We start from the raw sequence: 57671 nt of genomic DNA, 5'->3' as shown, positions 1-57671 counted from the left end.
TTGATGTTGTTTAATACGTTAACCATCGCGTTGGCGGAGGATTCCACGATATCGGTCGCCAGACCCACGCCGTGGAAACGGCGTCCCTGATATTCCACCACGATGTCCACCTGACCGAGCGCTTCTTTACCCTGTCCCTTGGCGGACAACTGGTATTTGACCAGCGTAATCGGGTAGCCGGTGATACGGTTGATGGCCTGGTACACGGCGTCTACCGGGCCGTTGCCGGTAGCGGCTTCGGACAGTGTCTCTTCGCCGCATGACAATTTGACGGACGCGGTCGCCATCACGCTGGAGCCGGACTGAACGCTGAAGTAGTCCAGACGATAGAACTCGGTGCTTTCCTGCTGACTATTAATGAACGCCAGCGCTTCCAGGTCATAATCGAACACCTGGCCTTTCTTGTCGGCCAGCTTGAGGAAGTCGGCGTACAGGGTATCCAGATTGTAGTCGCCTTCTTTATAGCCCATCTCTTCCATGCGGTGTTTGACCGCGGCGCGACCGGAACGGGAAGTCAGGTTCAACTGCACTTCTTTCAGGCCGATGGATTCCGGCGTCATGATTTCGTAGTTTTCGCGGTTCTTCAGCACGCCGTCCTGATGGATGCCGGAAGAGTGAGCGAAGGCGTTGGAACCCACCACCGCCTTGTTGGCCGGGATCGGCATGTTGCAGATCTGGCTGACTGTCTGGCTGGTGCGGTAGATTTCCTGATGATTGATGCCGGTGTGCAGGTTCATCAACTGGCTGCGCACTTTGATCGCCATAATCACTTCTTCCAGCGAGCAGTTGCCGGCGCGTTCGCCGATACCGTTCAGCGTGCCTTCCACCTGACGTGCGCCTGCGTGTACCGCCGCCATAGCGTTGCCCACCGCCAGGCCGAGATCGTCGTGGGTGTGCACGGAAATGATGGCTTTATCGATGTTGGGAACGCGCTGATACAAGGAAGCGATGATGTTGCCGAATTCGTGGGGCAGGGTGTAACCGACGGTGTCCGGGATGTTGATGGTGCGGGCGCCGGCGTTGATCGCGGCTTCCACTACCCGGCTCAAATCTTCGATCGGGGTGCGGCCGGCGTCTTCGCAGGAGAACTCCACGTCGTCGGTGTAGTTGCGGGCGCGTTTGATCATGTAGGTCGCGCGTTCAATCACCTCATCCAGCGTGCTGCGCAGCTTGGTGGCGATATGCATCGGCGAGGTGGCGATAAAGGTGTGGATGCGGAATGCCTCGGCGACGCGCAAGGATTCGGCGGCGACATCGATATCTTTCTCGACGCAGCGGGCGAGGGCGCAGACGCGGCTATTCTTGATATTGCGGGCGATGGTCTGTACGGATTCGAAATCGCCGGGGGAGGACACCGGAAAACCCACTTCCATCACGTCGACGCCCATTCTTTCCAGCGCCAGCGCGATCTGGAGTTTTTCCTTCACACTCAGGCTGGCCTGCAGCGCTTGCTCACCGTCACGCAACGTCGTATCGAAAATAATAACTTGTTGGTTCATCGGTCTGGTTCCTTTGTTCTGTTTGCTTGGGCGCCCGGCGAGTAAAAAAAAACCCGCGCAACGGCGCGGGTTTTTTATATGAGGTGTGACGTGAAATCAGCTCTGGATTTCGCCCACCGGCATACCGCGCACGTGAGATGCGTTTAGTAGTAGGCCTAGTAGCTGAGCGAAGTTAAACATGCTGTTTCGTTGTCCAAATCGATTAAAAATTCAGTTCTGCTTTTATTGGTACTTGATTCCCGCATTGATGTCAACCTCGGGATCGCATACGGTAGCCGTATCCGGTGTGTTTTACCCGTCACATTCCCGGCTGAAAAGCGGCGGAAAGCGCTTTGAGGCTGTTGATGGGCGCGGTAGACTGCCTGCCCAATTTTTACGCCCATTTTTGAGATTGCCAGGCTCGCACGCGCATGAAGACGAATTCACTCTCGCACTACCATCTGGTTCACCGTATTCAGCAGCAAATTGCTCAGCGCCCTAACGCGCTGGCGTTTCGCGAATGGGCGCCTGAACAGGAACAGCAGCTCGACTGGCACCAGGTAGGCGAGCGTATCCGCCGCATTGCCTGCGGCTTGCTGGGGCTGGGCGTTGATGTTCAGGAACGGGTGGCGATCTTTTCCGACAACGCCATCACCTGGTCGCTGGCGGATCTGGCGTTGCTGCACCTGCGGGCGATTACCGTACCGCTGTATGCCACCAGCGCGGCGTCGCAGGCGTCGTTCATTCTGAATGACGCGGATATCTGTACCGTTTTTGTCGGCGGTCAGGCGCAGTTTGATCTGCTGATGTCGCTGCGCGACAGCTGTCCGCAACTGCGCACCATTATTCTGCTGGATGAGCAGATTCGCCGTCGCGGTTGCGACATCGCGGTATCGCTGGAGGAATTTGAAGCGCAGGCGGAGTTGTCGGTGTGGGAGCCGGTGCTGCGCCAACGGGTGGCCGATCGGGACCTGAGCGATCTGTTTACGTTGATCTACACCTCCGGCACCACCGGCGAGCCCAAAGGGGTGATGCTGGATTATGCCAACATGGCGACCCAACTGGTGCTGCATGATGGGCGGCTGCAGACGAGCGAACAGGACGTATCGCTGTGCTTTTTACCGTTGTCGCATGTCTTCGAACGCGCCTGGAGCTTCTTCATCATGCACCGCGGCGCGCAGAACGTGTACCTGCGCGACACCGATCAGGTCCGTGCGGCGATGGCGGCGGTCAGCCCTACCGTTATGTGCGCGGTGCCGCGTTTCTACGAGAAAGTGTTCAGCGCCATCCATGAGAAAGTGGCGCAGGCGCCGTGGCACCGGCGCACGTTGTTTCACTGGGGGATCGCCCAGGGCCATAAACGGTTTTTACGCCGGCAGGATGGGAAACGCGCCGGAGTGTGGAACGCGCTGACGTATCGTCTTGCCGATCGGCTGGTGCTGTCGCGTCTGCGCCAGTTGCTGGGAGGAAAGGTCCGTTTTCTGCCGGCGGCGGGTGCGCGTCTGGATGACAATATCATCGCCTTTTTCCAGGCGATGGGCGTCCGTATCGTTTATGGTTACGGCCTGACGGAGACCTGCGCCACCGTGTCCTGTTGGGAAGCCGACCACTACCGGTTGGGGTCGGTCGGGACGCCGCTGCCGGGCATCGATGTGCGCATCGGCGAACAAAATGAAATCCAGGTGCGCGGCGCCACCGTGATGCGCGGCTACTATCGCCGCCCACAGGATACGGAAGCCGCCTTTACGCCGGATGGCTGGTTCAAAACCGGCGATGTGGGCGAGGTGGACGCCAATGGCAACCTGTTCATCACCGAACGCCTTAAGGATCTGATGAAAACCTCGGGCGGCAAATACATTGCGCCGCAACATCTGGAAGGCGCGTTGGGACAGGATCGCTTCATTGAACAGGTGGCGGTGATCGCCGACGCCCGCAAGTACGTCTCCGCGCTGATCGTCCCTTGCTTTGAGGCGCTGGAGGAGTACGCCCGCTCGATCAATCTGGGGTATCAGGATCGATTGGAGCTGTTGCGCCACAACCATATCCTGTCGCTGTTTGAACAGCGGTTGCGCGATGTGCAAAAAGAGTTCGCGCGTTTTGAACAGGTGAAGAAATTTACCCTGCTGCCTGCGCCGTTTAGTCAGGAAGAGGGCGAACTGACCCCGACATTAAAACTCCGCCGCAAGGTCATTCATCAGCGTTATCAGCTGGAAATCGAGGCCATGTACGCCGACTAGCAGACGTATCGGTGGCAAATCATCGCGCTGCATCGCAATTTTATCGTCAATATTTCACTCTGTAATGCCTGACCACGGCGGGATATTTTTTAACGCTGTGGTCACTCCCCAGCGTTTTATCTCTTTGCTCTCTCTTTTAACAGTTGATTTACCATAATCGCGTCACTCCCAGCGGCGGCGCGGCGTTTGCCTGCTTCATAATCCGGCGTTATGTTAATAAGTTATATGTAAAAACCCGGGCGGTGTTGGGCGATGAGGCCGGCGTGTGATTGGAAACCGAATCCCCGCTTTGCGTCTTCATTCACCAGACGCCGTCTCAATGAGCACGGGGTGTTCCCTGTCAATACAGAAGCGACCCGCTATCTGAACAATTCGCATCTGAACAATAAAATAAGAGGCAAACCCATGGAGATGTTGTCAGGCGCCGAGATGGTGATTCGATCGCTGATCGATCAGGGCGTAAAACATGTGTTCGGCTATCCGGGCGGCGCGGTGCTGGATATTTATGATGCGCTGCACACCGTCGGCGGCATAGAACACATTCTGGTGCGCCACGAGCAGGGCGCGGTGCATATGGCCGACGGTTACGCCAGAGCGACCGGCGAAGTGGGCGTGGTGCTGGTCACCTCCGGCCCGGGCGCCACCAACGCCATTACCGGCATCGCCACGGCGTATATGGATTCCATTCCGCTGGTGGTGATTTCCGGTCAGGTCGCCACCTCGCTGATTGGCTATGACGCCTTTCAGGAGTGCGACATGGTGGGGATTTCCCGCCCGGTGGTGAAGCACAGCTATCTGGTCAAACAGACCGAAGACATTCCCACCGTGCTGAAAAAAGCCTTCTATCTCGCGTCTACCGGCCGCCCCGGCCCGGTGGTGGTGGATTTGCCGAAAGACATTCTCAACCCGGCCAAAAAACTGCCTTATGCCTATCCCGATCAGGTCAGCCTGCGCTCCTACAACCCGACGGTGCAGGGCCATAAAGGCCAAATCAAACGCGCGTTGCAGACGTTGCTGGCCGCCGAGCGTCCGGTGATTTACAGCGGCGGCGGCGTGATCAACGCCAATTGCCATCAGGAACTGCGCGAACTGGCGGAAAAACTCAACCTGCCGGTGGCAAGCTCGCTGATGGGGCTGGGCGGTTTTCCGGGCACGCATCGCCAGAGTCTCGGTATGCTCGGCATGCACGGCACGTATGAAGCCAATATGGCGATGCACAACGCCGACGTGATTTTTGCCGTCGGGGTGCGTTTTGACGACCGAACCACCAATAACCTGACCAAGTACTGCCCGAACGCCACCATTTTGCATATCGATATCGACCCGGCGTCCATTTCCAAAACCGTGGCGGCGGATATCCCGATCGTCGGCGATGCCCGTCAGGTGCTTGGCCTGATGCTGGAACTGCTGGCGCAAGGGGAAGCGCAACAACAATTCGACGCGATGCGCGACTGGTGGCTGCGCATCGAACAGTGGCGCGCGCGTCAGTGCCTGAAATACAACACCGACGGCGACGCCATCAAACCGCAGGCGGTGATCGAAACCCTGCATCGTCTGACGGAAGGCAAGGCTTACGTGGCATCCGACGTGGGGCAGCACCAGATGTTCGCCGCGCTGTACTACCCGTTTGATTTGCCGCGCCGCTGGGTCAATTCCGGCGGCCTGGGCACTATGGGCTTCGGCCTGCCCGCCGCGCTCGGCATCAAGCTGGCGTTGCCGCAGGAAACGGTCATCTGCGTCACCGGCGACGGCAGTATCCAGATGAATATTCAGGAGTTGTCCACGGCGTTGCAGTATGACCTGCCGATTGTGGTAGTCAGCCTCAACAACCGCTTCCTCGGTATGGTGAAACAGTGGCAGGACATGATCTACTCCGGCCGTCACTCCAGTTCCTACATGGAATCCCTGCCGGATTTCGTCAAACTGGCGGAGGCTTACGGTCACGTCGGCATCACCATCGATACTCCGGATGAGCTGGAGCCGAAGCTGAAAGCGGCGCTGGAACAGAAAAACCGTCTGGTGTTCGTGGATGTGCGGGTGGACAGCAGCGAGCATGTCTATCCGATGCAGATCCGCGGCGGCGGGATGGATGAGATGTGGTTAAGCAAAACGGAGAGGACCTGATCATGCGTCGTATTTTGTCGGTATTGCTGGAGAACGAATCGGGTGCTCTGTCGCGCGTGATTGGCCTGTTTTCTCAACGCGGTTACAACATTGAAAGTCTGACCGTCGCCCCGACGGACGACCCAACCCTGTCGCGGATGACCATCCAGACGGTGGGCGACGAAAAAGTGCTGGAACAGATTGAAAAGCAACTGCACAAGCTGGTGGACGTGTTGCGGGTCAGCGAGCTGGGGCAAGGGGCCTACGTTGAACGCGAGCTGATGCTGGTCAAGCTGCAGGCTACCGGTTACGGCCGTGAAGAAGTTAAGCGCAGCGCGGAAATCTTCCGCGGGCAGATCGTCGATGTCACCGCATCGCTGTATACCGTGCAACTGGCGGGAACCAGCGAGAAGCTGGATGCGTTTCTCAATAGCGTGCGCGAAGTGGCGGAAATTGTTGAAGTCGCGCGCTCAGGCATCGTGGGCGTATCGCGCGGCGATCGCGTCATGCGCTGACGCCGTGCTGAAATTCGGCCATTTGTCTGATGGTTTGCTGATTTTCATACAGCAATACTGGCTTTTCTGATGGTAATATCTGGCCCGGCCATGACGCCGGGCTTTTCTGATCCTGATTGAAGTAAATAATAAAAGCGGTTGCCCGTCAGTGTTTTCTGCGCTTAGATCGGTATCATATCCACGGTTAATTCATGGTTATCGTTTCATTCTTTATTTTTTGTCCGGCTTATTAAGGGGTTGCCAGTGAAACTGGATGAAATCGCGCGTCTTGCTGGGGTTTCGCGTACAACGGCCAGTTACGTTATTAATGGTAAGGCGAAACAATATCGCGTCAGCGATAAGACCGTTGAGAAAGTGATGGCGGTAGTCAGGGAGCACAACTACCATCCGAACGCTGTCGCAGCCGGTCTGCGCGCCGGACGCACCCGTTCCATCGGGCTGGTTATTCCGGACCTGGAGAACACCAGTTATACCCGTATCGCCAATTATCTGGAGCGTCAGGCTCGTCAGCGCGGCTATCAATTGCTGATTGCGTGTTCTGAAGATCAACCCGATAACGAGATGCGCTGCATCGAGCATCTGCTGCAACGTCAGGTGGATGCGATTATCGTCTCAACGGCGCTGCCGCCGGAACATCCGTTTTACCAGCGCTGGGCTAATGATCCCCTGCCGGTGATCGCGCTCGATCGGGCGTTGGATCGCGAGCATTTCACCAGCGTGGTCGGCGCGGATATGGAAGACGCGGAGATGCTGGCGCAGGAGCTGCGCAAGGTGCCGGCGGAATCGGTGATGTACCTCGGCGCGCTACCGGAGTTGTCGGTCAGTTTCCTGCGCGAGCAGGGATTCCGACGCGCCTGGGAGGAAGATCCGCGTCAGGTGAATTACATCTATGCCAACAGCTATGAACGCAGCGCGGCGGCGGCGGTGTTTGAGGAATACCTGAAAACCAACCCGATGCCGCAGGCGTTGTTTACGACCTCGTTCCCGCTGCTGCAAGGGGTGATGGACGTGACGCTCAGACAGAGCGGACGCCTGCCGAACAATCTGGCTATCGCCACATTCGGCGATAATGAATTGCTGGATTTCCTGGAATGCCAGGTGTTGGCGGTGGCGCAGCGTCATCGTGAAGTGGCGGAGCGGGTGCTGGAGCTGGTGCTGGCGAGTCTGGATGAGCCGCGTAAACCGAAACCGGGTTTATACCGTATTCGTCGTAATCTCTATCGCCGCGGTTTTCTAAGCCGCCTCTGATCGTAAGCCGTTGCGGATCGCAAGTCGTTTCTGATCGGTAAGTCGTTTCTGAACGATAGCATGCGGCGCTGGAATAATTTTCTGTTCCACGCCGCATCGGATAATTCTTATTTTTTCCCCGCTTTTCTCTTCTTTTATATTTATACCCAAAATAATTCGAGTTGCAGGAAGACGGCAAGTGAGTGAATCGTGATGAGCTTACTCAGGTAAGTGATTCGGGTGAGCGAACGCAGCCAACACACCAGCAACGTGAAGTAGGACGGATATATTCCACAGCCGCTTGTTGCGCTGGATTAATGGCTGACAATTTGCGGACGAGCCGGAACGCCGACCCGGAACAGGCGACGGCAATATTCCAGAAAATAACCGTACGCCACGCCCATGAACATGGAAATTACCGCGTTGCTGGCAACCGCCTTCATGATTTGCGACGGCTCGGCGCCAATCGTCAGCAGAATGGCGGCATAAACCGGCGATTGAAAACTGACATAGGCAAACAGATCCGCCATATTTTTTCCCCAGCGTAAATCCGCGTTCAGGCGTAACGCCAGGGCGACGATGCGATCGCGATAAAGGCCGTAGGGCCAGGCAATGACGATATTGACCGGAATCGACAGCAGTCGGGAAGAGAGCGACTGCTGGAAGGTCATGCCGGACAGCAGGATTTCAATCGCCATGCCGGTCAGGAAGCAATACACCACCATAGCAACGGTATCGGCAACGATGCCACGCACGCGGGAAACGGGGGAAAACATATTGTATGGCTCCATGGTGAAGGATAATAACGTTGCTTTTGGCGTATTTTATTGGTGTTTAGTTTTGCTTTATTGCTTTATTTGTAGTCTACATAACTATTTATTGCGTTTTAACTAGCTTAAAAAACTTATTTTTGCTCGTTTTTTGTTCAATGGCGCAACTTTATGGTTGCAAATCGTCTTTTTCATTCGATTATCATGAGTTGGGTATTTAATTTTATATAAAACAACCAATTAATGAGATGCTGGCGATAGGAGGAAAAGCCGACCGGAAACGGCGTGGTTTGGAATGAAAAAGTTGCGGAACGGTAAAGTGCAAGTGAATGTGAACAATACTGGAAATAAATCCAGTTATTCTTTCTGACACTGATGAAACAGCGGGTTAATGTTTCAGACATGAATAGATAACCTGAGTTGAAGTAACCGACAGTGTGGTTCAGGTCAAAAAAATGGGATCCCGCGTCCAATAAATTCATTTTTCCCGTCATATTTTGTGCAGGCAGGAAAAATGACTTTTAAAAGTGCTTAAAAATCAGTCGATAAAAATATTTCGATATCGTATGAAGATTTAAGAAATACGTATCGAACTGTGACAGACAAAATAATATTGCACCGAATGAAAAATCCTATATCTTTATGCGCCTCCCCGAGAGCCATTAATTTTCCTTAAATAATCACAGCGTTAATCCTCATTATTTCTTCGTGGTGGTTTTTTTGCGGTTTTTTCACTCTCTGATTCGACGGGAAATAATGCCCGGGCGCATCCGTGCTGGCTTGACAAGCTTTTCATCCCCTCCGTAAACTCTCAAGAGTGGGGATTTGTGGGGCAAAGTGGTGAAAAAGGTCATGAAGGGTTAAATACTGTCATGTTTCGTGGGGCGACACTGGTCAACCTCGACAGTAAAGGACGGCTTGCCGTTCCCACCCGTTACCGGGACTTACTGAACGAGGAAGCTCAAGGGCAAATGGTATGCACCATTGACCTTCATCAGCCCTGCCTGCTGCTTTACCTGCTACCCGAATGGGAAATTATCGAACAGAAACTTTCTCGCCTGTCGAGTATGAACCCCGCTGAACGCCGTGTTCAGCGCCTGCTACTCGGGCATGCCAGCGAATGCCAGATGGATAACGCCGGAAGGATACTGATTGCATCTACGCTGCGGCAGCATGCGGGTCTTACGAAAGAAGTGATGCTGGTCGGCCAGTTCAACAAGTTTGAACTGTGGGATGAACAGACCTGGTATCGACAAGTCAAGGAAGATATTGACGCTGAGCAGTCAACTCAGGAGCCCTTATCTGAGCGGCTGCAGGACTTATCACTATAGTCATGGCAGAAACGTTTAAACACACCACCGTGTTGCTGGATGAAGCCGTCAACGGCCTGAACATTCGCAGCAACGGTATCTACATTGACGGTACGTTTGGCCGGGGTGGCCATTCCCGTCTCATTCTGTCCCGCCTTGGGCCGGAAGGCCGTTTGTTGGCCATCGATCGCGATCCGCAAGCTGTCGCGGTCGCCAATACCATTGATGATGCGCGTTTTTCCATCATTCACGGGCCTTTTTCCGAACTGGCTGAGTATGTCGACGAGCGCGGGCTAACCGGCAAAATCGACGGCATCCTGCTGGATTTGGGCGTCTCTTCGCCTCAGCTCGACGATCCCGAACGGGGATTCTCGTTTATGCGCGACGGGCCGCTGGACATGCGGATGGACCCCACTCGGGGCCTGTCAGCGGCGGAATGGCTGATGAAAGCGGAAGCGGAAGACATCGCCTGGGTGCTGAAAACCTTCGGCGAAGAGCGTTTCGCCAAGCGTATCGCGCGCGCCATTGTGGAGCGTAACCGCGTCGAACCGTTGACCCGTACCAAAGCGCTGGCGGAATTGATCGCCGCCGCCAGCCCGATTCGCGAGAAGCACAAGCATCCGGCGACCCGTTCCTTCCAGGCCATTCGTATCTATATCAACAGCGAACTGGAAGAGATCGAGCGGGCGTTGGATGGCGCGCTGCAGGTGCTGGCGCCGGAAGGACGTTTGTCGGTGATCAGCTTCCATTCGCTGGAAGACCGGATTGTGAAACGCTTTATCCGCCAGCACAGCCGGGGGCCGCAGGTGCCCGCTGGTCTGCCGCTGACGGAAGAACAACTGCGTAGCCAGGGCGGCCAGACGCTCAAGGCGGCGGGCAAGATGATGCCGCCTGATGACGAAGTGGCGGAAAATCCGCGCGCGCGCAGTTCGGTGTTGCGCTTTGCCGAGAGACTGCCGTCGTGATCGGGAACGAGCGCCATTCGCTGGGCGGCGTGATTGGCGACGATCTGCTGCGACACGGAAAACTGCCGCTGTTGCTGCTGATAGCGGTGTTGGTGTCCGCCATTCTGGTGGTGACCACCGCGCACCGCACGCGCCTGCTGACGGCGGAGCGTGAGCGGCTGTTGCTGGAACGTGATGCGCTGGATATCGAGTGGCGCAACCTGATTCTGGAAGAGAATGCCCTGGGCGATCACAGCCGCGTCGAGCAGATCGCCACCGAGAAACTGCATATGGTGCACGTTGATCCTTCACAGGAAAATATTGTGGTTAAACAACAATGAATTGACAGGTATCGCCTAAATTATGAGAGCAGCGCGACCGGGAAAATTGAAGCGTCAGGAAGAACATGCCAGCTTTGTCAGCTGGCGTTTTGCGTTGCTTTGCGGCGGTATTCTGTTGTGCATGGTCGGGTTGATGTTGCGTGCGGCGTACCTGCAGGTGATCGCGCCCGACAAGCTGGTGCGTGAAGGCGACATGCGTTCCCTGCGCGTGCAGGAGATTCCGACCGCTCGCGGCATGATCAGCGATCGCGCCGGTCGCCCGCTGGCGGTGAGCGTGCCGGTTAACGCGGTCTGGGCCGACCCGAAAGACGTCAACGATCATGGCGGCATTTCACTGGATACCCGCTGGAAGGCGCTGGCGGATGCGCTGGGAATCCCGCTGGACCAAATCGCTTCTAAGGTGAACGCCAACCCGAACGGCCGTTTTGTCTATCTTGCCCGCCAGGTGAACCCGGCGATCGGCGAATACATCCACAAACTGAAACTGCCGGGCATCAATTTGCGGCAGGAATCTCGTCGTTACTATCCTTCCGGTCAGGTAACGTCGCATCTGATTGGTTTTACCAATATTGACGGCCAGGGGATTGAAGGCATCGAGAAGAGCTTCGATCGCTGGCTGACCGGCCGCCCCGGCGAGCGTACCGTGCGTAAAGACCGCTTTGGGCGGGTCATCGAAGACATTTCCTCGGTGGACAGTCAGGCGGCGCACAACCTGATGCTCAGTATCGATGAGCGCCTGCAGGCGCTGGTGTACCGCGAGCTGAACAACGCGGTGGCGTTCAATAAGGCCGAATCGGGCACCGCCGTACTGGTGGATGTGAACACCGGCGAAGTGCTGGCGATGGCCAACAGTCCCTCCTACAACCCGAACAACCTGACCGGCACGCCGACCGACGTGATTCGTAACCGCGCCATCACCGATATTTTCGAACCCGGTTCGACCGTGAAACCGATGGTGGTGATGACGGCGCTACAGCGCAACGTGGTCAAGGAAAATGCGGTGCTCAACACGTTGCCGTATTACATCAACGGCCATGAAATCAAGGACGTGGCGCGTTATAGCGAATTGACCCTGACCGGCGTGCTGCAGAAGTCCAGTAACGTCGGCGTATCGCATCTGGCGCTGGCGATGCCGGCTTCCGCGTTGGTGGATACTTACTCCCGTTTTGGTCTGGGCAAAGCCACCAATCTGGGGCTGGTGGGGGAAAGTCTGGGTCTGTACCCCAATCGCCAACGCTGGTCGGATATCGAGCGCGCGACGTTTTCGTTTGGCTACGGCTTGATGGTGACCCCGCTGCAACTGGCGCGTGTCTACGCCACCATCGGCAGCTTCGGCATTTATCGCCCGCTATCCATCACCAAAGTCGATCCGCCGGTGCCGGGCGAGCGCGTCTTTTCCGAACAGATTGTCCGTACCGTGGTGCACATGATGGAGAGCGTGGCGTTGCCCGGAGGCGGCGGCACCAAGGCGGCGGTGAAGGGCTATCGCATCGCGATTAAAACCGGTACGGCGAAAAAGGTCGGCCCGGACGGCAAGTACATCAACAAATATATCGCCTATACCGCCGGGGTGGCGCCGGCCAGTAACCCGCGCTTTGCGCTGGTAGTGGTCATTAACGACCCGCAGGCGGGGAAATACTACGGTGGCGCGGTGTCGGCGCCGGTATTCGGGGCGATCATGGGCGGCGTACTGCGCACCATGAATATCGAACCGGATGCGTTGCCGACGGGTGAAAAAAGCGAGTTTGTAATCAACAGAAAAGAGGGTTCAGGTGACAGATCGTAACTTGCGCGATGTCCTGGCTCCGTGGGTGACCGATGCCCCGGAGCGCGCGCTGCGGGAAATGACATTAGACAGCCGCGTGGCGGCTGCCGGGGATCTGTTTGTGGCGATAGTCGGCCACAAGACGGATGGGCGGCACTATATTCCGCAGGCTATTGCGCAGGGCGTCGCGGCGGTTGTCGCACAGGCGGATGATGCCACGCCCGATGGCACCCTGACTGAAATGCACGGCGTACCGGTGATTTATCTGGGTAACCTGAACCAGCGTTTATCCGCGCTGGCAGGGCGCTTTTATCGCCAGCCATCGGCCTCGTTGCAACTGATCGGCGTTACCGGCACCAACGGCAAGACCACCACCACCCAGTTGCTGGCGCAGTGGAGTCAGGCGCTGGGCAAAACCAGCGCGGTGATGGGCACCGTCGGCAACGGCTTGCTGGGGCATGTGGTGCCGTCGGAAAACACTACCGGTTCGGCGGTGGATGTGCAGCAGATCCTGAGTCAGTTGGTGGAGCAAGGGGCGGATTTCGCTGCAATGGAAGTGTCTTCGCATGGGCTGGTGCAGCACCGGGTGGAGGCGCTGTCGTTCGCCGCCGCGGTATTTACCAACCTGAGTCGCGATCATCTTGATTATCACGGCGACATGGCGAATTACGAAGCGGCCAAATGGCGGCTGTTCGCCGAGCATCAGGTCGGGCAGAAAATCATTAACGCCGATGACGACGTTGGCCGTCGTTGGTTAAGCCGCCTGCCGGAAGCGGTGGCGGTGAGCGTGGCGGGCGAGGTCGATGCCGGCCGGGCGCACTGGCTGAAAGCCACCCGTATCGATTATCACGACAGCGGTTTCACCGTGCAATTCGACTCCAGCTGGGGCGCCGGTGAGATCAATAGCCGCCTGATGGGCGAGTTCAACGTCAGTAACCTGTTGCTGGCGCTGGCGACGCTGTTGTCGCTGGGCTATTCGCTGGAACAGCTGGTGAAGACCGGCTCTGCGCTGCAGCCGGTCTGCGGTCGAATGGAAGTTTTTCTTGCCGGCGGCCGGCCGACGGTGGTGGTGGATTACGCCCATACTCCGGACGCGCTGGAAAAAGCGCTGGCGGCGGCGCGTTTGCACTGCCGGGGCGTACTGTGGTGCGTATTCGGTTGCGGTGGCGATCGCGACAGAGGTAAGCGCCCACTAATGGGCGCGATTGCGGAACAGCTGGCGGATCGGGTGATTGTTACCGACGATAACCCGCGCAGCGAAGACCCGCAGGCGATTGTGACCGATATCCTGAGCGGATTGCTGGATGCGGGCCGGGTGCAGGTGATTGCCGGTCGGGCGGAAGCCGTCACCAGCGCGGTGATGCAGGCTGGCGCCGATGATGTGGTGCTGGTCGCAGGCAAAGGACACGAAGACTATCAGTTGGTAGGAAATGAGCGGTTGGATTATTCGGATCGCATTACTGTCGCGCGTCTGCTGGGGGTTATCGTATGATCAGCGTTTCGTTGCGGCAGTTGGCTGATGTGCTGGGCGCCCGGTTGGTGGGGGAAGACCTGATTATCAGCGAGGTGTCCACGGATACCCGTAAACTCACCGACGGCTGTCTGTTCGTCGCGTTGCGCGGGGAAAAATTTGACGCTCATGATTACGCGGCGGATGCCGTTAATCATGGGGCGGCCGCGTTATTGGTAAGTAAGCGCTTACCAATAGAAGTGCCGCAACTGGTGGTGGATGATACGCGTCTGGCGCTGGGTTCGATGGCGGGCTGGGTGCGGCAGCAAAGCCGGGCGCGCGTAGTGGCGCTGACCGGTTCATCGGGAAAAACCTCCGTCAAGGAAATGACCGCGGCGATTTTGCGTCAGTGCGGCAACGTGCTGTATACCGCCGGTAATTTCAACAACGATATCGGCGTGCCGCTGACGCTGTTCCGCCTGACGCCTGAGCATGATTACGCGGTGATTGAGCTGGGCGCCAACCATATCGGCGAGATTGCTTACACCACGGCGATGGTGCGCCCGGAAGCGGCGCTGGTGAATAACCTGGCCGCCGCTCATCTGGAAGGATTTGGTTCGCTCGAAGGCGTGGCGCAGGCTAAAGGCGAAATCTTTAGCGGCTTGCCAGCTCAGGGCGTGGCGATCCTCAATGCCGACAGCCACGATGAGGCGCGCTGGCACGATGCGCTGACCGGGAAAACCCTGTGGCGCTTTTCGCCGCAGGCGCGCGCGGGCGTCGATTTTTACGCCAGCGATGTCAGCATCAGCGAACGTGGGACCGATTTCGTGCTGCATACGCCGGCAGGCAATATCGCGGTGACCTTGCCGCTGCCGGGGCGGCATAACATCGCCAACGCGCTGGCGGCGGCGGCGCTGTCGCTGGCGGTAGGCGCGTCGCTGGCTGCGGTGAAGGCCGGACTGGCGCAATTGCAGGCTGTGCCGGGGCGGTTGTTCCCGATTGCGCTGGCGCCTGGAAAATTGCTGCTGGACGACAGTTACAACGCCAACGTCGGGTCAATGACCGCGGCGGCGCAGGTGCTGGCGGAGATGCCGGGCTACCGGGTGATGGTGGTCGGCGATATGGCCGAACTGGGCCAGAATGCGCAGGCGTGTCACCGTCAGGTGGGCGAGGCGGCCCGCAAGGCAAACATTGAGAAAGTATTGAGCGTGGGCGTGCTGAGCGCGCTTATCGGCGACGCCAGCGGCGCAGGCGAGCATTTTGACAATAAAACTGCGTTGATCGCCCGTTTGCGGGCGTTGGTGGCACAGCACAATACCATTACCGTTTTAATTAAAGGTTCACGCAGCGCTGCGATGGAACAGGTAGTACACGCATTACAGGAGAATGCCACATGTTAGTTTGGCTGGCCGAGCATCTGGTCAAGTTTTATTCCGGCTTTAACGTCTTTTCGTATTTGACGTTCCGGGCCATTGTCAGCCTGCTGACGGCGTTAATCATTTCCCTGTGGATGGGACCGCATCTGATCGCCTGGCTGCAACGCCTGCAAATCGGTCAGGTGGTGCGTAACGAAGGGCCGGAGTCCCATTTCAGCAAGCGCGGCACGCCGACTATGGGCGGGGTGATGATTCTGGCGTCGATCATTATTTCGGTGCTGTTGTGGGTCAACCTGGCTAACCCGTATGTCTGGTGCGTGCTGCTGGTGCTGGTGGGTTACGGCATCGTCGGGTTTGTGGATGACTACCGCAAGGTGGTGCGTAAGGACACCCGCGGGCTGATTGCCCGCTGGAAGTACTTCTGGCAGTCGGTACTGGCGCTGGCAGTCGCGTTTTCCATGTACGCGATTGGCAAGGATACGCCGGCGACGCAGCTGGTGGTGCCGTTCTTTAAGGACGTGATGCCGCAACTGGGCCTGATGTACATCGTGCTGGCCTACTTCGTGATTGTCGGCACCAGCAACGCCGTCAACCTCACCGATGGTCTGGACGGGTTGGCCATCATGCCGACGGTGTTTGTGGCGGTCGGTTTCGCGCTGGTGGCCTGGGCGACCGGCAACATGAATTTCGCCAGCTACCTGCACATTCCGTATATCCGGCATGCCAGCGAGCTGGTGGTGGTGTGTACCGCGATTGTCGGCGCCGGTCTCGGTTTTCTGTGGTTTAACACCTATCCGGCGCAGGTGTTTATGGGTGATGTCGGATCGCTGGCGCTGGGCGGCGCGCTGGGCACCATCGCGGTGCTGCTGCGTCAGGAGTTCCTGTTGGTAATCATGGGCGGGGTGTTTGTGGTGGAAACCCTGTCCGTGATTTTGCAGGTGGGTTCCTTCAAGCTGCGCGGCCAGCGGATTTTCCGTATGGCGCCGATCCACCATCACTACGAACTTAAGGGGTGGCCGGAGCCGCGGGTGATCGTGCGGTTCTGGATTATTTCGCTGATGCTGATGCTCATCGGTCTGGTAACGCTCAAGGTACGGTAAAAAATGGACTATCAGGGTAGAAAGGTTGTCATTATCGGGTTAGGGCTGACAGGGCTCTCCTGTGTTGATTTTTTCCTTGCACGCGGGGTGGTGCCGCGCGTGGTGGATACCCGTATTAGTCCGCCGGGCCTGGATAAACTGCCTGAGTCCGTTGAGCGTCATCTGGGCAGCCTTAATGATGGGTGGCTGCTGTCCGCTGATTTGATCGTCGCCAGTCCGGGTATCGCGCTGGCGACGCCGATCCTGTGCGAGGCGGCGGAAGCCGGCATTGAAATTATCGGCGATATCGAACTGTTCTGTCGCGAAGCGCAGGCGCCGATCGTCGCTATCACCGGGTCCAACGGTAAAAGCACCGTTACCACGCTGGTGGGTGAAATGGCGCGTGCGGCCGGTTGGGCCGTCGGCGTAGGCGGCAACATCGGCGTACCGGCGCTGGAGCTGCTCAAGCAGGAAAGCCAGCTGTATGTGCTGGAGCTGTCGAGCTTCCAGTTGGAAACCACTTATAGCCTGCACGCCGCCGCCGCCACGATCCTCAACGTTACCGAGGATCACACCAACCGCTACCCGTTGGGGCTGCAGCAGTACCGCGCCGCCAAATTGCGCATTTATGAAAACGCCAAAGTCTGCATTGTGAACGCGGACGACGCCCTGACCATGCCGGTGCGCGGCGCCGACGCGCGTTGCCTGAGTTTCGGCGTGGATGTGGGCGATTACCACCTGAACCGGCAGCAGGGTGAAACCTGGCTGCGGGTGAAAGGCGAGCGGGTGCTGAATACCCGCGAAATCAAACTGGTCGGTCAGCACAACTACACCAATGCGCTGGCTGCGCTGGCGCTGGCGGACGCTGTGGGCATTCCCCGCTCGTCGGCCCTGATCGCGCTGACTACCTTTACCGGCCTGCCGCACCGTTTCCAACTAGTGCTGGCGCGTCATGACGTGCGCTGGGTCAATGATTCCAAGGCTACCAATGTCGGCAGCACCGAGGCGGCGCTGAGCGGGCTGCATGTCGATGGCACGCTGCATCTGCTGCTGGGCGGCGACGGGAAATCAGCGGATTTCTCTCCGTTGCTGCGTTACCTGCAAGGCGACAGCATTCGTCTGTACTGCTTTGGCCGTGATGGCGGGCAACTGGCGGCGCTGCGTCCGGAAATCGCCGAGCAGACCGAAACCATGGAGCAGGCGATGCGTCTTATCGCCGGCCGCACCCAGCCGGGTGACATGGTGTTGCTGTCGCCGGCTTGCGCCAGTCTCGATCAGTTCCGCAGTTTCGAACAGCGCGGCGACGAGTTCGCTCGCCTGGCGGAGGAGCTGGGATAATGCGTTTTATCGGGGCCGGCATAGTCGAACGTCTGAAAAGCTGGGTGATGGGGACGCGTGAAAGCGACAACCTCAGCACCGTGCTGTATGACCGGACGCTGCTGTGGTTGACCCTGGGGCTGGCGGTGATCGGCTTTGTGATGGTGACCTCGGCGTCGATGCCGGTCGGGCAGCGGCTGGCCAGCGATCCCTTTTTATTCGCCAAGCGCGATGCGCTGTATCTGGGGCTGGCGTTTGGTTTGTCGCTGGTCACCATGCGGGTACCGATGGAGGTCTGGCAGCGTTACAGCGTGGTATTGCTGCTGGCGTCGATAGTGATGCTGTTGATCGTGCTGGTAGTGGGCAGCTCGGTTAACGGGGCGTCACGCTGGATTTCTCTCGGTCCGCTGCGTATTCAGCCGGCAGAGTTATCGAAGTTGTCGTTGTTTTGCTACCTCTCCAGCTACATGGTGCGCAAAGTCGAAGAGGTACGAAATAACTTCTGGGGATTTTGCAAGCCGATGGGCGTGATGGTGGTGCTGGCGGTGCTGCTGCTGGCTCAGCCGGACCTCGGTACGGTGGTGGTGCTGTTCATCACCACGCTGGCGATGTTGTTTCTGGCCGGAGCAAAACTGTGGCAGTTCCTGGCGATCATCGGTTGTGGCATCTTCGCCGTCGGGTTGCTGATTATCGCAGAGCCGTACCGCGTGCGCCGCGTGACGTCGTTCTGGAATCCGTGGGACGACCCGTTCGGCAGCGGCTATCAGTTGACCCAGTCGTTGATGGCGTTTGGCCGCGGCGAACTGTGGGGGCAAGGGCTCGGCAATTCTATCCAGAAACTGGAATATCTGCCGGAAGCGCATACCGACTTCATTTTCTCCATTCTGGGGGAGGAACTGGGCTATATCGGTGTGGTTTTGGCGTTGTTAATGATATTCTTCGTCGCTTTTCGGGCGATGTCGATAGGAAGACGGGCGCTGGAAATCGATCAGCGTTTTTCGGGCTTTCTGGCCTGCTCCATCGGTATCTGGTTCAGTTTTCAGACGCTGGTGAATGTCGGCGCGGCCGCGGGCATGTTGCCGACCAAAGGGCTGACATTGCCGCTGATCAGCTACGGCGGTTCCAGTCTGTTGATTATGTCGACGGCTATCGTGTTGTTGCTGCGAATTGATTATGAAACGCGCCTGACCAAAGCGCAGGCGTTTACGAGAGGTGCCCGATGAGTGGCGAAGGCAAGCGTTTGATGGTGATGGCCGGCGGTACCGGCGGGCATGTGTTCCCCGGTCTGGCGGTGGCGCATCATCTGATGGCGCAGGGCTGGCAGGTGCGCTGGCTGGGCACGGCCGACCGGATGGAAGCGGATCTGGTGCCGAAACACGGCATCGACATCGACTTTATCCGTATTTCCGGTCTGCGCGGCAAAGGATTGGCGGCATTGGTGCTGGCGCCGGTGCGTATCTTTCGGGCGGTGCGGCAGGCGCAGGCGATTATGCGCCGCTATCAGCCGGACGTTGTGCTGGGGATGGGCGGTTATGTGTCCGGCCCCGGCGGTCTGGCGGCCTGGCTGTGCGGCATCCCGGTGGTTTTGCACGAGCAAAACGGTATTGCCGGGTTGACCAACCGCTGGCTGTCGCGCATCGCCAAAAAAGTATTACAAGCGTTCCCGGGTGCCTTTCCCCACGCGGATGTGGTGGGAAACCCGGTGCGTACCGATGTGCTGGCGCTGCCGTCGCCGACAGAGCGGCTGGCTGACCGTAGCGGCCCGGTGCGGGTGCTGGTGGTTGGCGGAAGTCAGGGGGCGCGAGTGCTGAATCAAACCCTGCCCGGCGTGGCGGCGCGGTTGCATGACGCCGTTACCATCTGGCACCAGACCGGCAAAGGGGCTCAGGCGGAAGTACAGGCTGCCTATGCGCAGGCCGGTCAGCCGCAGCATCGGATTACCGAGTTTATCGACGACATGGCGGCGGCGTATGCCTGGGCCGATGTGGTGGTGTGCCGCTCCGGCGCGCTAACGGTCAGCGAGATTGCCGCAGCCGGGTTGCCGGCGTTGTTTGTGCCGTTCCAGCATAAGGATCGGCAGCAGTACTGGAATGCGTTGCCGCTGGAGCGGGCGGGCGCGGCAAAGATTATCGAACAGGCCGACCTCAGCGTGGATACGATCAGCGAGGTGCTGGCGGCCTGGGATCGCGCCACGTTACGCGATATGGCGCAAAAAGCCCGAACCGTGGCGATTCCCGATGCGACGGAACGGGTGGCGGCCGAAGTCGCGGCGGCGGCGATGCAGCGGGCGGCTCACGCTGTCCGGAATTAATGATAATGGCCGGCAATAGCCGGCGTTGATGTAGGTTGCGATAGAAGATAGTGAATACTCAAGAACTGGCGAAACTGCGTTCAATCGTGCCCGAGATGCACCGCGTCCGGCACATCCATTTTGTTGGCATCGGTGGTGCCGGCATGGGCGGTATCGCCGAAGTCCTGGCTAACGAGGGCTATCAGATCAGCGGTTCTGATCTGGCGCCCAACGCCGTGACGCAGCAATTGACCGATCTGGGCGCCCAGATCTATTTCCACCATCGCCCGGAAAATGTGAACGAAGCGAGCGTGGTGGTGGTATCCAGCGCGATTACGGCGGATAACCCGGAGATTATCGCGGCACATGAGGCCCGTATTCCGGTGATTCGCCGGGCAGAGATGCTGGCAGAATTGATGCGCTTTCGTCATGGCATCGCCATCGCCGGGACACATGGCAAGACCACGACCACGGCGATGGTGACCAGTATCTACGCCGAAGCGGGGCTGGATCCGACGTTCGTCAACGGCGGGCTGGTCAAAGCCGCGGGGACGCACGCCCGGTTAGGGTCGAGCCGTTACCTGATTGCGGAAGCGGACGAGAGCGATGCGTCGTTCCTGCATTTGCAGCCGATGGTGGCGATTGTGACCAACATCGAAGCCGACCATATGGACACGTATCAGGGCGATTTTGAGAACCTCAAGCAGACGTTCATCAACTTCCTGCATAACCTGCCGTTTTACGGCCATGCGGTGATGTGCCTGGATGACGCGGTGATTCGGGAACTGTTGCCGAAAGTGGGGCGTCACATCACCACTTATGGTTTCAGCGACGATGCGGATGTGCGGGTGGCTGACTACCGGCAGGTTGGGGCGCAGGGGCTGTTTACGCTGGCGCGTCAGGGCAAACCGCTGCTGAATGTGACGCTGAACGCGCCGGGCCGCCACAATGCGCTGAATGCCGCGGCGGCGGTAGCGGTGGCGACGGAAGAAGGTATTGACGACGACGCGATTCTGCGAGCGCTGGCGCGCTTTCAGGGGACGGGGCGTCGGTTTGATTTTCTGGGCGAATTCCCGCTACAGCCGGTCAACGGCAAAAGCGGCAGCGCCATGCTGGTGGATGATTACGGGCACCACCCGACGGAAGTGGACGCCACCATCAAGGCGGCGCGCGCCGGCTGGCCGGATAAACGCCTGGTGATGATTTTTCAGCCGCACCGCTATACCCGCACGCGGGATCTGTACGATGACTTCGCGCACGTACTGTCCCAGGTGGATGTGCTGCTGATGCTGGATGTGTATCCGGCCGGCGAAGCGCCGATTCCGGGAGCGGACAGCCGGTCGCTGTGTCGCACCATTCGCGGACGCGGCAAAATCGACCCGATCATGGTGCCGGATGTGGAGACGCTGCCTGAACTGCTGGCGCAGGCGCTGCAGGGCGATGATCTGGTGCTGGTTCAGGGCGCCGGCAACATTGGCAAACTGGCGCGTCGGCTGGCGGAAAATCGTCTGCAGGCGAAGACCAAAGACTGAGAACAGGATGACTGAGCACGTGATGGTAGTGATGAAACGCACCCACGCTGACCACGACGAAACCGGCCGATGGCTGGCTGAGGTTCGGTGCGCCGACGTTTCGCGCTCAGTCCAGACAGACAACGGTTACCGCCGCGTATCTGTTGTGGAGTTGGCTGATTAGTATGTCGCAGGCGGCGTTGAATACACGCGGACGTGAGCAGGAAAAGGGCGCACGACGCAGCAATGGCAGTCAGCTGGCGGGGATTTTTTTCCTGCTGATGGTGGCCGGCACCATCTTGTGGGGAAGCTGGATGGTGCTGGGCTGGATGAAAGATGCCAGCCGTCTGCCGCTGTCCAGACTGGTGGTGACCGGCGAGCGGCACTACACCACCAATGACGATATTCGCCAGGCGATTTTGTCGCTGGGCTCGCCGGGGACGTTCATGACGCAGGATGTGAATGTCATCCAGCAGCAGATCGAGCGCCTGCCCTGGATTAAACAGGCCAGCGTACGTAAGCAGTGGCCGGACGAATTAAAGATTCATCTGGTTGAATACGTTCCGTTTGCGCGCTGGAATGACCAGCTCATGGTTGACAGCGAGGGTAACACCTTCAGCGTGCCGGCTGAGCGCATCGGCAACAAAAAAATGCCGATGTTGTACGGTCCGGAGGGCGGTGAAGAAGACGTGCTGGAGGGGTATCGCGAGATGAACCAGGTACTGGCGGCAGGCAAGTTCACGGTGAAGATGGTGGCGATGACCGCGCGCCATTCATGGCAGGTTGGGTTGGACGATGATATCCGCCTCGATCTGGGACGTGATGACAGAAGTCGGCGTCTGGCGCGTTTTCTGGAGATCTATCCGTTGTTGCAGCGGCAGGCCCAGAATGAAAACAAGCGGGTTAACTACGTGGATTTGCGCTATGAAACCGGCGCAGCGGTAGGTTGGAGCCCGGCATTTATTGATCAGCAAAAAGACATTGATCAGCAAAAGAACGGTAATCAGCAACAAAATCAGGCACAGGCTAAACAGCAATGATCAAGTCGACGGACAGAAAACTGGTAGTTGGGCTGGAAATCGGTACAGCAAAGGTGGCTGCGCTGGTAGGTGAAGTTCTGCCAGATGGCATGATCAATATCATCGGTGTGGGAAGCTGCCCGTCACGGGGCATGGATAAAGGCGGCGTTAACGATCTGGAATCGGTGGTCAAGTGCGTTCAGCGCGCCATCGATCAGGCCGAACTGATGGCTGATTGCCAGATTTCATCCGTGTATCTGGCGTTGTCCGGTAAGCACATCAGCTGCCAGAACGAGATCGGCATGGTGCCTATCTCCGAAGAAGAAGTCACGCAGGACGATGTCGAAAGCGTGGTGCATACGGCCAAATCTGTCCGGGTCCGTGATGAGCACCGTATTCTGCATGTGATCCCGCAGGAATACGCCATCGATTATCAGGAAGGGATTAAAAATCCGGTCGGGCTGTCTGGCGTGCGGATGCAGGCCAAGGTGCACCTGATCACCTGTCATAACGACATGGCGAAGAACATTGTTAAAGCGGTGGAGCGTTGCGGTCTGAAGGTGGATCAACTGATTTTCGCCGGGCTGGCATCGAGTTATGCGGTGCTGACCGAAGACGAGCGCGAACTGGGCGTGTGCGTAGTGGATATCGGCGGCGGCACCATGGATATGGCGGTGTATACCGGCGGCGCGCTGCGTCACACAAAAGTGATTCCTTATGCTGGTAACGTAGTCACCAGCGATATAGCCTATGCGTTTGGCACGCCGCCCACGGATGCGGAAGCGATCAAGGTACGTTACGGTTGCGCGCTCGGTTCCATCGTCAGCAAAGATGAAACCGTAGAAGTGCCGAGCGTCGGCGGTCGTCCGCCGCGTAGTCTGCAGCGTCAGACGTTGGCGGAGGTGATTGAGCCTCGCTATACCGAGTTATTGAATCTGGTGAATGACGAGCTGTTGCAGTTGCAGGAACAGCTGCGCCAGCAGGGCGTGAAGCATCATCTGGCGGCCGGCATCGTGCTGACCGGCGGTGCGGCGCAGATTGACGGTCTGGCGGCCTGCGCGCAGCGCGTGTTCCACACGCAGGTGCGCATCGGCCAGCCGCTGAATATCACCGGATTAACGGATTATGCGCAGGAGCCCTATTACTCGACAGCAGTGGGGCTGCTGCATTACGGCAAAGAGTCTCATCTGAGTGGCGAACACGAGGTTGAGAAACGCGCCTCAGTCAGCAACTGGTTTAAACGCCTGAACAGCTGGCTGAGAAAAGAATTTTGACGGTTATCAAAAGAGATCATTTAGCACGACTTTTTTGATCTTGAAGTAACACAGGCACAAGACGGAGAGAAACTATGTTTGAACCAATGGAGTTAACCAACGACGCGGTGATTAAAGTCATCGGCGTCGGTGGTGGCGGCGGCAACGCTGTCGAACACATGGTGCGTGAACGCATCGAAGGTGTTGAATTCTTTGCGGTTAACACCGACGCTCAGGCACTGCGCAAAACGGCGGTCGGCCAGACCATCCAGATCGGTAGCGGTATTACCAAAGGTCTGGGCGCAGGCGCCAACCCGGAAGTGGGCCGCAATTCCGCCGAGGAAGATCGCGAAGCACTGCGTTCTGCGCTGGAAGGTGCGGACATGGTGTTCATCGCAGCCGGTATGGGCGGCGGCACAGGTACCGGCGCAGCGCCGGTGGTGGCGGAAGTTGCCAAGGATCTGGGTATCCTGACGGTTGCCGTGGTGACCAAGCCGTTCAATTTTGAAGGCAAGAAACGCATGGCGTTTGCCGAGCAGGGGATCGCGGAGCTGTCCAAGCACGTTGATTCGCTGATCACCATCCCCAACGATAAACTGTTGAAAGTGCTGGGGCGCGGCATCTCCCTGCTGGACGCGTTCGGCGCGGCTAACGACGTGTTGAAAGGCGCGGTGCAGGGTATTGCCGAGTTGATTACCCGTCCGGGTCTGATGAACGTCGACTTTGCCGACGTGCGCACCGTGATGTCCGAAATGGGTTACGCCATGATGGGTTCCGGCGTGGCTCGCGGTGAAGACCGTGCGGAAGAGGCGGCGGAAATGGCTATCTCCAGCCCGCTGCTGGAAGATATCGACCTTTCCGGCGCGCGCGGCGTGTTGGTTAACATTACCGCTGGTTTCGATCTGCGTCTGGATGAATTTGAGACTGTTGGTAATACCATTCGCGCGTTTGCATCCGATAATGCGACGGTAGTGATTGGTACGTCGCTGGATCCGGATATGAACGACGAACTGCGGGTGACCGTGGTCGCCACCGGTATCGGCATGGACAAACGTCCGGAAATTACGCTGGTTACCAACAAGCAAAGCAGCCAGCCGGTTATGGACCACCGCTATCAGCAACATGGCATGGCGCCGCTGACGCAGGAAAAACCTGCGGCCAAAGTGGTGAATGACCAGAGCGTGCAAACCAATAAAGAGCCGGACTATCTCGATATTCCTGCTTTCCTGCGTAAGCAGGCTGACTAAGGTTAGGTTGGAATCTCCGCTCTTTGTGCTAAACTGTGCCGCCGGCCTTGGTGTAAGCTAAGGCCGTAGGTTCAGATGAATGCGAGATAATACGATGATCAAACAACGTACATTAAAACGTATCGTACAGGCGACAGGGGTCGGTCTTCATACCGGCAAAAAAGTCACCCTGACTATGCGTCCTGCACCGGCGAACACCGGGGTCATCTATCGTCGTACTGACTTGAATCCACCGGTTGATTTTCCGGCTGATGCCAAATCCGTGCGTGATACCATGCTCTGTACTTGCCTGGTTAATGAGCATGACGTGCGCATTTCGACGGTGGAGCATCTGAATGCGGCCCTGGCGGGATTAGGCATCGATAACATTGTTGTTGACGTAGATGCGCCTGAAATTCCGATCATGGACGGCAGCGCCAGTCCGTTTGTCTACCTGCTGCTGGATGCTGGTATCGAAGAACTGAACTGTGCCAAGAAGTTTGTTCGTATCAAACAGCCTGTACGCGTAGAAGACGGTGACAAATGGGCAGAATTGAAGCCGTTCAACGGCTTTAGCCTCGATTTCACCATCGACTTCAATCATCCGGTGATTGATGCCGGTTCACAGCGCTTTAAGCTGGATTTCTCCGCTGATGCGTTTGTGCGCCAGATCAGCCGTGCGCGTACCTTTGGGTTTATGCGCGATATCGAGTATCTGCAGTCCCGCGGTCTGTGCCTGGGCGGTAGTCTCGATAGTGCGATCGTGGTGGATGATTACCGTGTGCTGAACGAAGACGGTCTGCGCTTTGACGATGAGTTCGTGCGCCACAAAATGCTGGACGCGATTGGCGACCTGTTCATGTGTGGTCACAACATCATTGGCGCGTTCACGGCGTTCAAATCCGGCCACGCGTTGAACAACAAACTGCTGCAGGCTGTGCTGGCTAAACAGGAAGCGTGGGAATTCGTGACCTTTGAAGATGAAGCGGAAATGCCGCTGGCTTTCAAAGCGCCGTCAACCGTTCTGGCCTGATCCGCAATACATGACATCATGACGACTGGTTTTCGCTGGTATTCTCTCCGGCCAGCGAAGCCAGTCGTTTTAATATTTTCTGTAGTCGTTCCGGACTTTGCTCCGCCAGCCCCTTTAATATCTCCGCACTCTGCGCACTGAGAATTCGTGTTGTTGCCACAGCGGTTTCATCTGTCGGCGCAATAGCATGGTTTTTCTCGTTTTCATGCATTTTTGCGGCCAGCGCTGGATTAATCCTGATGTCGATTGCCGCCAATGATGGTAGTATTTGTGCGCGCAGAGCGGAAAGCAGGGCTGGTTGTTCATAACGTAATCGCATCAGCCAGTTGGCGCCGGCGGTTTCCAGTACCAGCAGACCATGACGATAGTTAGCCACTCGGCAGTATGAACGCAGCGCTGTTGGCAACAGGGCGTGCACCGCTCGATTGAGTTTCAACAGTGCGAGCGCACGTTGTTGAATATCATGCAGCGGGCCTGACCCGGCTTGCGATGCGCCATCGAAAAATGACTCCAGTGATTGTGGACGGTTATCACGCATAACGCAGGCTCCGACGGAAAGAAACTTGTGATTGGTATTTTAAATCGTTGGCGACAATTTGGCAGACGTTATTTCTGGCCTCACCTGCTGCTGGGGATGGTCGCGGCGACGCTCGGCCTGCCTGCCAACTTCACCGAATCACGTGATGCCTCTACTGCACCCAATTCCGCATCGGCGATCAGTCGTCCGAACGTATCTTATTTCAATCTCACCGACCTGGCGGCCTTAAAAGATTCCCGCCGTCGTTCGCCATTCAGTAATGATTTCTGGCATCAGCATGCCATCCGCACGGTGATTCGTCACCTGTCGTTTGCTTTTACGCCACCTGTTACCGTGGTTGAGGCGACGGAGGCTTCCCGGTTACATCACCAGGTATTGCTGGAAACGCTGAATGCGTTGCTGACGCGCGAAGCGACACCGCACGCTTCTGCCAGCGCCGATCTGGCGCCGACTCATTTTTCACCTTCTCATCATACCGGCCTATGGCTGGCGCAGGTTCAGGGCATTCGTGCCGGGCCGCGCGCCTGACTTCGATAGTGTGCTGCTCTATGGCAAGTAGCCGTAGATTCCTTTTCTGATGTCGTGCCAGCATCGATGGACTGGCATTGTTGAGATTAAAATTACTATGTTAATCAAGTTATTGACCAAAGTTTTCGGTAGCCGTAATGACCGTGCGTTGCGCCGTATGCGCAAAATTGTGGATGTGATCAATCGCCTCGAACCGGACATGGAAAAACTCTCCGATGATGAGCTGAAGGCGAAAACCCAGGTCTTTCGTGACCGTATCAAGAAAGGCGAAACTCTGGAGTCGCTGCTGCCGGAAGCCTTCGCTGTGGTGCGCGAAGCCAGTAAGCGTGTTTTTGGCATGCGTCACTTCGACGTACAGCTGATCGGCGGTATGGTGCTGAACGAGCGCTGCATCGCGGAAATGCGCACCGGTGAAGGTAAAACCCTGACCGCAACCCTGCCGGCGTACCTCAATGCTCTGACTGGTCGAGGCGTGCATGTGGTGACCGTCAACGACTATCTGGCCCAGCGTGACGCCGAAAATAACCGCCCGTTGTTTGAATTCCTGGGGCTGACCGTCGGCATCAACCTGCCGGGGATGCCGGCGCCGGCCAAGCGTGAAGCCTACGCTGCCGATATTACCTACGGCACTAACAACGAATACGGTTTTGACTACCTGCGCGACAACATGGCGTTCAGCCCGGAAGAGCGTGTGCAGCGTGAACTGTATTATGCGCTGGTGGACGAAGTGGACTCCATCCTGATCGATGAAGCGCGTACTCCGCTGATCATCTCTGGTCCGGCGGAAGACAGCTCCGAACTTTATATGCGGGTAAACAAAATCATCCCGCACCTGATCCGTCAGGAGAAAGAGGATTCGGATACTTTCCACGGCGAAGGTCATTTCTCGGTGGACGAGAAAGCCCGTCAGGTTAACCTGACCGAACGCGGTCTGGTCAAAATCGAAGAGTTGCTGGTGAAAGGCGGCATCATGGAAGAAGGCGAGTCGTTGTATTCGCCGGCCAACATTATGCTGATGCACCACGTGACGGCGGCATTGCGCGCTCATGTGCTGTTTACCCGCGACGTCGACTACATTGTGAAAGACGACGAAGTCATTATCGTTGACGAACATACCGGCCGTACCATGCAGGGGCGCCGCTGGTCCGATGGTTTGCACCAGGCGGTGGAAGCCAAGGAAAACGTCAAGATCAACAACGAGAACCAGACGCTGGCCTCGATCACTTTCCAGAACTACTTCCGTATCTATGAGAAGCTGGCCGGGATGACCGGTACGGCAGATACCGAAGCGTTCGAATTCAGCTCGATTTATAAGCTGGATACTATCGTCGTGCCGACCAACCGCCCAATGATCCGTAAAGATCTGCCGGATCTGGTGTACATGACCGAACAGGAAAAAATCGGCGCCATCATCGAAGATATCAGAGATCGTACCGCCAAGGGGCAGCCGGTGTTGGTGGGGACCATTTCCATCGAAAAATCCGAAGTGGTATCGCATGCGCTGACTAAAGCCGGCATCAAACACAACGTACTGAACGCCAAATTCCATGCGATGGAAGCGGATATCGTGGCGCAGGCCGGGCGCTCGGGGGCGGTGACCATCGCCACCAACATGGCGGGCCGTGGTACCGATATCGTGCTGGGCGGCAGCTGGCAGGCAGAAGTGGCGCAACAGGAAAATCCGGACGAAGCCCAAATCGCCGCCATTAAAGCTGAATGGCAACAACGTCATGATGAGGTGTTGGCTGCAGGCGGTCTGCACATTATCGGCACCGAACGTCATGAATCCCGCCGTATCGACAACCAGTTGCGTGGTCGTTCCGGCCGTCAGGGCGACCCGGGTTCTTCCCGTTTCTACCTGTCGATGGAAGATGCGCTGATGCGTATTTTTGCGTCGGATCGCGTTTCCAACATGATGCGTAAACTGGGGATGAAGGAAGGCGAAGCGATTGAGCATCCGTGGGTGACCAAGGCGATTGCCAATGCGCAACGCAAGGTGGAAAACCGCAACTTCGACATTCGTAAACAGCTGCTTGAGTACGATGATGTGGCCAATGACCAGCGTCGCGCTATCTATACTCAACGCAACGAACTGTTGGATGCATCTGATATCAGCGAAACCATCAATAGCATTCGTGAAGACGTGTTCAAGGTCACCATCGATGCCCATATTCCGCCGCAGTCGCTGGAGGAGATGTGGGATATTCCGGGGCTGGAACAGCGTCTGAAAAATGACTTTGACCTCGAACTGCCGATCGCCGAATGGCTGGACAAGGAGCCTGATCTGCACGAAGAGACGCTGCGGGAACGTATCTACGCGCAGGCGGTGGAAGTGTATGGCCGTAAGGAAGAAGTGGTCGGCAGCGATGTCATGCGCAACTTCGAGAAGGGCGTGATGCTGCAGACGCTGGATTCGCTGTGGAAAGAACACCTGGCGGCGATGGACTATCTGCGTCAGGGGATTCATCTGCGCGGGTATGCGCAGAAAGATCCGAAGCAGGAATACAAGCGCGAGTCGTTCGCCATGTTTGCTGCTATGCTGGAAGGCCTCAAATACGAAGTGATCAGCACCCTGAGTAAGGTTCAGGTGCGGATGCCGGAAGAAATCGAAGCGCTGGAACAGCAGCGCCGTGAAGAAGCCGAGCGTCTGGCCCGCCAGCAGCAATTGAGCCATCAGGATGAAGCGGCTACCGGTTCACCTTATGCCGATCGCAAGATCGGTCGTAATGACCCATGCCCGTGTGGCTCCGGCAAGAAATACAAGCAGTGCCACGGTCGCCTGCAGAAATAAGGCCGGTAACGTAGCGATATATCAAATAAAAGGCGGTCATTGACCGCCTTTTCACTGGTTGAAAGGATAATGATGCAAAAAACTTTATCTGTGGCGGTGGGGATTATTCGGAATCCGCAGCGAGAGTTCTTCATCGCCTGTCGCCCGGCCGGGGTGCACATGGCTGGCAAATGGGAGTTTCCCGGCGGCAAGGTCGAAGAAGGTGAAACGCCGGAGCAGGCGCTGGTGCGAGAACTGCATGAAGAAGCGGGGATTGAGGTGATCAATCCAAAACCGCTGGACAGCAAAACGTTTTCGGCAGGCGAACGCCTGATTACACTGCATTTCTTCCTGGTGGAGCAATGGCGCGGCGAGCCGTATGGTCGTGAAGGCCAACCCTCGCGCTGGCTGACGGCTGACGAACTGGATGAAGCAGAATTTCCGCCCGCCAACGCCGAGATGATTCGTCGCCTGAAGGCGGGCATCGCCTAAATTCCAGCCGGGGTTTGCCGTACTGCCGGCGATTCATGCGCTGAAGCCGGCATGAATCGCGGTGCGGAATGGCAATAAGCGAATACCGAAATTAGTAGCAATACCGGAATTAGTAGCAATACCGGAATTAGTAGCAATACCGGATTAGTGCTGCGGCTCGCTCCAGACGTCGCTGTCGGATACATCTTCCGCACTGGGAATGTATTTTTCCTCGTCGGCCCATTCCCCTAAATCGATCAACTGGCAACGTTTGCTGCAAAACGGCCGATAAGGGCTATTTTCGCTCCATTCCACCGGTTTGGTGCAGGTGGGGCATTTTACAACGGTCATCTCGTTATCCTCGGCACGGTTATCTCCAGAAAACAGTTCTCGCTTAGCAACAAGCCAGTTCGAATGCCAGTCGCGCAGGTGTTTGCCCATCGCTATCCAGCGGCAGGAAACGGATAGCGTAACGGGTCTTGTGACCGGATATTTGCGGATAGATCTGATGCTCAAGACCAATCCGTAAACGTAACAGGTCGGCGTCGGTCGCATTATCCTGATAGAAACCGTTAAGGCTGATTTGTTCCTTGAAGGCGCCCGCATGGCGGATCAATTCCAGTATGCTGTCGAGCGAGCGTTTCAACGGCGAGACACTGTCCAGCCAGATGCTGGTTTGCCACTGTTTTTGTTCTGGCAACTGGTGTAACCAGATATGCAGTGTGGGCAGGTCAAAACTGCAACATCCGCCCGGCAGGCTCAGGCGTTGCCGAACCATACCGATCAACTTGTCTTCACGCAACCCTTGCCCCATGCGCGGAGCGGCAATCAGTTCGCCCGACAGGTTTCGTAACTTCTGACGCAGCGTGTTAATGCGCTCAATGTCCGCTTCCGGCAGTTCGCCCCACTGCGCCAGTTTTTGTTGCTGACGTTCCAGCTCTTTCAGTAGGTCGGGGCGGGCGTCCCCGCGTTCGAGAATATCCAGCAATTCCGCCACCGCGCGGAAGAAGGTCAGGGCAACGCCAATATCCTTTAACGCGTGGTTGTCGTACATCTGTTGCAGCAGAAACTCCAGGCGTAGCCAGGTACGCATTTTTTCATTCAGCGGATATTCAAAAAGAACTGTTGAGGAAACGTCACTCATTATGGGTCGTCCTGTCAGTTGCGGATGTAGCCAGCGCCAGATAATGCTGATGCAGAGCGGCAATCCGCGGAGCGAGTACGCTCGGATTGCTATTATTATCGATAATATCATCGGCGCAGGCTAACCGCTGTTCACGGCTGGCCTGCGACGCCAGAATGTTTTGCGCCTGAGCGCGGGAAACGCCATCCCGGGCCATGGTGCGTTGCAATTGCGTCTCCAGGGGAACATCCACCACCAGAATACGCTGAGCCTGCTCCTGAAGCTGATTTTCCACCAGCAGGGGAACCACCCATAACGCGTAAGGGGTGGTGACGGCCGCCAACTGACGCCGGGTCTCCTGATGGATCAGCGGATGCAGCAAGGCGTTGAGCCAGCGTTTGTCCTCCGGGCTGGAAAAAATGCGTTCTCGCAGGGCGCTTCGGTTCAGCGCGCCGTCAGGCTGTAATATCTCCAGGCCAAAATGTTCAACAATGGCTGCCAGCGCGGGCTGCCCGGGAGAAACCACCTGGCGGGCGATTACGTCCGCATCGACAATGCTGGCGCCTAGCGCTGCAAAGCCCTGAGCAACCGTACTTTTTCCGCTGCCTATGCCGCCTGTCAGCGCGACGATGTATGCCATGGTAATCAACTGGAAATGGCTGGGTAAATTTATCGGATTCTAGCCCAAATCGAGGGAAAATCGCAGTCTTGCCGCCGGATTATTCGGGCGTATGATCATTATGAATTGGCGCTTATCGCCCGTTCCTTCCTTGACCATCATTCTCACTTCATCAGGTCGTTTACCATGCGTATTGAAGAAGATATCAAGTTGGGTTTTAAAGATGTGCTTATCCGCCCCAAACGCTCTACGTTGAAAAGCCGAGCAGACGTGGAGCTGACGCGTGAGTTTACCTTTCTGCATGCCGGCGGCGACTGGTCCGGCGTCCCGATTATTGCAGCCAACATGGATACGGTGGGTACGTTCCAGATGGCGCGGGTACTGGCGTCATTTGAGCTGCTGACCGCCGTACACAAGCACTATTCGGTAGCCGAGTGGCGGCAGTTTATCGAGAGTACGCCCGTTGCTGTATTACGTCATGTGATGGTATCGAGCGGCACGTCTGACGGTGATTTCGAGAAAATGACGCAGATTCTGGCGTTATCGCCGGCTCTGAAATTTATCTGCATTGATGTGGCTAACGGGTATTCGGAGCATTTCGTCAATTTTGTGCAGAGGGCACGCGAAGTCTTTCCGGACAAAGTGATTTGTGCCGGTAACGTGGTAACCGGGGAGATGGTGGAAGAGCTGTTATTGTCAGGGGCGGACATTGTCAAAGTAGGTATTGGTCCCGGTTCTGTCTGTACTACGCGGGTGAAAACCGGCGTGGGTTATCCGCAGTTATCGGCGGTTATCGAGTGCGCTGATGCCGCGCATGGTCTGGGCGGGCAGATTGTCAGCGATGGTGGCTGTAGCGTGCCGGGCGATGTCGCCAAAGCCTTTGGCGGCGGTGCAGACTTCGTGATGCTGGGTGGGTTACTGGCGGCCCATGAAGAGAGCGGCGGCGATATCATTGAGGAGGATGGCCGCAAAATGATGCTGTTTTACGGCATGAGTTCCGCTTCGGCGATGGAGCGACATGTCGGCGGCGTTGCCGATTATCGTGCCGCGGAAGGCAAGACGGTGCGTTTGCCGTTGCGCGGTCCGGTAGAACATACCGTGCGCGATATTCTCGGCGGACTTCGCTCCGCCTGCACTTACGTGGGCGCAGCGCGGCTGAAAGAACTGACCAAACGAACTACTTTCATTCGGGTTGCCGAGCAGGAAAATCGGGTGTTTAACGGCTGATCCCCTGCTGATATACCCCAAATATTCGAGTTGCAGGAAAGCCAGCGCACCGGCGACCTGAAGTATGACGAGTAAAGCATGGTGAGTATATGTACTGGCGAGCTCAGGCGCCCGCCAGTACATTCCCTAACTGGAAAATCGGCAGATACATGGCGATAACCAGTGTTCCCACCAGCCCGCCGACGATGACCAGCAACAGCGGTTCCAGCGTTTGCGTCAGTGTATCCGCAAATTGCCGGGTATGATTCTCATACCAGCCTGCCAGTCGGGCGAACAGCTGATCCAGCGCGCCGGTTTCCTCCCCGACGCTGATGAGTTGATGGCAAGGAGCCGGATAGAGCCAGGGCTCATCATGGATAGCTTGTCCGAGCGGAATGCCCTGCTCAAGCTGGCTTTTGATCTCAGCGAGCGATTGCCGATAAACCGGGTTATTCAGCGTCGCGGCGGCGCTCAGGCCGGAAGGCAGCGTTAATCCCGCCTGCTGCGTCATCGCCAGAGTATGAAAGATTTGGCTCAGGCAATGGCCTCGTACCAGTGTGGATAGCAGCGGTAGCCTCAACAATAACCGCTGCTCCCGTTTTTGCCATTCTGCTTTTTGTCGGCGTATCTGCCGGTAGCTCAGCAATATCGCCACGGGAAGAGTGACGAGCAGCGTACCGTGACGACTCAGCGTATCCGATAATCCCAGCATCATGCGGGTCAGCCAGGGGAGCGGCGCATTAAAGGAGGCGTACAATCCGGCGAATTCCGGTAATACCAGCGTTAACATCAGCAGCGCAACGAGCAGCCCTACTGTTATCACAAAGGCCGGATAGCGCAGGGCTTTGACCACTTTTCCGGTTAGTTGGCGCTGGTTTTCCTGATAGTTTGCCAGCCGGTCGCAACAGTCATCCAGTTTACCGGTCAGTTCGCCGACAGCCACCAGCGAGCTGCACATCACCGGAAAAACGGCGGGATAGTCGGCTAATACTTCTGATAACGCTCGCCCCTGAGACACCTGCAGGCGAATTTCCTGCAACAGGCAGCGCCAGCCTGCTTTTTCGTGCTGGCGGCCCAGCAGGTCCAATGCCTCCAGCAATGGCAGCCCGGCCTGCAGCAATGTCGCCAGTTGCCGGATGATGACTGATAGCTGAGGGCCGCGCCAGTAACGCGGCGTTAGGTATTGCCCGGTTTTGAGGCGCAACGGCTGGTAGCCAAGCTCCAGCAGATACTGGTAAATCTCATCCCGATTAGTGCCGATGCGTTCACCGGCGCAGAATTCGCCATTGCTGCGAAGCGCTTGCCAGTAATAGAGTTTTTGTACCGCCATCATTCGCCCTTATTCAATACGATCGCCCACTACCCGATAGACTTCCTCCAGCGAGGTAATGCCTTCGTGGACCAGCGACAGCCCGGCGGATAGCAGCCCGGTTTCCTGTTGCAGAGGCTGTGCCTGACCGCTATCGGACCATGATGCTGAACCAGCCAATGCCTGCTGAAGCGCTGGCGTGACTGGCAGCAGTTCATAAAGCGCCGCCCGGCCGTAGTAACCGGAGAAACAGTGTTCGCACCCTGTCGCTCGCCATTGCCGTAACGGGCCTTGCCACAGATTATCGGGCAAGGTTGCGGCATCCCCGGCTAACTGACGGCAATGCGGGCACAGTCGCCTGACCAGCCGCTGGGCTATCACCAGCTTGAGCGCGGCAGCCAGCAGATAACCGGGAATTCCCAGGTGCCCCAGGCGGACCAGCGTGTCGGCGGCGGAATTGGTATGCAGGGTCGACAGTACCAGATGGCCGGTTTGCGCCGCTTTGACGGCAATTTCTGCGGTTTCGGCATCGCGGATTTCGCCAATCATGATCACGTCCGGATCCTGACGCAGCAGGGCGCGCAGTACCCGGGCGAAATCCAGCTGGCTTTGGGCATGAATAGCGGTTTGATTGATGCCGGCCAGCGGAATTTCAACGGGATCCTCTACGCTGCAAATATTGCGGCTGACATCATTCAGCCAGCGAATGGCGCTGTACAGTGTGAACGTCTTGCCGCTGCCGGTAGGGCCGGTAACCAGAATCAGCCCTTGCGGCAAACTCAGCGTCCGTTTGAATTGCTGCAACGCGCGGGCAGGCAGACCCAGCGCATCCAGTTCCAGAGCTTGCTGTTGTGTCTGCAGTACTCTCAGCACCACTTTCTCACCGCCCTGAACCGGCAACGTGGCGATGCGCAGCGAGTAGGCGTACTGATCCAGCCGCAGGCTGAACTGGCCGTCCTGCGGCAAACGCCGCTCGGCGATATTGAGTTTTCCCATGATTTTGAGCCGGGCGATCAGCCGTCCGGCCAAAGAATCCGGTGCCGGCGGGATTTCATGCAAGACCCCGTCAATACGTAATCTGACGCGATAACCGGCAGGCAACGGTTCGAAATGGATATCAGAGGCACGCCGCTGGATCGCCAGTTTCAGCGTCTGATTGATGAACTGGACCACCGGTGCATCATCGGGTTCGTCGAGCGTTGTTGCATCGGCCTGATAAGGCGCGATGGTTTCTTCGGCCTGTGGCGACGTGAGCTGTTGTTCCAGTCGTGCGGCAGGCCATTGTTCGACCAGAACTCGCCGGTGACTGGCGAAACGTAGCGCGGCGACCAGTTCCTCCGCCACCAGACCTGAAACGGCGATAGAAACCACCTGCTCATCCATATCCAGCAGCAGGGCGTGGTAGCGCCGACAAAGTAATTGCAGTTCATGCTGTAATGCGTTGTGAGTCATGATGATCATCCGCCTGTAGCGTCAAAACGAAAGACGTCTTCACATGCCTGACGCAGGCTATCTGCGTTGGCGCCGGTCTGGCAGGCTCTCGTCCAACGGGAGGCGCCGTTCTGCGCATCCAACGTCGGCGTCATGACGATGCTCAGCCCCTGCAGGGTCGACTGGCCGGTCAGGGTAATGATGCCCTGATTGACCGTGACCGCGCTGACATAACGCGATGTGGTTGGCGTTGGAATTCCCTGGCTGCCCGCGCTGCACCCATCCAGTCCCGCGTTACTGAGGCCGCAGAGATCTACGGCGGTTTTATAAGCGCTCATGGTTTGCAGCATGTCGGTCATGGCGGCTTTTTGCAGATAGCCCTGATACGCCGGGATCCCCAGCGCGCTCAGGATGGCGATGATGACAATGACCACCATCAGTTCAATCAGTGAAAATCCTTGTTGTGTCATGTTATTGGTTCCCTGGTGTGGCTGGTGGCGGCAGGATAACGGCAAGGGGCATGGCTGGCGACGGCCATGTTTTCAATCAGGAATCCGCTACGAAAACCGGGAGTGCAACGATTGGTAATTGCAGAAAACAGACGTGCTCGCTCGCAAAATGATGGGGTAAAGCGAAAGATGTATTAGCGAAAAAGCCAGAGAGGAAGCAGGATAGCCACCAACCCGGAGATGCCGGGCTGATGGAGTTGAGCCATGATGGAGCGAGAAGAACTAACTGAAACGCATCGACAGATCGAGTGCCTGCACATGCTTGGTCAGCGCGCCTACCGAGATATAGTCAACGCCGGTGGCGGCGTAATCCGGCAGCGTTTGCAGCGTCACGTTGCCGGACACTTCCAGCAGCGCACGGCCATGCGTCAACGTTACCGCTTCGCGGATGCCTTCCAGCGTGAAGTTGTCCAGCATGATGATATCCGCGCCGGCGCTCAGCGCTTGCTGCAGTTCATCCAGCGTTTCCACTTCGACTTCTACCGGCACATCGCTACGCAACAGGAAGGCTTGCTCGATGGCCTGTTTGATGGAGCCGGCGGCGATAATGTGGTTTTCCTTGATCAGAAACGCATCCGACAGGCCGAGGCGGTGGTTGCTACCGCCGCCGCACAGTACCGCGTATTTGAGCGCTGTGCGCAGGCCGGGCAACGTTTTGCGAGTGTCCAGCAATCGGGTAGGGGTATCTGCCAACTGCGCTACATAGCGGCTGACTTCGGTTGCCACTCCGGACAGTGTTTGCAGGAAATTCAGGGCGGTACGTTCACCGGTCAGCAGTATGCGGGATGGTCCGTGCAGACGGCACAGCGGCTGGTTTTCCGTCAGGACATCGCCGTCGCGGACCAGCCAGTTAATGGCAATGTGGCCGCCCAACTGACGAAACACCTCGTCCAGCCAGCGCTGCCCGCAGAAAACGCCGGCTTCGCGGGTAATGATCACCGCGTTGGCCTGCGTTTCCGCTGGCAACAGCTGTGCGGTGATATCGTGCTCCGGGTTGACTTCGCCACCCAGGTCTTCACGCAATGCCAGACTTACGCTGACGGGAATATCCTGCTCGATGCGGCTGAACAGTTCAGCCTGACGCTGTTCCTGACTATAACGACGTGTTGTCATCATTTTACTCCGACGGAAATCCGGAATTCGTGCCACCCGCTGGTTAGTAGGCGGTGTTTACATTAAATGTATATATAATTCAGTGTATTGCTTTTATCTTTTTGGTATCCCGGCCGTGACCGGGATACGCAATGGTGGAGGATCAGAAGTTGTAACCGGCCACCAGATAATAGCCCCATCCAGTGGAGCGGACATTAAACGGACCACGGCCGAAATCCAGCTCGGTGCCATCGGCCCACTGGCCGCCATTATGGAAGTAACGGGCGACTACCGAGTAGTGCCAGTGATCATAATTCAGCGCCAGAATATGGCTGGAGGCAATCGCATTGCTGGTGCGGGACGGGCCGGCGTTATTAGCCAGATCGGAACCGAAGTCGAAGTTGGTGAAGCCGATATAAGTCAGCTTGCCGCCCCACAATGAGGTAATCGGGTAGAAGTATTTGATTTTGAAGCGGTAGCCATCCCAGCGATCTTCATTCGGCGCGCCGTAGTTCTGCCACTGGTACTTGGCATAGATATTGGCGGACAGCGACAGGTCTGTTCCGGTATTGATATCGGTTCCCAGACCTACGTACCAGGTGCTCTGGCGTGAGTCGTTATTTTGCCCTTGATCGTAAATGATGTTGTTGGCGACGTACCACTCTTTGAACGGCCTGAAGCCCAGTTGGGTGTTGGTCAGCTTATCAATGGAAAAGCGTGGCTCGATCTCCATGAACAGCGGGGAGCCTTTATCCCAGATGCCGCGATCTGGCGTGTTGCCGGCGCCAAAAACTTTCGGCACGTCGACATAGCCATAGAAATCAAACCAGTCCTTATGGGCGAAAGCTTCATATTCCAGATACAAATCATTGTTTAACTGAGGTCCGAAACGGGTGTGATAGCTGCCCACCACATTGACGCTCTGGTGCCACCAGTCGGAGAGATATTGCGGGGAATTCCCCTCGGCAAGGGTGGGTAAACTGTATGACAGTGTGCTGATTGCACAGGCGGCAAGGATTTTTTTCATGGCGATTCTCTGTATTGCCTGAACCGTTGTCGGCCGCCTGGCATGCACATGCCGGGTCAGCGGATAGCGATTCGGACCGTGATAACAAAACTGTGAAACATAAGTGCTGAAAAACTTTCCGGCGATGCGCAGTGACGAAAACGTTTGCCTGTTATGGCGCGCACGTCGGGTGCCTGTCGGAAAGAAGGGTCGCAGCATACCAGAAGAAGAGAAGAACATCATGATTTGTGTGCGTATCCTGACATGGTGTCGGCGGATGAGCCGGAATGGTTTTTTTAACACGTCAGGAACATGATGGATGCGGTAAGATGGTCGCATGATGAGCGCGATCAGTCGGTTAGATTACGTAACGCCTTGTCCGGATTGGACCGGATATAAACAGGCTGGATGGGCGACGAGAGTTTGCTGAATGGCAGGTCAGATTAAAGGAGCGTTGATGAAAGTGGAACATGGCTGGCTAACAGACGTCAGGCGCGTTCTGTCGCCGCATCAGGACGACCGTCCGGAAGGAGAGTCGCCTTCTCTGCTGGTGATTCACAACATCAGCCTGCCTCCGGGTGAATTCGGCGGGCCTTATATCGATCAACTATTTACCGGTACGCTGGATGGGGGAGAGCATCCCTATTTTGCCTCGATATGCCATCTGCGAGTGTCGGCGCACTGCCTGATCCGCCGCGACGGCGAAATCGTACAGTACGTGGCGTTCGGTCAGCGAGCCTGGCATGCAGGGGTGTCGCAGTTTGAAGGGCGGGAGCGTTGTAACGATTTCGCCATCGGCATTGAACTGGAAGGCACCGATACGCTGCCGTTTACCACGGAACAGTATGCCCGGCTGGCGGAAGTGACCCGTCTGTTGAGCGCAACCTATGGTATTACGCCAGCACGCATTACCGGACATAGCGATATCGCGCCGGGACGCAAGACCGACCCCGGTCCCATGTTCGACTGGGCGCGGTATCAACGGTTATGGCAGACACAGCCGGAACAAGGGGAGTAACCACTGATGACGTTGTTTAGCCTATTGCTGGTTCTGGGGTGGGAGCGATTGTTTAAACGTGGCGACCATTGGCAACTGGATCACCATCTGGAACGGGTGTTCCGTCATCTTTCCGCGCCATCGCTGGTACAGACCTTGCTGCTGACTATCGCTGGAATGGCGATAGTGCTGGCGGCGCAGTGGTTGCTTAGCGGATTGCTGTTTGGCTTGCCGCTGTTGCTCTTATGGATTGCGGTTGGGTTGCTGTGCATCGGCGCCGGGGAAACGCGGCAGCACTATCATCGCTATATTCAGGCCGCCCAGCGTGGCGAAGCGAATGCCTGCCGGGAAATGGCTGAGGAACTGGCGCTGATTCACGGCCTGCCGCTGGATGCCAGTGAACGTGAACGGCTAAGGGAATTGCAGAACGCGTTGCTGTGGCTGAATTTCCGCTTTTATCTGGCGCCGTTGTTCTGGTTTGTGGCTGCCGGCCCTTATGGCCCGGTGGCGTTGGTCGGTTACGCGGTGTTGCGCGCACGTCAGTGCTGCCTGGCCCGGCATCACACGCCGCTGGAGCGGGCAAATTCCGGCGTCGATACTTTATTGCATTGGCTGGACTGGATCCCGGTGCGGTTGGCCGGCGCGGCTTATGCGCTGTTGGGGCATGGCGAGAAGGCGCTGCCGGCCTGGTTTGCCGCCATGACGGACGTGCGTTCTTCCCAATACTGGGTACTGACGCAACTGGCGCAATTTTCACTGGAGCGGGAGACGCATAGCGATCCGATTTCCACCCCGAGGGCGGCGGTGTCGCTGGCGAAGAAGGTAACGCTGGTGCTGGTTGTCGTCGTAGCGTTGCTGACTATTTACGGTACGTTGGTATAACGCGAGGCGAGGTGAAAACATCATGGCCGCCGACGCGGCCATGATAGTTGCGTCGCGGATTAGCGACGCTTTTTGAAACGATAACCGATGCCCAGCACTGCCAGCCAGACCGGGATCAGCAAGACGGAGATCTGGATTCCCGGCGTCAGATACATGATCACCAGGATGCCGGCCATAAAAGCCAGGCACAGGTAGTTGCCGAACGGGAACCACAGCGCTTTGAAGCGGGTCTGTACCCCTTCGCGCTCTTTACTGGCGCGGAATTTCAGGTGCGCCAGACTGATCATCGCCCAGTTGATGACCAGCGCGGACACCACCAACGCCATCAGCAGTTCAAACGCTTTGCCGGGCAACACATAGTTGATCAGCACACACAGCGCGGTTGCCAGCGCAGAAATACCAATCGCCACCACCGGCACGCCGCGACGGTCGACTTTCAGCAGCGATTGCGGGCCGTTCCCCTGTTTAGCCAAACCGTACAGCATGCGGCTGTTGCAGTAGACGCAGCTGTTGTAAACCGACAGCGCCGCCGTCAGCACCACGATATTCAGGATATTGGCGACCAGCTCACTATTCAGCGCATGGAAAATCATCACGAACGGACTACCGCCTTCCACCACTTTACCCCACGGATAGAGCGACAGCAGAACGGTCAGTGAACCGATATAGAAAATCAGGATGCGATAAATAACCTGGTTGGTGGCACGGGGAATGCTTTCTTCCGGTTTGTCCGCTTCTGCGGCGGTAATACCCACCAGCTCCAGCCCGCCGAAAGAGAACATAATCACCGCCATCGCCATAACCAGACCGACGACGCCGTTGGGGAAGAAACCGCCTTGCGCCCAGAGATTGGTGATGGTGGCTTCCGGTCCGCCATGACCACTCATCAGCAGCCAACCGCCGAACGCGATCATGCCGACAATCGCCACTACCTTGATAATCGCAAACCAGAACTCCAGTTCGCCGTACATTTTCACATTGGCGAGGTTAATGGCGTTAATCAGCACAAAGAACACCGCGGCGGAAACCCAGGTGGGAATGTCCGGCCACCAGTATTGAACGTAGATGCCGACGGCGCTCAGTTCCGCCATCGCCACCAGCACATAGAGCACCCAGTAGTTCCAGCCAGAAGCGAAACCCGCGAAGTTACCCCAGTATTTATAGGCAAAGTGGCTGAACGAACCGGCAACCGGCTCTTCCACCACCATTTCGCCCAACTGGCGCATGATGAAAAACGCGATCAGACCGCCGATTGCATACCCCAGCAGGACGGACGGCCCGGCCATCTTGATCGTTTGCGCGATACCAAGAAACAGCCCGGTACCGACCGCACCCCCCAGAGCAATCAACTGTATGTGACGGTTTTTGAGGCCGCGTTGCAGCGTACCGTCTTGTTGATCTTGCATACTTTTACCCTCTGCCGATGAAAAGACAAACCGTTCACCGACGGTGTGGCGCGGGCTGGTGTTTGTCTTTTTACGTATGTGTAATTTTATATTTACGACGCTGACAAACCTAAATCGCCGCCAACGCTATCGCGCGTCAGAGAATAGTGATACGCGCAGAGAATTGCACTGATTTCTTGCGAGATACGACATAAAAGTGTGATGTCATGATCACCGTCATCTGTACGGTATGAGGTTGCTATTTTATCGTGGCGAGGACAGGAACCGGCGAGGTTGCCTTATCCATGTCATACAGTTGCGATATGTTAGGGATATTGCTGAATAAGACGATGGCAGGCCATCATCATTTTGATTTTTTATTCTTTTATTTCGTATAAAAATGCAAAATGTTGCGGGTTGAACGGTTCAGCTTTGCCTGATTAGGGTTTCAAAAAAGTTAAAACGTCCGGGCTTCAAGAATGGTCATACCACTGACCGATTCGTGCTTTTGCCGCAAGATTATGGGCATTTGTTAAAAAGTGAGGTGATTGGTGATTTCGCACAACGTCCGTATGGACAGAAGGTGAATACTTTGTTACTTTGTGCGTCACGTTTTTAAAATTGGTATTACCAATTGACTCCGCGCTTTTTCGCCGGGAAGAATCTACATGGCCTACAGCAAGATCCGTCAGCCCAAACTGTCAGATGTGATTGAACAGCAACTGGAGTTTCTGATCCTTGAGGGAACCTTGCGCCCCGGTGAGAAACTGCCGCCGGAACGCGAACTGGCAAAACAGTTTGATGTTTCCCGTCCCTCGCTGCGCGAGGCGATTCAACGGTTGGAAGCTAAAGGTTTGCTGTTGCGCCGTCAGGGCGGTGGCACCTTTGTGCAGAACAACCTCTGGCAGAGCGTTAGCGATCCGCTGGCGGAACTGTTGAGTAATCACCCCGAATCTCAGTTCGACCTCCTCGAAACCCGTCATGCCCTTGAAGGGATAGCTGCTTACTACGCGGCGTTACGCGGCACTGAAGAAGATCTGCAGCGCATCCGCGATTGCCATGCCCAGATTGAAACCGCGCGCGAATCCAGTGACCTGGAAGGGGAGTCCGAGGCTGTCATGCACTATCAGGTGGCGGTGACCGAGGCCACGCATAACGTCGTGCTGTTGCACCTGTTACGCTGTATGGGACCGATGCTCGAACAGAACGTCAGACAGAATTTTGAGTTGCTTTATCTGAGTCGTGAAGTCCTGACGCAGGTGAGTAGCCATCGTGCCAGGATTTTTGAGGCGATTGTCGCCCGCGAGCCGGAAAAGGCGCGCGAAGCATCACATCGCCATCTGGCATTTATTGAGGAAGTACTGCTGGAACTTAACCGGGAACATAGTCGGCGGGAACGCTCGTTGCGCCGGCTCCAGCAACGCAAGGATTAGACCGCCAGGTGGCGGTCGTGTGCGGTAACAAGACGAAGGGCCTGTCTTCCTGCGCTTTCTCCGGCAGGAACAGAACGCAGGAAGACAGGCTCCAGACAAATCCACTGATTAGAAACAGATAAGGAATACACCATGTCAGAACGTTTGAACAATGACGTGGATCCGATCGAAACGCGTGACTGGCTGCAGGCGATCGAATCGGTTATCCGTGAAGAAGGTGTTGAGCGCGCTCAGTTCCTGATTGATCAGGTACTGTCCGAAGCACGCAAAGGTGGTGTGAAAGTGGCTGCGGGCAGCGCTGGCAGCAACTACGTTAACACCATCGCGGTTGAAGATGAGCCCGCATATCCGGGTAACCTTGATCTGGAAAGCCGTATTCGTTCCACCATCCGTTGGAACGCGATCATGACAGTTCTGCGTGCATCTAAAAAGGATCTGGAGCTGGGCGGTCACATGGCGTCTTTCCAGTCTTCCGCCACCTTCTATGAAGTGTGCTTCAACCATTTCTTCCGTGCCCGTAACGCACAGGATGGCGGTGATTTGGTGTTCTTCCAGGGACATATTTCTCCAGGGGTTTACGCGCGTGCGTTCCTGGAAGGTCGTCTGACCGAAGATCAGATGAACAATTTCCGTCAGGAAGTTCACGGTAACGGCTTGTCCTCCTATCCGCATCCGAAGCTGATGCCGGAATTCTGGCAGTTCCCGACCGTATCAATGGGGTTGGGTCCAATCAACGCCATCTATCAGGCTAAGTTCCTGAAGTATCTTAATAATCGTGGTCTGAAAGACACCACGAAACAAACGGTTTACGCTTTCCTGGGCGACGGTGAAATGGATGAGCCGGAATCCAAAGGCGCCATCACCATCGCGACCCGTGAAAAACTGGACAACCTGGTATTCGTCATCAACTGTAACCTGCAGCGTCTGGATGGTCCGGTCACCGGTAACGGCAAGATCATCAACGAGCTGGAAGGCATCTTCGGTGGTGCAGGCTGGGAAGTAATCAAGGTTATCTGGGGTGGTCGTTGGGACGAACTGCTGCGTAAAGACACCAGTGGTAAGCTGATTCAACTGATGAACGAAACCGTTGACGGCGACTACCAGACCTTCAAATCCAAAAACGGCGCTTACGTGCGTGAGCACTTCTTCGGCAAATACCCGGAAACCGCCGCACTGGTCAAAGACTGGACCGACGATCAGATTTGGGCGCTCAACCGTGGCGGCCACGATCCGAAGAAAGTCTTCGCTGCACTGAAAAAAGCGCAGGAAACCAAAGGCAAGCCGGTGGTTATCCTGGCTCATACCATCAAAGGTTACGGTATGGGTGACGCAGCCGAAGGCAAGAACATTGCTCACCAGGTCAAGAAAATCAACATGGACGGCGTGCGCTACTTCCGCGACCGTTTCAATGTGCCGGTGTCTGACGCCGATATCGAAAACCTGCCGTTCATTACCTTCAACAAAGATTCCGAAGAGTACAAATACCTGCACGAACGTCGTCAGGCGCTGGAAGGCTACCTGCCGTCCCGTCAGCCGAAGTTTGATGAAAAACTGGATCTGCCGACGCTGGAAGATTTCGGTCCTTTGCTGGAAGAGCAGACCAAAGAAATCTCTACCACCATCGCGTTTGTTCGTGCTCTGAACGTGATGCTGAAGAACCAGTCGATCAAAGACCGTTTGGTTCCGATCATCGCCGACGAAGCGCGTACCTTCGGTATGGAAGGTCTGTTCCGCCAGATCGGTATCTACAGCCCGAACGGCCAGCAGTACACCCCGCAGGACCGTGAACTGGTTGCTTACTACAAGGAAGACCAGAAAGGTCAGATCCTGCAGGAAGGCATCAACGAACTGGGCGCAGGCGCTTCCTGGCTGGCGGCGGCAACGTCTTACAGCACCAACAACCTGCCGATGATCCCGTTCTACATTTACTACTCCATGTTCGGGTTCCAGCGTATCGGCGACCTGTGCTGGGCGGCGGGCGACCAGCAGGCGCGCGGCTTCCTGATCGGCGGGACCTCCGGTCGTACCACGCTGAACGGCGAAGGTCTGCAGCATGAAGACGGTCATAGCCACATTCAGTCGCTGACCATCCCGAACTGTATTTCCTACGACCCGGCTTTCGCTTACGAAGTTGCGGTAATCATGCATGACGGTCTGGTCCGCATGTATGGCGAAGCGCAGGAAAACGTTTACTACTACATCACGACGCTGAACGAAAACTACCACATGCCGGCCATGCCGCAGGGCGCCGAAGAAGGCATCCGCAAAGGTATCTACAAGCTGGAAACCGTGGCGGGCAGCAAAGGCAAAGTTCAGTTGCTGGGTTCCGGTTCTATCCTGCGTCACGTGCGCGAAGCCTCGCAGATTCTGGCGAAGGATTACGGCATCGGTTCCGATGTGTACAGCGTTACCTCCTTCACGGAACTGGCCCGCGACGGTCAGGACTGCGAACGTTGGAACATGCTGCACCCGACCGAAGCTCCGCGCGTACCGTACATCGCTCAGGTGATGAACGATGCACCGGCGGTCGCATCTACCGACTACATGAAACTGTTTGCCGAGCAGGTTCGCACCTACGTTCCGGCCAGCGATTATCGCGTACTGGGCACCGATGGCTTCGGTCGTTCCGACAGCCGTGAGAACCTGCGTCACCACTTCGAAGTGGACGCGTCCTACGTGGTCGTGGCTGCGCTGGGCGAACTGGCTAAACGCGGTGAAGTTGAAAAATCCGTGGTGGCTGAAGCCATCAAGAAATTCAACATCGACCCTGAAAAAGTTAACCCGCGCGTAGCATAAGAGGGAAAGAGTAATGGCTATCGAAATCAACGTACCGGATATCGGTGCAGATGAAGTTGAAGTCACCGAAGTGCTGGTCAAAGTGGGTGACAAAGTGGAAGCCGAGCAGTCGCTGATTACCGTTGAAGGCGACAAAGCGTCCATGGAAGTGCCCTCACCGCAAGCCGGTGTGGTTAAAGAGATTAAAGTGGCGGTGGGTGACAAGGTCGCAACCGGCAAACTGATCATGGTCTTTGAAGCAGAAGGTGCGGCGGCTGCCGCACCGGCTCCGGCTGCTGCTGCGCCAGCACCTGCCGCGGCTCCGGCCGCCGCCAGCGCTGCCAAAGAAGTCGAAGTGCCGGACATCGGCGGTGACGAAGTTGAAGTGACCGACGTGATGGTAAAAGTCGGCGACACCGTGGCGGCAGAACAGTCGCTGATCACCGTGGAAGGCGATAAAGCCTCGATGGAAGTCCCGGCGCCGTTCGCCGGTACGGTGAAAGAAATTCGCATCAAGACCGGCGACAAGGTGAAAACCGGTTCGCTGATCATGGTGTTTGAGGTGGCCGGCGCTGCGCCTGCCGCTGCCCCGGCTCCGGCTGCCAGCGCCCCAGCGGCTGCTCCGGCAGTGAGCAGCGGCGCTAAAGACGTCAACGTGCCGGATATCGGCGGCGATGAAGTCGAAGTGACCGAAGTGCTGGTGAAAGTCGGCGATAAAGTGGCTGCCGAGCAGTCGCTGATCACCGTGGAAGGCGACAAGGCTTCCATGGAAGTGCCGGCGCCGTTCGCGGGCACCGTCAAAGAAATCAAGGTCAGCACCGGCAGCAAGGTGAAAACCGGTACGCTGATCATGGTGTTCGAAGTAGAAGGCGCCGCTCCTGCTGCCGCTGCTCCGGCCGCTGCCGCACCGGCACCGGCTGCCAGCGCGCCGACCGCCGCTCCTGCTGCTGCGAAAGCCGACAGCAAAGGCGAGTTCGCCGAGAACGACGCTTACATTCACGCTACTCCGGTTATCCGTCGTCTGGCGCGTGAGTTCGGCGTCAATCTGGCGAAAGTCAAAGGTACCGGCCGTAAAGGTCGTATCCTGCGCGAAGACGTTCAGGCTTACGTGAAAGAAGCGGTGAAACGTGCTGAGTCCGCACCGGCGGCTGGCGCTACCGGTGGTTCTCTGCCGGGTCTGTTGCCGTGGCCGAAAGTCGATTTCAGCAAGTTTGGCGAAGTCGAAGAAGTGGAACTGGGCCGTATCCAGAAGATTTCTGGCGCGAACCTGAGCCGTAACTGGGTGATGATCCCGCACGTTACGCACTTCGACAAAACCGACATCACCGATCTGGAAGCGTTCCGCAAACAGCAGAACGCAGAAGCTGAGAAGCGCAAACTGGACGTGAAGTTCACTCCGGTTGTGTTCATCATGAAAGCCGTTGCCGCTGCGCTTGAGCAGATGCCGCGTTTCAACAGTTCGCTGTCTGAAGATGCTCAACGTCTGACGCTGAAGAAATACATCAACATCGGTGTGGCGGTTGATACGCCGAATGGTCTGGTGGTTCCGGTGTTCAAAGACGTGAACAAGAAAGGCATCGTCGAGCTGTCTCGTGAACTGACGGTTATCTCCAAGAAAGCCCGTGACGGTAAGCTGACCGCAGGCGAAATGCAGGGCGGATGCTTCACCATCTCCAGCATCGGCGGCCTCGGCACCACTCACTTCGCGCCGATCGTCAACGCGCCGGAAGTGGCTATCCTGGGTGTGTCCAAGTCCGCGATGGAACCGGTCTGGAATGGTAAAGAGTTCACTCCGCGTCTGATGATGCCGATATCTCTGTCCTTCGACCACCGTGTCATTGACGGTGCTGATGGTGCACGCTTCATTACCATCATCAACAATACGTTGTCTGACATCCGCCGTCTGGTGATGTAATCGAAAAGCCGGCCTGACGGCCGGCTTTTTTCTGATAAGCTGTTATTTGTTGCAGCTATCAGTGATTAAGGACAAATCGTTAGTCGCTTGTTGTTTCAAAATTGTTAACGATTTTGTAAACTACCGCGGCAAAGACACGTCCCGGTGGAAGAGGGCGTTAAGACTCACAATAATGACGTCACAGACCCGCCGGAAATTAATTAAGAGGTCATGATGAGTACTGAAATTAAAGCTCAGGTGGTGGTACTTGGCGCGGGCCCCGCAGGTTACTCCGCGGCGTTCCGTTGTGCAGACTTGGGTCTGGACACCGTGCTGGTCGAGCGCTACTCCACGCTGGGCGGCGTATGTCTGAACGTAGGCTGTATCCCTTCCAAAGCACTGCTGCACGTTGCGAAAGTTATCGAAGAAGCCAAAGCGCTGGCTGAGCACGGCATCGTGTTCGGCGAACCGCAGACCGATATTGATAAGATTCGTACTTGGAAAGAAAAAGTCATCAATCAGCTGACCGGCGGTCTGGCTGGTATGGCCAAAGGCCGTAAAGTCAAAGTGGTCAACGGCTTTGGTAAATTCACCGGCCCGAACACCCTGGTGGTGGAAGGCGAAAACGGCAGCACCACGGTGAACTTCGACAACGCTATCATCGCGGCCGGTTCTCGTCCGATTCAGTTGCCGTTCATTCCGCATGACGACGCGCGCGTATGGGATTCCACCGATGCGCTGGAGTTGAAGAGCGTTCCCGGACGTCTGCTGGTAATGGGCGGCGGTATCATCGGTCTGGAAATGGGCACCGTGTATCATGCGCTGGGCTCTCAGATCGACGTGGTTGAAATGTTCGACCAGGTGATCCCGGCTGCCGATAAAGACATCGTTAAAGTCTTCACCAAACGCATCAGCAAGAAATTCAACCTGATGCTGGAAACCAAAGTGACCGCGGTAGAAGCCAAAGAAGACGGTATCTACGTGTCGATGGAAGGCAAGAAAGCGCCGGCTGAACCTCAGCGTTATGACGCGGTGCTGGTTGCTATCGGCCGCGTACCGAACGGCAAACTGCTGGATGCCGGCCAGGCTGGCGTGGAAGTTGACGATCGCGGCTTCATCCGTGTCGACAAGCAGATGCGCACCAACGTGCCGCACATCTATGCTATCGGCGACATCGTCGGTCAGCCGATGCTGGCGCACAAAGGCGTGCACGAAGGCCACGTGGCGGCTGAAGTCATCGCGGGCAAGAAACACTACTTCGATCCGAAGGTGATCCCGTCCATCGCTTACACCGAGCCGGAAGTGGCTTGGGTCGGTCTGACCGAGAAAGAAGCGAAGGAAAAAGGCATCAGCTATGAAACCGCGGTATTCCCGTGGGCGGCATCCGGCCGTGCGATTGCCTCTGATTGCTCCGACGGTATGACCAAACTGATTTTCGACAAAGAAACGCACCGCGTAATCGGTGGCGCGATTGTCGGCACCAACGGCGGCGAGCTGCTGGGTGAAATCGGCCTGGCGATCGAGATGGGTTGCGATGCGGAAGATATCGCACTGACGATCCATGCACACCCGACCCTGCACGAATCCGTGGGTCTGGCCGCTGAAGTGTTCGAAGGCAGCATCACCGACCTGCCGAACCCGAAAGCGAAGAAGAAATAATCCGTTTCCCCGTCGCGATAGCGGCGGGGCGCGATGCTTCTTGCCATTTCAATGTCTATCCGGCACATGTTGCCGGATTTTTTTTTACCTGCCTCCCAGAATTCCGATCTCTTCCTGCCAGAGTTATCTGCTTCATTTACAATCCAAATCACCGAAAAGAAACGATGTTTTATTTTTGGAGAATAATAATGAAAAGACGCGGATTACGTCGTACCCTCTGTGTTCTGATGTGCTGTCTGGCGAGCGCCCCGCTTATGGCAAATGATCATTCCTATACAACGGCGTCGGTAACCGATGACGCGCTGCCCACGTTCTACCCGCAACTGAAACAGCAACTGACCTATCCCGACTCGTGGCTGTCCGGGCGTTATGCGCATTTCGGCGAATGGCGGCAACATGCCCGCCAGGTGGTGCGCTCGCTGCTGCTGACGCCGGATTCCCACCGTGCTTTTGAGCCGCAGGTTGTCGACAGTCAGGATCGCGACACGTATGTGGCGCAGAAGGTTGCCTTCAACCTTACCGATGAAAGCCGGGTGCCCGGATTACTGCTGACGCCGAAAACGCCGGGGCCGCATCCGGCGGTGTTGCTGCTGCATGACCACGGCGCGAAATTCGATATCGGCAAAGAGAAAATGATCCGGCCGTGGGGCGACGACACCCGTTTAGCCTCCGCTAACGCCTGGGCTGACCGTTACTTCACCGGTCGGTTTGTCGGCGATGAACTGGCAAAACGGGGCTATGTGGTGCTGGCGGTGGATGCGCTGGGGTGGGGCGATCGCGGGCCGCTCAAGTACGAACAGCAGCAGGCGCTGGCCAGTAATTTCTTCAATCTGGGGCGCTCGCTGGCGGGCTCGCTGGCGTATGAAGACATGCGTTCGCTGGATTTTCTGGCTTCGCTGCGTTCGGTCGACCCGAAGCGGGTCGGGGTGGTGGGGTTCTCTATGGGCGCTTACCGCGCCTGGCAACTGGCGGCGTTGTCGGATAAGGCCGCCGCGACGGCGGCCATTTCCTGGATCGGCACCTATGACGGATTGATGGTGCCGGGCAACAACGTGCTGCGCGGTCAGTCTTCTTTCTACATGTTGCACCCAGGGCTGCCGGCCCGTCTTGATTTCCCGGATGTCGCCAGTATTGCCGCGCCGCGGCCGATGCTGTTCTTCAACGGCGGCAAAGACACTTTGTTCCCGCAGCAGGCGGTGCAGGCGGCGTACGACCGTATGCATCAGGTGTGGCAGTCGCAGCATGCCGACGAGCGGTTGGAAACCCGTATCTGGCCCGAATTGGGCCATGTGTTCTATCAGGAGCAGCAGGAAGCGGTGTTCCAGTGGCTGGATCGCTGGCTGGCATCGCCGCCGGGAAATGCGGCGCGCTAGCCTGGTGGCATCGCGGCGAGGTACCGGCGGCTGTTATGACAGCAGCCGAACCAGTGCCGCCAGTGAGCCGGGCGTACGCAACTGACAATGCTGGAGCACGTTGTCGGCCGGTAACTGCGGCAGCAGGCTCAGCGTCTGACGCAGTTTGGCGGCGACATCGGTTTTTACGGCCGCGGTTTGCCGCCAGGTGACTCTGGCGTTAAGACGCGAGCCGTCTTTCAACCACAGACTGACGTCGTGAAAACGGGCGTCGGGATTCTGCTCATCCGGCGGGGCGCTGGGGTCTGCCTGACGCGATACCTTGTCAGCCAGTGCGGCAATGCGGGGATCGACCGGGCCTTCGGTAAAACGATCCAACCGCAGCTCGCCTTCCAGCAGCGCGGCGGCAATCACGTATTCGAGGCTGAATCGTCCTTCGACGCCGGTAGCGGCCTGCCGGATAAACGGCGCGGCGTCACCGCCCGGCGGAAACGTCACCGTGATGCGATCAACGGCGGCGGACACGTCGTCTGAGGGTTGTCCGGGGAGTTGCAGTCCTTGTTTTGGCAATCCTGGTGCCTGCACCCCCTGTTCTTGCAGGTATTGTTCCCGCAGGATAAACGCCGCTTCCGCCGCGCTGTGGGTGCCGCCGCAGGTAGGGTAACGCTTGAAGGTCAGTCCGGGAGCAACAAGGCGCCACGGTTTGCCCCAATCGGTTATCAACGCGTCGCTGTGATGCTGACCGTCGCCATGAGCCGCGAGAAACGCCTCCAGCACGGTATCGTGGTTGCCGTGGAACCCGGCCAATGCCAGCTGAGCGGCGCTTAACCCGGCCCGCGCCGCCAGCCCGGCGTGCAGCGGTTTCATGGCGGAGCCGAATTGCGCGCGTAGCCCGGCGGCTTGTGAAGCGGCCAGCCCCAGCGCATTGGCGGTCTGGTCGGTCGTGGCGCCTGTCAGGCGACAAATCGCCGCGGCCGCGGCGACGGCGCCCAGCGTAGCGGTGTTGTGATAACCCTGGCTGTAATGGCGCGGGCCGGCGGCCAGCCCCAGTCGACCGGCGGTTTCTACGCCAATGACATAGGCAACGAGAAATCGTTCTTCCGTGATTGCCGGCTGCTCGCCGGCCAGCGCCAGCAGGGCCGGCAGGATAACCGTGCCGGGGTGGCCGCGAAAGCCGGAATGGAAATCGTCAAAATCCAGCGCGTGACCGGCGTAGCCCAGCAGCAGGCTGCGGGTCTGGCTGTCGTGGCCGGGATAGACCGATTTCAACGGCGCGAGCCCGCTGTCCGCTACGGCGCCATGCCAGACCGGCAGCGCGCAGGCGATAAAATCCGTCACCCCGTCGCGGGCGAGGTCGATGACGGCGGTATCCGGCTGGGTGGCGACGATCAGGCGCGCCAGTTGGGTGGTGATGCTGGAATGGGCGGACATGGCGATATCGGTACGTGTTATTGAGCGGTGGACATGATGACAGACAATGCCGCGAATGACGCGCGAAGCCTAGTGATTTTTCATTTCCGGGCGGTTCGGACGGCCAACCGGGGATGCTAAACGCGATTCTTCAACTGCCCCGGCGTTAGTCCGTAGACGCGCCGCAGGGCGGTGGCGAAATTGGCCGGGCTGGTGTAACCGGCAAGGCTGGCGGCCTGGGCGATACCGACGCCTTCCCGCTGCATCGCCAGCACCGCGCGCTGCAGGCGGCAGTTGCGCAGGTATTCAAACACCGTCATATCAAAGGTCTGGCGGAAATAGCGCTGCAGCGAGCTTTCGCTCATATTGACGCTTTTGGCGATATCGGCGATGGCAAGATGATCGGCCTCGCCGCTTTCCAGCATCTCCTTCACCTGCTGCATCCGCTGGCGGTGGCGCAGCGGCAGCCCCGACATCTGTTTATTCATCGACGCCTGCTCGGTGAGCGAACTGAACGCTTCGATAATCAGCGTCATGCACTGGGTTTCCAGATACAGGCGTTGCAGCGGCGTCCGACAGTCGCCGGCGTTAAGGATCTGCCAGGCGGCGGCCAGCGCCTGACGCGACGGCATCCAGCGATGAGTGGCCAGGTGAGTCTGCGTGAAATCATAGATGGCTTGCCAATCGTCGACGCTGTCCATCAGGTTGCCGTACAGCCATTCCCGGCTAAAGGTCAGAGAAACGGTGCGCTCATAGTCGTCACGTTTGCCGTAGCGGCTAAATAGCGTGGGTTCGGTCAGCGAAACCAGCGAGGCCGGCTGGCGTTCGCCCAAATGCAGCCGCCGTTCGCCATAGCTGATATGCGCGTTGCCGTTCACGACAACCGCCAGCTTCAGCGCGCCGTTCAGCGTGGTCTGGGTTTGCATGCTATGCAGGTTGATCACGTCGGCGGTGTGCAGAATCAAATCGCGGTGCAGCGGCGTGACGTTGAAATGGCCGAACAGCAGCGGCGTTTCATCAATCATCTGAGGGCCGAGGAAACGGTAATGGTTGGAGACCAGGCTGGACATCTGCATAATCTGGTTCTTATAAATGGATGCTGATGACGGAACATGATTACGCATGATTTCCCCTTGCTCTGTCTGGTTATTTCAGGCCATTTTGCCGCTTTCGCAAAGCAATTTGCGGTTTATACAAACCCCATCCCGAACAACAAATGTAACAATGATCGCGCCTGAATGGTAATGCAAATACTTCTCAGTAGCACCTTTCGTTGCTGACTTTAATTTATACAGGGCGACTTTGATGATAACACTACGACCACGCCATTATCTGGCGACGCTGATCGGGTTAAGTTGCGCGACTTTCCCGAGCCTGAACTGGGCGGCAGACACAGTAACCTCTGCGACAACAGCAACTACCGCGACAACAGCAACCACCGCGACAACAGCGACCAATAAAACCGCGGCCAATACGGCATCAGCTAATACCACATCAGCCAGTACCACCTCGGCCGGCGATACGGGTCAGACGCAGAGCGATACGATGGTAGTGACGGCGGCGGAGCAGACGCGTCAGGCGCCGGGGGTATCGGTGATTACCGCCGAGGATATCGCCAAACATCCTCCTGCCAACGATCTGTCCGACATTATCCGCACCCAACCGGGGGTTAACCTGACCGGCAACTCCACCAGCGGGCAGCGCGGCAACAACCGCCAGATCGATATCCGCGGCATGGGGCCGGAGAATACCCTGATTCTGGTGGACGGCAAGCCGATTTCCAGCCGCAATGCCGTGCGCTACGGCTGGCGCGGCGAGCGCGATAGCCGCGGCGATACCAACTGGGTGCCGTCCGACATGGTGGAGCGCATTGAAGTGCTGCGCGGCCCGGCGGCGGCGCGCTACGGCTCCGGCGCGATGGGCGGGGTGATCAATATCATCACCAAACAACCGAGCGAGGAGTGGCACGGTAGCTGGAATACCTATTTCAATGCGCCGGTGCATAAAGCGGAAGGCGCCACCAAACGCACCGATTTCAGCCTGTCCGGCGGGTTGAGCGACAATCTGAGCCTGCGGTTGTACGGCAACCTCAACAAAACGCAGGCGGACGCCGCCGACATCAACGAGCCTTATAAATCGGCGCGAACCGGCAGCTACGCCAATTCGGTGCCTTCTGGTCGCGAAGGGGTACGCAACAAAGATATCAACGGCGTATTGCGCTGGGATATCACCAAACAGCAGTCGCTGGAGTTTGAAGTCGGCTCCAGCCGTCAGGGCAATATCTATGCCGGCGATACCCAAAACACCAACACCAACAGCTATGTCGCCAGCAATTACGGCAAAGAGACTAACCGCATGTACCGGCAAACCTATGCCGTGACGCATCGCGGCTTCTGGGACAGCGGCGTGAGCTCCACGTCTTATCTGCAATACGAGCGCACCCATAACACCCGCATCAGCGAAGGGCTGGCGGGCGGCACCGAGGGGATTTTCTCTTCCCCCGACGACTACACCACCGTCAAGCTGGGCACCCTGACTGCCCATAGCGAGGTGAATATCCCGTTTGAGGCGTACTTCAGCCAGACCGCTACCCTGGGCATCGAAGCGTCGGATCAACGAATGACGGACCCCGGCTCTACCTCGTATGACATGTCGTCCACCGGCACGATTGCGGGTTATGGCAGCAGTAACCGCAGCGGCGATATCAAGGCCCATACTTTCTCGCTGTTCGCCGAAGATAACGTCGAACTGACCCAAAGCACCATGCTGACTCCGGCGCTGCGTTTTGATTACCACTCGCTGGCGGGCAGCAAGGTCAGCCCCGGTCTGAACCTGTCGCAGGGGTTGGGCGATGATTTCACCCTGAAAATGGGCATCGCCCAGGCTTACAAAGCGCCCAACCTGTATCAGGTCAACCCTAACTATCTGCTCTACAGCCGCGGGCAGGGCTGCTATCTGATCAACGGCGCCAGCAATAACTGCTATCTGATCGGTAACGAGGAACTGAAGGCGGAAACCAGCGTCAACAAAGAGATCGGTATCGAGTTCAAACGCGACGGCTATCAGGCCGGGGTGACGTATTTCCGCAACGATTACCGCAATAAGATTGAATCCGGGCTGACGCCGGTGGGGACCACCACTAACGGCAAAACCAATGTTTACCGCTGGGAGAACATTCCCCGCGCGGTGGTCGAGGGACTGGAAGGCACCCTGAACGTGCCGGTATCGGAAAACATCAAGTGGAATAACAACATCACCTGGATGCTGCGTTCGAAGAACAAGAGCACCGGCGACATTCTGTCGGTGACGCCGGAGTTCACGCTGAACTCCTCGTTGAGCTGGCAGGCGACCGACGATCTGTCGTTGCAGTCGACGTTGACCTGGTTCGGCCGTCAGAAACCGAAGAAATACAACTATCGCGGCCTTGCCGCCTCGGGTGACGAACTGAACGAACTCAGTCCGTACGCGGTAGTGGGAACCAGCGCGACTTACGCCATCACCAAGAACGTCAGCGTGACCGGCGGGGTGAGCAACCTGTTCGACAAACGCCAGTTCCGCCGCGGTAACGCCTCTGCCGGTTGTACCGTGGCGTCCGACGGCAGTTGCAGCGTCATTAACATCGCCGGCGCCGGGGCGGCGACCTACAATGAGTCTGGCAGAACTTTCTACATGAGCATCAACACCCACTTCTGACAATAAGCGGTGACACGGCCGGCGCGTTGACGCCGGCCGATGCCGTAACTAATCAGTGAGAATGTCGATATGTACCAATTGTCCAACACCCGGGTCGAGACGTTTGCGTCGGCGGCGTGCGGGCACTACCGCCTGTTGATCGCCTGGCCGGACGGCCCGGCGCCCAAACGGGGCTGGCCGGTGATGTACCTGCTGGACGGCGAGCGCTACTTTGCCACGGCGGTATCGCTGTTGACGGCGATGCGCGAGCCGCGTTGCGGCATGACGCCGGGCGTTATTGTGGCGGTGGATTACGACGGCCCGACCCGACGCGACCGGGACTACCGCCCGGCGGTGGAACGGCTGATTCCGGAACCTGACCCGGCGGGCGGGCTCCGTCCCCCCGGTGAGCAAGGGGATGCCGCCGGCTTTCGCCGTTTTTTACTGGAGGAACTCAAACCGTTCATCCATCAACGCTACGACATCGACAGCCAGCGCCAGGCGCTGTTCGGCCACTCCTACGGCGGGTTATTCACGGTGGATACGCTGCTTGAGCAGCCGGACAGTTTTCAGCATTTTTATGCCTCCAGCCCGTCGGTGTGGTGGAACGGCGGCTATCTGTCCCGGCAGGCCGAAGCGTTTGTCGAGCACGTGTTTGTCGAGCACGTAGATGCGCAGCCGTTGAATACGCCGGTGAGCCTGGCGCTGTCGGTGGGGGAACACGAGCAATCGCTGGAAGCGTGGGAGCAGCGGCTGCCTGACGAGCGGCAACGCTGGCTGCGCCAGCACCGCGGCCAGCGGCGTATGGTGGATGGCATTCGGGAACTGGCGACGCAACTGCGCCTGACGACGCCGCTGCTGACGGTTTCGCTGCATGTTTACGCCGAACAGTCCCATATGTCGGCGTCGTTTCCCGCCCTGTTGCACGCTTTGCGCCATCACTTCCAGCCGTCGTAACGACGTCAAACGCCGGACGTGCGCTAACGCGTCCGGCACCAGCGACGCACGCGCGTTTTTCTTTATTCTCCTTGTCGTTTCTGCGGGGTAACCGGTGGTTGATTTTGCCGCTAACTGCTATGCTGGCCTGAAGTCAGGACGTCCGGATTCATGCTTCTGAACGCAGTAATACCTCTGAAAGGGCACCGTATTTATAAAATGTTGCCTTTATGTAAACGAATTAACAATCGATTCAAACTCTGATATGCTCAACGGGCTGGACCGGGCACTCTGACCTTACTTATCCACACGCTGATAATCAGCCTAAACCTGGAACTGAGCGCCGGGCATAATTAGACAATGAGAGCGAGGAGAACGTCGTGCTAGAAGATTATCGCAAGCACGTAGCCGAGCGGGCTGCACAAGGGAT

47 protein-coding genes (1 of these 47 only partly in view) are annotated in these 57671 nt (G+C 57.2%); 32 read left to right on the top strand and 15 right to left on the bottom strand.

What is annotated here, in order from left to right:
- On the bottom strand, positions 1-1499 hold the 5' portion of the coding sequence (gene leuA / locus DXXMK7_RS17860; RefSeq protein ID WP_038920233.1) for a 2-isopropylmalate synthase. 76 nt of this gene lie to the left of the window's left edge; the window shows 1499 of its 1575 coding nt (coding positions 1-1499); its start codon is at positions 1497-1499; the stop codon falls past the left edge of the window.
- A gap of 96 nt (positions 1500-1595) precedes the next feature.
- Entirely contained in the window at positions 1596-1679 is an 84-nt protein-coding gene (leuL, locus tag DXXMK7_RS23300; RefSeq protein WP_107760451.1) for a leu operon leader peptide, read from the bottom strand.
- A 230-nt stretch (positions 1680-1909) separates the two neighbouring features.
- Between leuL and DXXMK7_RS17855 the strand changes: the two genes are divergently transcribed.
- From DXXMK7_RS17855 to cra, 4 genes are all read left to right on the top strand, one after another.
- Positions 1910-3715 carry a long-chain fatty acid--CoA ligase gene (locus DXXMK7_RS17855; protein ID WP_038920232.1) on the top strand — a complete coding sequence of 602 codons (1806 nt, stop codon included), beginning with the start codon at positions 1910-1912 and terminating at the stop codon, positions 3713-3715.
- A 405-nt stretch (positions 3716-4120) separates the two neighbouring features.
- Positions 4121-5839, top strand: coding sequence for an acetolactate synthase 3 large subunit (gene ilvI / locus DXXMK7_RS17850; protein WP_038920231.1), 1719 nt, complete (start codon positions 4121-4123; stop codon positions 5837-5839).
- Positions 5840-5841: 2 nt separating this feature from the next.
- Positions 5842-6333, top strand: coding sequence for an acetolactate synthase small subunit (gene ilvN / locus DXXMK7_RS17845; RefSeq protein WP_013319477.1), 492 nt, complete (start codon positions 5842-5844; stop codon positions 6331-6333).
- 243 nt (positions 6334-6576) lie between these two features.
- Positions 6577-7581, top strand: a complete 1005-nt coding sequence (gene cra, locus DXXMK7_RS17840; RefSeq protein ID WP_038920230.1) for a catabolite repressor/activator — start codon at positions 6577-6579, stop codon at positions 7579-7581.
- Positions 7582-7874: 293 nt separating this feature from the next.
- Here the strand turns inward: cra and DXXMK7_RS17835 are convergent, their stop codons facing one another.
- Positions 7875-8336, bottom strand: coding sequence for an L-alanine exporter AlaE (locus DXXMK7_RS17835; RefSeq protein WP_038920229.1), 462 nt, complete (start codon positions 8334-8336; stop codon positions 7875-7877).
- Between the two features lie 866 nt (positions 8337-9202).
- Here DXXMK7_RS17835 and mraZ point away from each other — a divergent pair.
- The 15 genes from mraZ to lpxC all read left to right on the top strand — a co-directional run bounded on the left by mraZ (position 9203) and on the right by lpxC (position 26244).
- Positions 9203-9661, top strand: a complete 459-nt coding sequence (gene mraZ / locus DXXMK7_RS17830) for a division/cell wall cluster transcriptional repressor MraZ (protein ID WP_012768364.1) — start codon at positions 9203-9205, stop codon at positions 9659-9661.
- 2 nt (positions 9662-9663) lie between these two features.
- Positions 9664-10605, top strand: a complete 942-nt coding sequence (rsmH, locus tag DXXMK7_RS17825) for a 16S rRNA (cytosine(1402)-N(4))-methyltransferase RsmH (protein ID WP_038665692.1) — start codon at positions 9664-9666, stop codon at positions 10603-10605.
- On the top strand, positions 10602-10925 hold the full coding sequence (gene ftsL / locus DXXMK7_RS17820; RefSeq protein WP_013319471.1) for a cell division protein FtsL: 324 nt from the start codon (positions 10602-10604) through the stop codon (positions 10923-10925). Before rsmH ends, ftsL begins: the two co-directional genes overlap by 4 nt.
- Before the next feature lie 22 nt (positions 10926-10947).
- On the top strand, positions 10948-12711 hold the full coding sequence (locus DXXMK7_RS17815) for a peptidoglycan glycosyltransferase FtsI (RefSeq protein WP_038665695.1): 1764 nt from the start codon (positions 10948-10950) through the stop codon (positions 12709-12711).
- Positions 12698-14182 (top strand): UDP-N-acetylmuramoyl-L-alanyl-D-glutamate--2,6-diaminopimelate ligase, encoded by a 1485-nt coding sequence (murE, locus tag DXXMK7_RS17810; protein ID WP_038920228.1) that lies wholly within the window; start codon positions 12698-12700, stop codon positions 14180-14182. The genes DXXMK7_RS17815 and murE overlap by 14 nt, the downstream gene beginning before the upstream one ends.
- Complete coding sequence (gene murF / locus DXXMK7_RS17805; protein ID WP_038920227.1) at positions 14179-15540, top strand: UDP-N-acetylmuramoyl-tripeptide--D-alanyl-D-alanine ligase; 1362 nt, start codon at positions 14179-14181, stop codon at positions 15538-15540. Before murE ends, murF begins: the two co-directional genes overlap by 4 nt.
- On the top strand, positions 15534-16616 hold the full coding sequence (mraY, locus tag DXXMK7_RS17800; RefSeq protein WP_038665704.1) for a phospho-N-acetylmuramoyl-pentapeptide-transferase: 1083 nt from the start codon (positions 15534-15536) through the stop codon (positions 16614-16616). The genes murF and mraY overlap by 7 nt, the downstream gene beginning before the upstream one ends.
- A gap of 3 nt (positions 16617-16619) precedes the next feature.
- Positions 16620-17933 (top strand): UDP-N-acetylmuramoyl-L-alanine--D-glutamate ligase, encoded by a 1314-nt coding sequence (murD, locus tag DXXMK7_RS17795; protein WP_038920226.1) that lies wholly within the window; start codon positions 16620-16622, stop codon positions 17931-17933.
- The gene (gene ftsW, locus DXXMK7_RS17790) at positions 17933-19135 is read left to right on the top strand and encodes a cell division protein FtsW (protein WP_038920225.1); all 1203 of its coding nucleotides are present in this window, start codon (positions 17933-17935) and stop codon (positions 19133-19135) included. Before murD ends, ftsW begins: the two co-directional genes overlap by 1 nt.
- The gene (gene murG, locus DXXMK7_RS17785; protein ID WP_038920224.1) at positions 19132-20223 is read left to right on the top strand and encodes an undecaprenyldiphospho-muramoylpentapeptide beta-N-acetylglucosaminyltransferase; all 1092 of its coding nucleotides are present in this window, start codon (positions 19132-19134) and stop codon (positions 20221-20223) included. The genes ftsW and murG overlap by 4 nt, the downstream gene beginning before the upstream one ends.
- 50 nt (positions 20224-20273) lie before the next feature.
- The gene (gene murC, locus DXXMK7_RS17780) at positions 20274-21734 is read left to right on the top strand and encodes a UDP-N-acetylmuramate--L-alanine ligase (protein ID WP_038920223.1); all 1461 of its coding nucleotides are present in this window, start codon (positions 20274-20276) and stop codon (positions 21732-21734) included.
- Between the two features lie 164 nt (positions 21735-21898).
- Positions 21899-22753 (top strand): cell division protein FtsQ, encoded by an 855-nt coding sequence (ftsQ, locus tag DXXMK7_RS17775; protein WP_038920222.1) that lies wholly within the window; start codon positions 21899-21901, stop codon positions 22751-22753.
- Complete coding sequence (ftsA, locus tag DXXMK7_RS17770) at positions 22750-24006, top strand: cell division protein FtsA (RefSeq protein ID WP_013319461.1); 1257 nt, start codon at positions 22750-22752, stop codon at positions 24004-24006. The genes ftsQ and ftsA overlap by 4 nt, the downstream gene beginning before the upstream one ends.
- A gap of 74 nt (positions 24007-24080) precedes the next feature.
- Positions 24081-25232: a cell division protein FtsZ gene (gene ftsZ / locus DXXMK7_RS17765; RefSeq protein WP_012886159.1), complete on the top strand. Its 1152-nt coding sequence runs from the start codon at positions 24081-24083 to the stop codon at positions 25230-25232.
- A gap of 94 nt (positions 25233-25326) precedes the next feature.
- Entirely contained in the window at positions 25327-26244 is a 918-nt protein-coding gene (gene lpxC, locus DXXMK7_RS17760; RefSeq protein WP_024107274.1) for a UDP-3-O-acyl-N-acetylglucosamine deacetylase, read from the top strand.
- Positions 26245-26260: 16 nt separating this feature from the next.
- Here the strand turns inward: lpxC and DXXMK7_RS17755 are convergent, their stop codons facing one another.
- Positions 26261-26782, bottom strand: a complete 522-nt coding sequence (locus DXXMK7_RS17755; RefSeq protein WP_038920221.1) for a DUF721 domain-containing protein — start codon at positions 26780-26782, stop codon at positions 26261-26263.
- Between the two features lie 27 nt (positions 26783-26809).
- Between DXXMK7_RS17755 and secM the strand changes: the two genes are divergently transcribed.
- The 3 genes from secM to mutT all read left to right on the top strand — a co-directional run bounded on the left by secM (position 26810) and on the right by mutT (position 30572).
- A complete protein-coding gene (gene secM / locus DXXMK7_RS17750) occupies positions 26810-27310 on the top strand; it encodes a secA translation cis-regulator SecM (RefSeq protein ID WP_038920220.1) in 501 nt (166 codons plus the stop codon).
- Positions 27311-27407: 97 nt separating this feature from the next.
- Complete coding sequence (secA, locus tag DXXMK7_RS17745; protein ID WP_038920219.1) at positions 27408-30101, top strand: preprotein translocase subunit SecA; 2694 nt, start codon at positions 27408-27410, stop codon at positions 30099-30101.
- A 69-nt stretch (positions 30102-30170) separates the two neighbouring features.
- Positions 30171-30572: an 8-oxo-dGTP diphosphatase MutT gene (gene mutT / locus DXXMK7_RS17740; protein WP_072093485.1), complete on the top strand. Its 402-nt coding sequence runs from the start codon at positions 30171-30173 to the stop codon at positions 30570-30572.
- Positions 30573-30716: 144 nt separating this feature from the next.
- On the opposite strand, the gene yacG is transcribed toward mutT, so the two are convergent.
- Genes yacG through coaE form a run of 3 tightly spaced genes read right to left on the bottom strand, consistent with a single transcriptional unit; the run spans position 30717 to position 32314 of the window.
- Positions 30717-30902 carry a DNA gyrase inhibitor YacG gene (yacG, locus tag DXXMK7_RS17735; RefSeq protein ID WP_038920217.1) on the bottom strand — a complete coding sequence of 62 codons (186 nt, stop codon included), beginning with the start codon at positions 30900-30902 and terminating at the stop codon, positions 30717-30719.
- A gap of 43 nt (positions 30903-30945) precedes the next feature.
- Positions 30946-31695, bottom strand: coding sequence for a cell division protein ZapD (zapD, locus tag DXXMK7_RS17730; RefSeq protein ID WP_038665739.1), 750 nt, complete (start codon positions 31693-31695; stop codon positions 30946-30948).
- On the bottom strand, positions 31688-32314 hold the full coding sequence (gene coaE / locus DXXMK7_RS17725) for a dephospho-CoA kinase (protein ID WP_038921121.1): 627 nt from the start codon (positions 32312-32314) through the stop codon (positions 31688-31690). The genes zapD and coaE overlap by 8 nt, the downstream gene beginning before the upstream one ends.
- 165 nt (positions 32315-32479) lie before the next feature.
- On the opposite strand from coaE, the gene DXXMK7_RS17720 reads away from it, so the two are divergent.
- Positions 32480-33520 carry a GMP reductase gene (locus DXXMK7_RS17720; protein WP_038920216.1) on the top strand — a complete coding sequence of 347 codons (1041 nt, stop codon included), beginning with the start codon at positions 32480-32482 and terminating at the stop codon, positions 33518-33520.
- A gap of 103 nt (positions 33521-33623) precedes the next feature.
- Here DXXMK7_RS17720 and hofC read toward each other — a convergent pair whose 3' ends face one another.
- The 5 genes from hofC to DXXMK7_RS17695 all read right to left on the bottom strand — a co-directional run bounded on the left by hofC (position 33624) and on the right by DXXMK7_RS17695 (position 38867).
- Positions 33624-34829 carry a protein transport protein HofC gene (gene hofC, locus DXXMK7_RS17715; RefSeq protein WP_038921120.1) on the bottom strand — a complete coding sequence of 402 codons (1206 nt, stop codon included), beginning with the start codon at positions 34827-34829 and terminating at the stop codon, positions 33624-33626.
- Positions 34830-34838: 9 nt separating this feature from the next.
- Positions 34839-36260 (bottom strand): type II secretion system protein GspE, encoded by a 1422-nt coding sequence (gene gspE, locus DXXMK7_RS17710; RefSeq protein ID WP_038921119.1) that lies wholly within the window; start codon positions 36258-36260, stop codon positions 34839-34841.
- Between the two features lie 5 nt (positions 36261-36265).
- Entirely contained in the window at positions 36266-36709 is a 444-nt protein-coding gene (gene ppdD / locus DXXMK7_RS17705) for a prepilin peptidase-dependent pilin (protein WP_038665751.1), read from the bottom strand.
- Between the two features lie 261 nt (positions 36710-36970).
- A complete protein-coding gene (nadC, locus tag DXXMK7_RS17700; RefSeq protein ID WP_038921118.1) occupies positions 36971-37861 on the bottom strand; it encodes a carboxylating nicotinate-nucleotide diphosphorylase in 891 nt (296 codons plus the stop codon).
- Between the two features lie 142 nt (positions 37862-38003).
- Positions 38004-38867, bottom strand: a complete 864-nt coding sequence (locus DXXMK7_RS17695) for a nucleoside-specific channel-forming protein Tsx (RefSeq protein WP_038920215.1) — start codon at positions 38865-38867, stop codon at positions 38004-38006.
- Between the two features lie 436 nt (positions 38868-39303).
- Here DXXMK7_RS17695 and ampD point away from each other — a divergent pair, with 436 nt between their 5' ends.
- Both ampD and ampE read left to right on the top strand, forming a co-directional pair.
- Positions 39304-39864: a 1,6-anhydro-N-acetylmuramyl-L-alanine amidase AmpD gene (ampD, locus tag DXXMK7_RS17690; RefSeq protein WP_038665757.1), complete on the top strand. Its 561-nt coding sequence runs from the start codon at positions 39304-39306 to the stop codon at positions 39862-39864.
- 6 nt (positions 39865-39870) lie between these two features.
- Complete coding sequence (gene ampE / locus DXXMK7_RS17685) at positions 39871-40725, top strand: beta-lactamase regulator AmpE (protein ID WP_038920214.1); 855 nt, start codon at positions 39871-39873, stop codon at positions 40723-40725.
- 59 nt (positions 40726-40784) lie between these two features.
- On the opposite strand, the gene DXXMK7_RS17680 is transcribed toward ampE, so the two are convergent.
- Positions 40785-42131 (bottom strand): amino acid permease, encoded by a 1347-nt coding sequence (locus tag DXXMK7_RS17680; protein ID WP_038920213.1) that lies wholly within the window; start codon positions 42129-42131, stop codon positions 40785-40787.
- A 647-nt stretch (positions 42132-42778) separates the two neighbouring features.
- On the opposite strand from DXXMK7_RS17680, the gene pdhR reads away from it, so the two are divergent.
- The 5 genes from pdhR (at position 42779) to DXXMK7_RS17655 (ending at position 51244) form a co-directional block, all read left to right on the top strand.
- Positions 42779-43543 carry a pyruvate dehydrogenase complex transcriptional repressor PdhR gene (pdhR, locus tag DXXMK7_RS17675; RefSeq protein WP_038920212.1) on the top strand — a complete coding sequence of 255 codons (765 nt, stop codon included), beginning with the start codon at positions 42779-42781 and terminating at the stop codon, positions 43541-43543.
- A 132-nt stretch (positions 43544-43675) separates the two neighbouring features.
- Positions 43676-46339, top strand: coding sequence for a pyruvate dehydrogenase (acetyl-transferring), homodimeric type (gene aceE / locus DXXMK7_RS17670; RefSeq protein ID WP_038665768.1), 2664 nt, complete (start codon positions 43676-43678; stop codon positions 46337-46339).
- A 13-nt stretch (positions 46340-46352) separates the two neighbouring features.
- Complete coding sequence (gene aceF / locus DXXMK7_RS17665) at positions 46353-48233, top strand: pyruvate dehydrogenase complex dihydrolipoyllysine-residue acetyltransferase (protein WP_038920211.1); 1881 nt, start codon at positions 46353-46355, stop codon at positions 48231-48233.
- A gap of 213 nt (positions 48234-48446) precedes the next feature.
- A complete protein-coding gene (gene lpdA, locus DXXMK7_RS17660) occupies positions 48447-49871 on the top strand; it encodes a dihydrolipoyl dehydrogenase (protein WP_038669278.1) in 1425 nt (474 codons plus the stop codon).
- A 188-nt stretch (positions 49872-50059) separates the two neighbouring features.
- Entirely contained in the window at positions 50060-51244 is a 1185-nt protein-coding gene (locus DXXMK7_RS17655) for a dienelactone hydrolase family protein (RefSeq protein WP_038920210.1), read from the top strand.
- A 33-nt stretch (positions 51245-51277) separates the two neighbouring features.
- Here DXXMK7_RS17655 and DXXMK7_RS17650 read toward each other — a convergent pair whose 3' ends face one another.
- Together DXXMK7_RS17650 and DXXMK7_RS17645 are read right to left on the bottom strand one after the other, a co-directional pair.
- On the bottom strand, positions 51278-52654 hold the full coding sequence (locus DXXMK7_RS17650; RefSeq protein ID WP_038920209.1) for an MmgE/PrpD family protein: 1377 nt from the start codon (positions 52652-52654) through the stop codon (positions 51278-51280).
- A 116-nt stretch (positions 52655-52770) separates the two neighbouring features.
- Entirely contained in the window at positions 52771-53757 is a 987-nt protein-coding gene (locus DXXMK7_RS17645; protein ID WP_038920207.1) for an AraC family transcriptional regulator, read from the bottom strand.
- A 181-nt stretch (positions 53758-53938) separates the two neighbouring features.
- On the opposite strand from DXXMK7_RS17645, the gene DXXMK7_RS17640 reads away from it, so the two are divergent.
- Both DXXMK7_RS17640 and DXXMK7_RS17635 read left to right on the top strand, forming a co-directional pair.
- Positions 53939-56326, top strand: a complete 2388-nt coding sequence (locus DXXMK7_RS17640; RefSeq protein WP_038920206.1) for a TonB-dependent siderophore receptor — start codon at positions 53939-53941, stop codon at positions 56324-56326.
- Positions 56327-56395: 69 nt separating this feature from the next.
- On the top strand, positions 56396-57262 hold the full coding sequence (locus DXXMK7_RS17635) for an alpha/beta hydrolase (protein WP_038920205.1): 867 nt from the start codon (positions 56396-56398) through the stop codon (positions 57260-57262).
- The last annotated feature ends 409 nt before the right edge of the window (positions 57263-57671 follow it).

The organism is Dickeya sp. MK7 (assembly GCF_000406305.1).
Classification (GTDB): Bacteria; Pseudomonadota; Gammaproteobacteria; order Enterobacterales; family Enterobacteriaceae; genus Dickeya; species Dickeya fangzhongdai.
This window is presented reverse-complemented; position numbering and strand designations above follow the sequence as displayed.

What these genes read in the sequence shown, in the direction of transcription:
- leuL (WP_107760451.1), bottom strand. Translation starts at nt 1,679, where the DNA reads ATGTTTAACTTCGCTCAGCTACTAGGCCTACTACTAAACGCATCTCAC.
- DXXMK7_RS17855 (WP_038920232.1), top strand. Translation starts at nt 1,910, where the DNA reads ATGAAGACGAATTCACTCTCGCACTACCATCTGGTTCACCGTATTCAG.
- ilvI (WP_038920231.1), top strand. Translation starts at nt 4,121, where the DNA reads ATGGAGATGTTGTCAGGCGCCGAGATGGTGATTCGATCGCTGATCGAT.
- ilvN (WP_013319477.1), top strand. Translation starts at nt 5,842, where the DNA reads ATGCGTCGTATTTTGTCGGTATTGCTGGAGAACGAATCGGGTGCTCTG.
- DXXMK7_RS17835 (WP_038920229.1), bottom strand. Translation starts at nt 8,336, where the DNA reads ATGTTTTCCCCCGTTTCCCGCGTGCGTGGCATCGTTGCCGATACCGTT.
- mraZ (WP_012768364.1), top strand. Translation starts at nt 9,203, where the DNA reads ATGTTTCGTGGGGCGACACTGGTCAACCTCGACAGTAAAGGACGGCTT.
- rsmH (WP_038665692.1), top strand. Translation starts at nt 9,664, where the DNA reads ATGGCAGAAACGTTTAAACACACCACCGTGTTGCTGGATGAAGCCGTC.
- DXXMK7_RS17815 (WP_038665695.1), top strand. Translation starts at nt 10,948, where the DNA reads ATGAGAGCAGCGCGACCGGGAAAATTGAAGCGTCAGGAAGAACATGCC.
- murF (WP_038920227.1), top strand. Translation starts at nt 14,179, where the DNA reads ATGATCAGCGTTTCGTTGCGGCAGTTGGCTGATGTGCTGGGCGCCCGG.
- mraY (WP_038665704.1), top strand. Translation starts at nt 15,534, where the DNA reads ATGTTAGTTTGGCTGGCCGAGCATCTGGTCAAGTTTTATTCCGGCTTT.
- murD (WP_038920226.1), top strand. Translation starts at nt 16,620, where the DNA reads ATGGACTATCAGGGTAGAAAGGTTGTCATTATCGGGTTAGGGCTGACA.
- ftsW (WP_038920225.1), top strand. Translation starts at nt 17,933, where the DNA reads ATGCGTTTTATCGGGGCCGGCATAGTCGAACGTCTGAAAAGCTGGGTG.
- murG (WP_038920224.1), top strand. Translation starts at nt 19,132, where the DNA reads ATGAGTGGCGAAGGCAAGCGTTTGATGGTGATGGCCGGCGGTACCGGC.
- ftsQ (WP_038920222.1), top strand. Translation starts at nt 21,899, where the DNA reads ATGTCGCAGGCGGCGTTGAATACACGCGGACGTGAGCAGGAAAAGGGC.
- ftsA (WP_013319461.1), top strand. Translation starts at nt 22,750, where the DNA reads ATGATCAAGTCGACGGACAGAAAACTGGTAGTTGGGCTGGAAATCGGT.
- ftsZ (WP_012886159.1), top strand. Translation starts at nt 24,081, where the DNA reads ATGTTTGAACCAATGGAGTTAACCAACGACGCGGTGATTAAAGTCATC.
- lpxC (WP_024107274.1), top strand. Translation starts at nt 25,327, where the DNA reads ATGATCAAACAACGTACATTAAAACGTATCGTACAGGCGACAGGGGTC.
- DXXMK7_RS17755 (WP_038920221.1), bottom strand. Translation starts at nt 26,782, where the DNA reads ATGCGTGATAACCGTCCACAATCACTGGAGTCATTTTTCGATGGCGCA.
- secA (WP_038920219.1), top strand. Translation starts at nt 27,408, where the DNA reads ATGTTAATCAAGTTATTGACCAAAGTTTTCGGTAGCCGTAATGACCGT.
- mutT (WP_072093485.1), top strand. Translation starts at nt 30,171, where the DNA reads ATGATGCAAAAAACTTTATCTGTGGCGGTGGGGATTATTCGGAATCCG.
- yacG (WP_038920217.1), bottom strand. Translation starts at nt 30,902, where the DNA reads ATGACCGTTGTAAAATGCCCCACCTGCACCAAACCGGTGGAATGGAGC.
- zapD (WP_038665739.1), bottom strand. Translation starts at nt 31,695, where the DNA reads ATGAGTGACGTTTCCTCAACAGTTCTTTTTGAATATCCGCTGAATGAA.
- coaE (WP_038921121.1), bottom strand. Translation starts at nt 32,314, where the DNA reads ATGGCATACATCGTCGCGCTGACAGGCGGCATAGGCAGCGGAAAAAGT.
- DXXMK7_RS17720 (WP_038920216.1), top strand. Translation starts at nt 32,480, where the DNA reads ATGCGTATTGAAGAAGATATCAAGTTGGGTTTTAAAGATGTGCTTATC.
- hofC (WP_038921120.1), bottom strand. Translation starts at nt 34,829, where the DNA reads ATGGCGGTACAAAAACTCTATTACTGGCAAGCGCTTCGCAGCAATGGC.
- gspE (WP_038921119.1), bottom strand. Translation starts at nt 36,260, where the DNA reads ATGACTCACAACGCATTACAGCATGAACTGCAATTACTTTGTCGGCGC.
- ppdD (WP_038665751.1), bottom strand. Translation starts at nt 36,709, where the DNA reads ATGACACAACAAGGATTTTCACTGATTGAACTGATGGTGGTCATTGTC.
- nadC (WP_038921118.1), bottom strand. Translation starts at nt 37,861, where the DNA reads ATGACAACACGTCGTTATAGTCAGGAACAGCGTCAGGCTGAACTGTTC.
- DXXMK7_RS17695 (WP_038920215.1), bottom strand. Translation starts at nt 38,867, where the DNA reads ATGAAAAAAATCCTTGCCGCCTGTGCAATCAGCACACTGTCATACAGT.
- ampD (WP_038665757.1), top strand. Translation starts at nt 39,304, where the DNA reads ATGAAAGTGGAACATGGCTGGCTAACAGACGTCAGGCGCGTTCTGTCG.
- ampE (WP_038920214.1), top strand. Translation starts at nt 39,871, where the DNA reads ATGACGTTGTTTAGCCTATTGCTGGTTCTGGGGTGGGAGCGATTGTTT.
- DXXMK7_RS17680 (WP_038920213.1), bottom strand. Translation starts at nt 42,131, where the DNA reads ATGCAAGATCAACAAGACGGTACGCTGCAACGCGGCCTCAAAAACCGT.
- pdhR (WP_038920212.1), top strand. Translation starts at nt 42,779, where the DNA reads ATGGCCTACAGCAAGATCCGTCAGCCCAAACTGTCAGATGTGATTGAA.
- aceE (WP_038665768.1), top strand. Translation starts at nt 43,676, where the DNA reads ATGTCAGAACGTTTGAACAATGACGTGGATCCGATCGAAACGCGTGAC.
- aceF (WP_038920211.1), top strand. Translation starts at nt 46,353, where the DNA reads ATGGCTATCGAAATCAACGTACCGGATATCGGTGCAGATGAAGTTGAA.
- lpdA (WP_038669278.1), top strand. Translation starts at nt 48,447, where the DNA reads ATGAGTACTGAAATTAAAGCTCAGGTGGTGGTACTTGGCGCGGGCCCC.
- DXXMK7_RS17655 (WP_038920210.1), top strand. Translation starts at nt 50,060, where the DNA reads ATGAAAAGACGCGGATTACGTCGTACCCTCTGTGTTCTGATGTGCTGT.
- DXXMK7_RS17650 (WP_038920209.1), bottom strand. Translation starts at nt 52,654, where the DNA reads ATGTCCGCCCATTCCAGCATCACCACCCAACTGGCGCGCCTGATCGTC.
- DXXMK7_RS17645 (WP_038920207.1), bottom strand. Translation starts at nt 53,757, where the DNA reads ATGCGTAATCATGTTCCGTCATCAGCATCCATTTATAAGAACCAGATT.
- DXXMK7_RS17640 (WP_038920206.1), top strand. Translation starts at nt 53,939, where the DNA reads ATGATAACACTACGACCACGCCATTATCTGGCGACGCTGATCGGGTTA.
- DXXMK7_RS17635 (WP_038920205.1), top strand. Translation starts at nt 56,396, where the DNA reads ATGTACCAATTGTCCAACACCCGGGTCGAGACGTTTGCGTCGGCGGCG.